Annotated in this window: 40 protein-coding genes, 4 pseudogenes and 1 riboswitch (2 of these 45 only partly in view); of the genes and pseudogenes, 28 read left to right on the top strand and 16 right to left on the bottom strand. The window is 71.8% G+C overall.

From position 1 onward, the window contains the following. Window positions 1-1,031, top strand: partial view of a DNA helicase PcrA gene (gene pcrA, locus QF035_RS21235; RefSeq protein WP_307522021.1) — the 3' end only. Its footprint begins 1,462 nt before the window's first position; the window shows 1,031 of its 2,493 coding nt (coding positions 1,463-2,493); its start codon lies off the left edge, out of view; the stop codon is at window positions 1,029-1,031. 169 nt (window positions 1,032-1,200) lie between these two features. On the opposite strand, the gene QF035_RS21230 is transcribed toward pcrA, so the two are convergent. Beyond that, the gene (locus QF035_RS21230) at window positions 1,201-2,919 is read right to left on the bottom strand and encodes a M23 family metallopeptidase (RefSeq protein ID WP_307522020.1); all 1,719 of its coding nucleotides are present in this window, start codon (window positions 2,917-2,919) and stop codon (window positions 1,201-1,203) included. A 350-nt stretch (window positions 2,920-3,269) separates the two neighbouring features. Continuing rightward, window positions 3,270-4,196 carry an esterase/lipase family protein gene (locus QF035_RS21225; RefSeq protein ID WP_307522019.1) on the bottom strand — a complete coding sequence of 309 codons (927 nt, stop codon included), beginning with the start codon at window positions 4,194-4,196 and terminating at the stop codon, window positions 3,270-3,272. 586 nt (window positions 4,197-4,782) lie between these two features. On the opposite strand from QF035_RS21225, the gene QF035_RS21220 reads away from it, so the two are divergent. Continuing rightward, window positions 4,783-5,184, top strand: a complete 402-nt coding sequence (locus QF035_RS21220) for a cobalamin B12-binding domain-containing protein (RefSeq protein WP_307531294.1) — start codon at window positions 4,783-4,785, stop codon at window positions 5,182-5,184. Window positions 5,185-5,346: 162 nt separating this feature from the next. Here QF035_RS21220 and QF035_RS21215 read toward each other — a convergent pair whose 3' ends face one another. Continuing rightward, a complete protein-coding gene (locus tag QF035_RS21215) occupies window positions 5,347-7,020 on the bottom strand; it encodes a DUF5691 domain-containing protein (protein ID WP_307522018.1) in 1,674 nt (557 codons plus the stop codon). Between the two features lie 91 nt (window positions 7,021-7,111). Further along, a complete protein-coding gene (locus tag QF035_RS21210) occupies window positions 7,112-8,464 on the bottom strand; it encodes an SWIM zinc finger family protein (protein WP_307522016.1) in 1,353 nt (450 codons plus the stop codon). Window positions 8,465-8,598: 134 nt separating this feature from the next. Here QF035_RS21210 and QF035_RS21205 point away from each other — a divergent pair, with 134 nt between their 5' ends. The 7 genes from QF035_RS21205 to sucD all read left to right on the top strand — a co-directional run bounded on the left by QF035_RS21205 (window position 8,599) and on the right by sucD (window position 19,346). Then, complete coding sequence (locus QF035_RS21205; protein WP_269655281.1) at window positions 8,599-9,753, top strand: ATP-binding protein; 1,155 nt, start codon at window positions 8,599-8,601, stop codon at window positions 9,751-9,753. Next, window positions 9,750-12,209, top strand: coding sequence for a DUF5682 family protein (locus tag QF035_RS21200; RefSeq protein ID WP_307522015.1), 2,460 nt, complete (start codon window positions 9,750-9,752; stop codon window positions 12,207-12,209). The genes QF035_RS21205 and QF035_RS21200 overlap by 4 nt, the downstream gene beginning before the upstream one ends. Further along, a complete protein-coding gene (locus tag QF035_RS21195; protein WP_307522014.1) occupies window positions 12,206-13,447 on the top strand; it encodes a vWA domain-containing protein in 1,242 nt (413 codons plus the stop codon). Before QF035_RS21200 ends, QF035_RS21195 begins: the two co-directional genes overlap by 4 nt. A 233-nt stretch (window positions 13,448-13,680) precedes the next feature. Further along, window positions 13,681-14,784: a hypothetical protein gene (locus tag QF035_RS21190; RefSeq protein WP_307522012.1), complete on the top strand. Its 1,104-nt coding sequence runs from the start codon at window positions 13,681-13,683 to the stop codon at window positions 14,782-14,784. Between the two features lie 253 nt (window positions 14,785-15,037). Continuing rightward, on the top strand, window positions 15,038-16,819 hold the full coding sequence (locus QF035_RS21185) for a hypothetical protein (protein ID WP_307522011.1): 1,782 nt from the start codon (window positions 15,038-15,040) through the stop codon (window positions 16,817-16,819). Between the two features lie 441 nt (window positions 16,820-17,260). After that, a complete protein-coding gene (gene sucC, locus QF035_RS21180; RefSeq protein ID WP_200396308.1) occupies window positions 17,261-18,439 on the top strand; it encodes an ADP-forming succinate--CoA ligase subunit beta in 1,179 nt (392 codons plus the stop codon). A gap of 22 nt (window positions 18,440-18,461) precedes the next feature. Next, on the top strand, window positions 18,462-19,346 hold the full coding sequence (gene sucD, locus QF035_RS21175) for a succinate--CoA ligase subunit alpha (RefSeq protein ID WP_143639188.1): 885 nt from the start codon (window positions 18,462-18,464) through the stop codon (window positions 19,344-19,346). A gap of 129 nt (window positions 19,347-19,475) precedes the next feature. Here sucD and QF035_RS21170 read toward each other — a convergent pair whose 3' ends face one another. Continuing rightward, window positions 19,476-20,381 (bottom strand): RNA polymerase subunit sigma-70, encoded by a 906-nt coding sequence (locus QF035_RS21170; RefSeq protein WP_307522009.1) that lies wholly within the window; start codon window positions 20,379-20,381, stop codon window positions 19,476-19,478. 147 nt (window positions 20,382-20,528) lie between these two features. Here QF035_RS21170 and QF035_RS56280 point away from each other — a divergent pair. Then, window positions 20,529-21,872: pseudogene (locus QF035_RS56280) on the top strand (cell division protein PerM); the annotation flags it as partial. 1,131 nt (window positions 21,873-23,003) lie between these two features. Here QF035_RS56280 and QF035_RS21160 read toward each other — a convergent pair. Beyond that, entirely contained in the window at window positions 23,004-23,990 is a 987-nt protein-coding gene (locus QF035_RS21160) for an aldo/keto reductase (RefSeq protein WP_307522008.1), read from the bottom strand. 182 nt (window positions 23,991-24,172) lie between these two features. Then, a complete protein-coding gene (locus QF035_RS21155; RefSeq protein WP_307522007.1) occupies window positions 24,173-25,063 on the bottom strand; it encodes a hypothetical protein in 891 nt (296 codons plus the stop codon). 396 nt (window positions 25,064-25,459) lie between these two features. On the opposite strand from QF035_RS21155, the gene purN reads away from it, so the two are divergent. The 3 genes and pseudogenes from purN to QF035_RS21140 form a co-directional block, all read left to right on the top strand. Continuing rightward, a complete protein-coding gene (gene purN / locus QF035_RS21150; RefSeq protein WP_269651208.1) occupies window positions 25,460-26,080 on the top strand; it encodes a phosphoribosylglycinamide formyltransferase in 621 nt (206 codons plus the stop codon). Beyond that, window positions 26,077-27,657 carry a bifunctional phosphoribosylaminoimidazolecarboxamide formyltransferase/IMP cyclohydrolase gene (purH, locus tag QF035_RS21145; RefSeq protein WP_307522005.1) on the top strand — a complete coding sequence of 527 codons (1,581 nt, stop codon included), beginning with the start codon at window positions 26,077-26,079 and terminating at the stop codon, window positions 27,655-27,657. The genes purN and purH overlap by 4 nt, the downstream gene beginning before the upstream one ends. Before the next feature lie 464 nt (window positions 27,658-28,121). Continuing rightward, a pseudogene (locus tag QF035_RS21140) lies at window positions 28,122-29,871 on the top strand (DUF6531 domain-containing protein); the annotation flags it as partial. Window positions 29,872-30,035: 164 nt separating this feature from the next. Here QF035_RS21140 and QF035_RS21135 read toward each other — a convergent pair. The 4 genes and pseudogenes from QF035_RS21135 to QF035_RS21120 form a co-directional block, all read right to left on the bottom strand. Beyond that, window positions 30,036-30,720: pseudogene (locus QF035_RS21135) on the bottom strand (FHA domain-containing protein). A 200-nt stretch (window positions 30,721-30,920) separates the two neighbouring features. After that, a pseudogene (locus QF035_RS21130) lies at window positions 30,921-32,494 on the bottom strand (serine/threonine protein kinase). Continuing rightward, complete coding sequence (locus tag QF035_RS21125; protein ID WP_307522003.1) at window positions 32,491-33,309, bottom strand: FHA domain-containing protein; 819 nt, start codon at window positions 33,307-33,309, stop codon at window positions 32,491-32,493. Before QF035_RS21125 ends, QF035_RS21130 begins: the two are co-directional and overlap by 4 nt. Window positions 33,310-33,499: 190 nt before the next feature. Beyond that, window positions 33,500-34,138, bottom strand: coding sequence for a hypothetical protein (locus QF035_RS21120; protein WP_307522002.1), 639 nt, complete (start codon window positions 34,136-34,138; stop codon window positions 33,500-33,502). A gap of 303 nt (window positions 34,139-34,441) precedes the next feature. Here QF035_RS21120 and QF035_RS21115 point away from each other — a divergent pair, with 303 nt between their 5' ends. The 3 genes from QF035_RS21115 to QF035_RS21105 all read left to right on the top strand — a co-directional run bounded on the left by QF035_RS21115 (window position 34,442) and on the right by QF035_RS21105 (window position 37,158). After that, a complete protein-coding gene (locus QF035_RS21115; protein ID WP_307522000.1) occupies window positions 34,442-35,296 on the top strand; it encodes a bifunctional methylenetetrahydrofolate dehydrogenase/methenyltetrahydrofolate cyclohydrolase in 855 nt (284 codons plus the stop codon). Further along, window positions 35,286-36,293, top strand: a complete 1,008-nt coding sequence (locus tag QF035_RS56275) for a DUF3017 domain-containing protein (protein ID WP_444968434.1) — start codon at window positions 35,286-35,288, stop codon at window positions 36,291-36,293. The genes QF035_RS21115 and QF035_RS56275 overlap by 11 nt, the downstream gene beginning before the upstream one ends. A gap of 337 nt (window positions 36,294-36,630) precedes the next feature. After that, window positions 36,631-37,158 carry a helix-turn-helix domain-containing protein gene (locus QF035_RS21105; RefSeq protein WP_307521999.1) on the top strand — a complete coding sequence of 176 codons (528 nt, stop codon included), beginning with the start codon at window positions 36,631-36,633 and terminating at the stop codon, window positions 37,156-37,158. Between the two features lie 42 nt (window positions 37,159-37,200). Here the strand turns inward: QF035_RS21105 and QF035_RS21100 are convergent, their stop codons facing one another. Then, complete coding sequence (locus QF035_RS21100; RefSeq protein WP_307521998.1) at window positions 37,201-37,758, bottom strand: peptidoglycan-binding domain-containing protein; 558 nt, start codon at window positions 37,756-37,758, stop codon at window positions 37,201-37,203. 378 nt (window positions 37,759-38,136) lie between these two features. On the opposite strand from QF035_RS21100, the gene QF035_RS21095 reads away from it, so the two are divergent. The 3 genes from QF035_RS21095 (at window position 38,137) to QF035_RS21085 (ending at window position 42,176) form a co-directional block, all read left to right on the top strand. Continuing rightward, the gene (locus QF035_RS21095) at window positions 38,137-39,441 is read left to right on the top strand and encodes a helix-turn-helix domain-containing protein (protein WP_307521996.1); all 1,305 of its coding nucleotides are present in this window, start codon (window positions 38,137-38,139) and stop codon (window positions 39,439-39,441) included. An 821-nt stretch (window positions 39,442-40,262) separates the two neighbouring features. Continuing rightward, window positions 40,263-41,252 (top strand): malate dehydrogenase, encoded by a 990-nt coding sequence (locus QF035_RS21090; RefSeq protein WP_307521995.1) that lies wholly within the window; start codon window positions 40,263-40,265, stop codon window positions 41,250-41,252. Between the two features lie 786 nt (window positions 41,253-42,038). After that, window positions 42,039-42,176: a hypothetical protein gene (locus tag QF035_RS21085; RefSeq protein ID WP_307521994.1), complete on the top strand. Its 138-nt coding sequence runs from the start codon at window positions 42,039-42,041 to the stop codon at window positions 42,174-42,176. Window positions 42,177-42,207: 31 nt separating this feature from the next. On the opposite strand, the gene QF035_RS21080 is transcribed toward QF035_RS21085, so the two are convergent. Then, window positions 42,208-43,101, bottom strand: coding sequence for a GNAT family N-acetyltransferase (locus QF035_RS21080; protein ID WP_307521993.1), 894 nt, complete (start codon window positions 43,099-43,101; stop codon window positions 42,208-42,210). 260 nt (window positions 43,102-43,361) lie between these two features. Here QF035_RS21080 and QF035_RS21075 point away from each other — a divergent pair, with 260 nt between their 5' ends. The 5 genes from QF035_RS21075 to QF035_RS21055 all read left to right on the top strand — a co-directional run bounded on the left by QF035_RS21075 (window position 43,362) and on the right by QF035_RS21055 (window position 50,741). Continuing rightward, window positions 43,362-44,873, top strand: coding sequence for an aldehyde dehydrogenase family protein (locus tag QF035_RS21075; RefSeq protein ID WP_307521992.1), 1,512 nt, complete (start codon window positions 43,362-43,364; stop codon window positions 44,871-44,873). A 97-nt stretch (window positions 44,874-44,970) separates the two neighbouring features. Continuing rightward, the gene (locus QF035_RS21070) at window positions 44,971-46,500 is read left to right on the top strand and encodes a GMC family oxidoreductase (protein WP_307531288.1); all 1,530 of its coding nucleotides are present in this window, start codon (window positions 44,971-44,973) and stop codon (window positions 46,498-46,500) included. Next, window positions 46,500-47,735 (top strand): quaternary amine ABC transporter ATP-binding protein, encoded by a 1,236-nt coding sequence (locus tag QF035_RS21065; RefSeq protein WP_307521990.1) that lies wholly within the window; start codon window positions 46,500-46,502, stop codon window positions 47,733-47,735. Before QF035_RS21070 ends, QF035_RS21065 begins: the two co-directional genes overlap by 1 nt. After that, on the top strand, window positions 47,735-49,705 hold the full coding sequence (locus QF035_RS21060) for an ABC transporter permease (protein WP_307521989.1): 1,971 nt from the start codon (window positions 47,735-47,737) through the stop codon (window positions 49,703-49,705). The genes QF035_RS21065 and QF035_RS21060 overlap by 1 nt, the downstream gene beginning before the upstream one ends. A 67-nt stretch (window positions 49,706-49,772) precedes the next feature. Further along, a complete protein-coding gene (locus QF035_RS21055) occupies window positions 49,773-50,741 on the top strand; it encodes an ABC transporter substrate-binding protein (protein WP_307521988.1) in 969 nt (322 codons plus the stop codon). A gap of 121 nt (window positions 50,742-50,862) precedes the next feature. On the opposite strand, the gene QF035_RS21050 is transcribed toward QF035_RS21055, so the two are convergent. Continuing rightward, window positions 50,863-51,405 (bottom strand): carboxymuconolactone decarboxylase family protein, encoded by a 543-nt coding sequence (locus tag QF035_RS21050; RefSeq protein WP_307521987.1) that lies wholly within the window; start codon window positions 51,403-51,405, stop codon window positions 50,863-50,865. Window positions 51,406-51,452: 47 nt separating this feature from the next. Between QF035_RS21050 and QF035_RS21045 the strand changes: the two genes are divergently transcribed. Continuing rightward, the gene (locus QF035_RS21045; RefSeq protein ID WP_307521986.1) at window positions 51,453-52,985 is read left to right on the top strand and encodes an aminotransferase-like domain-containing protein; all 1,533 of its coding nucleotides are present in this window, start codon (window positions 51,453-51,455) and stop codon (window positions 52,983-52,985) included. 64 nt (window positions 52,986-53,049) lie between these two features. On the opposite strand, the gene QF035_RS21040 is transcribed toward QF035_RS21045, so the two are convergent. Continuing rightward, entirely contained in the window at window positions 53,050-53,982 is a 933-nt protein-coding gene (locus QF035_RS21040) for a hypothetical protein (RefSeq protein WP_307521985.1), read from the bottom strand. 148 nt (window positions 53,983-54,130) lie between these two features. Here QF035_RS21040 and QF035_RS21035 point away from each other — a divergent pair, with 148 nt between their 5' ends. Then, window positions 54,131-54,484: a hypothetical protein gene (locus QF035_RS21035; protein WP_307521984.1), complete on the top strand. Its 354-nt coding sequence runs from the start codon at window positions 54,131-54,133 to the stop codon at window positions 54,482-54,484. Window positions 54,485-54,535: 51 nt separating this feature from the next. Beyond that, window positions 54,536-55,720, top strand: coding sequence for a glutathionylspermidine synthase family protein (locus tag QF035_RS21030; protein ID WP_307521983.1), 1,185 nt, complete (start codon window positions 54,536-54,538; stop codon window positions 55,718-55,720). A gap of 42 nt (window positions 55,721-55,762) precedes the next feature. Here QF035_RS21030 and rocD read toward each other — a convergent pair whose 3' ends face one another. After that, a complete protein-coding gene (gene rocD, locus QF035_RS21025; protein ID WP_307521982.1) occupies window positions 55,763-56,968 on the bottom strand; it encodes an ornithine--oxo-acid transaminase in 1,206 nt (401 codons plus the stop codon). Window positions 56,969-57,168: 200 nt separating this feature from the next. Further along, a riboswitch (ZMP/ZTP riboswitch) is annotated at window positions 57,169-57,255 on the top strand. Between the two features lie 32 nt (window positions 57,256-57,287). Here rocD and QF035_RS21020 point away from each other — a divergent pair. Further along, window positions 57,288-57,671: the start of a glycine hydroxymethyltransferase gene (locus QF035_RS21020; protein WP_307521981.1), read on the top strand. It continues 1,062 nt past the right edge of the window; the window shows 384 of its 1,446 coding nt (coding positions 1-384); its start codon is at window positions 57,288-57,290; its stop codon lies beyond the right edge, outside the window.

The following is a 57,671-nucleotide window of genomic DNA, read 5'->3' as shown; positions in this document are numbered from 1 at the left end:
TGCGCCGCATTCTCAACGTCCCCAAGCGCGGCATCGGCGACCGCGCCGAGGCGATGATCGACGCGCTCTCCCAGCGCGAGAAGATCAGCTTCGCGCAGGCGCTGCGCCGCGTCGACGAGGCGTACGGCATGGCGTCCCGCTCGACGAACGCCGTCAAGAGGTTCAACACGCTGATGGAGGACCTCCGCACGATCGTCGAGTCGGGCGCAGGACCGGCGACGGTCCTGGAGGCGGTTCTCGAACGGACCGGCTACCTCGCCGAGTTGCAGGCCTCGACCGACCCGCAGGACGAGACCCGCATCGAGAACCTCCAGGAACTGGCCGCCGTGGCCCTGGAGTTCGAGCAGGAGGCCGGCGAGGGCGAGGCACCGGGCGGGCTCTCCGCCTTCCTGGAGCGGGTCGCGCTCGTCGCCGACTCCGACCAGATCCCGGACGAGGAGGAGGACGGGTCCGGCGTGATAACGCTGATGACCCTCCACACCGCCAAGGGTCTCGAATTCCCCGTGGTGTTCCTGACCGGCATGGAGGACGGCGTCTTCCCGCACATGCGCTCGCTCGGGCAGACCAAGGAGCTGGAGGAGGAGCGCCGGCTCGCGTACGTCGGCATCACGCGCGCGAGGGAGCGGCTGTATCTCACCCGCTCGTCGATGCGCAGCGCCTGGGGCCAGCCCTCGTACAACCCGCCGTCGCGTTTCCTGGAGGAGATCCCGGAGACGCATCTGGAGTGGAAGCGCACGGGCTCCCTGGGGCCGGTGTCCTCCGGCCCGGTCTCCGGCGTTGCCGCCTCCCTGTCCTCCTCGCGCTCCCGCTCGGCCGCCTCGGGCGCGTCCGGCTTCGCCACACGACGCGGCGCCGCGGACAAGCCGGTGGTGTCACTCGCCGTCGGCGACCGCGTCACCCACGACCAGTTCGGCCTCGGCACGGTCGTCGGCGTGAAGGGCACGGGCGCGAACGCGGAGGCGACGGTCGACTTCGGCGAGGAGAAGCCGAAGCGGTTGCTGCTGCGGTACGCACCGGTGGAGAAGCTGTAGAGCTGAAGTGCTGCAGTCCCCAGGGGCGTTGGCTGCTGGGGGCTGCTTGAGGCCGGGCCGATCTTCTCAGCCCGTCCGGCGATTGAGGACGAGGCCGTTCAGGCCGATACGGGGGTCTGGGGGGCGGAGCCCCCGGCACTCCGGCCTCAAGGCCTCAACAGGGCCTCGCTCAGGAGGGATCCAGCCCGTGGCTGCGCAACCACGGCAGCGGGTCGATAGCCGAGCCACCACCCGGCCGCACCTCGAAGTGAAGGTGCGGACCGGTCGAGTTCCCGGAGTTCCCGGAGTACGCGATCGGGTCCCCGGCCTTCACCACGGCCCCCGAGGCGACCTTGTACGTGGAGAGGTGGCAGTACCACGTCTCCGTACCGTCCTTGGCCGTCACGATGACCATGTTCCCGTACGCGCTGTTCCACTGCGTCCGGACGGTCCCGTCGGTCGCGGCCATCACCGTCGTGCCGTACGAGACGGGGAAGTCGATGCCGGTGTGGACGGACATCCAGTTGATGCCGGCCTGTCCGTAGTAGGCGCTGAGCCCGTGCTGCGCGACCGGCAGCGCGAACTTCGGCCGCAGTCGCTCCTTGCGGGCCGCCTCCGCCGCCGCCTTCTGCTTGTCGGCGGCTTGCTGGGCCTTCAAGTCGATACGTTCCTGCGTACGGCTCGCACGGTCGGCGAAGTCGTCCGCGTCAGCCGAGAGGTTCTCGAGCTGGGTGTCCAGCTGGTTGTTCGCTGCCGCCGGCTTCACGGCGCTCGCGTCGGGCGCGGCGGCCGTCGTCGTCTGCACGTCGTCGTTGCTGCTGCTCCCGCCGGTCACGGACGCGGCGGCGATTCCGGCGACGCCCATCACACACGCCGAGGGCACGGCGACCGTCAGCAGAGCGGAACGCTTCGGCGGGGTGCGGCGGCGGGAACGGGGCGCGGAACGGCCGGCCGCACGTGACGCGGAGCGGCCGGCCGGGGCGGCGGTGGCGACGGAGGTGGATTCCTCGACGTCGTCGAAGGACGCGGGTTCGTCGTGGGTGTGGCTGTGGCCATCGGTACCGGAGTCCGCGTCGGCGTCGTCGGAGGGGGTGAACTCGCCTTCCGCGGTGACCTGTTCTTCGTACGGGACCTGCTCGAACGCGTTGGTGGCCTGCTGGTCGTACGACTCGTGCCGGTCGTAGGCCTCGTGGTGGTCGTACGACGTGTGCGGGACGGCCGACGTGTGCTGGTCGGTCGTCGGATACGACTCGTGCTCGGCCTGCGCCTGATGGTGGATCTGGGGCTGGACCTGAGTCTGGTTCTGCTGGTTCTGGTCGCCGCCGTCCGAGTTCCAGGCCGTCGCGTCGTACGTGCCGGTCTCGAAGGTCGGCGCGGTCCACTGCTGGGTGGGGTCGACCGGATCGGCCTGGCGCCAGGCGTTCGCGTCCCACTGGCCGGTGCCTTCGGGGCCCGCGGCCTGCGTCGGGATCTCGCCGAGCTGCTGGTAACCGGAGTCCGACCAGACGCCGCTCGTGTCATAGCTGCCGGTCTCGAACGCGGCGTGGTGCTGGGCCGCGTACGGGTCGTAGTTCAGCGTCTGATGACTGCCGGTGGCCCACTGGGTGGCGTCGTACGAACCTGTGCCCGCGCCGCTGCCGTCGTTACCGCCGCCGTTGCCGGGGAGGTCGCCGAACAGGGGGTCGGTGTCGAAGGTCGTCGTCGCGTAGGCGCCCGTCGTGTCGTAGCTGCCCGTCGCGCCGTATATACCGGCGGCGTTGGCATCAAAACCGGTGGCGGAGTAGCCGTCGTACGTGGTGAAGTCGCCGTACTGGACGCCCTGTTCGCCATAGGACGCGTAATGCGCCGAGGCGGCCTCGGGAGCCGGAGCCGGGGGAGTTGCGGTCCCCGACGGGTGACGGTCGTTCACCAACTTCTCTTTCGCCTCGACGACAGGGGCTGGCAGAGCAGTGCGGCGACTGTACCCGGCGGTATGAGGGCGCGACAATCTTCGGCGGCTTTCCTCCTCTCAGGAAACGGGCATTCAGCCGTCTTTCGGCGGAGGGCGGGCACAGCTTTGGCCTGGCGTTCGATGAATGTTCGAAGAAACGTCGGTCCTCGGAGCCGGTTGAACGGGTTCGGCGGCGCCTTCCGGTTGTGCCGGTTGGCTTTTGCGCCGCTTGCACTCCGCCGCTTCCGGTTGGCTCGCTTTCTCGCTCCGGCGCTTCCCGTCACGCCCCTGCTCTCGGTGACGCTCTCGGTCACGCCGCCGTCAGTCGGTCACGCCACCGTCAGACCGTCGGCCTGGGCGGTGGCGTGGGCGGCGGCCGGGCGGGCCTCCGTCTCCTCGGAGTCCAGGGCCTGCCGGATGCCGGCCGCGACGGCCGGGTGCACCGGGAGGGCGAGATGCCCGATTCCGCTCACCCGCACGTTTTGGACGAGCAGGTCCGGGTGCTCGATGCACGCGGTCTCCAGCGGGTCCATCAACTGGTCGAGGTCGCTCCAGAAGCTCACGAACCGCGTCCGGCAGTGCGGCGCCGGCTGGCACAGTTCGTCGAGCACGCCGGAACCGGGGCGCATCTGGCGGACGATCGGGTGCGCGTTCATCAGCGGGACGACCCGCGTGCCCGAGTGCGGCGTGCCCAGTGTGACGAGGGTCCGGACGCGGACGTCACCGCCCAGGCACTGCACGTAGTAGCGCGCTATCAGTCCGCCGAGGCTGTGCCCGACGATGTCCACCTCGTGACGGCCGGTGCGCTCGCAGATCTCCTCGATGTGCCGGCCGAGCAGCTCTGCGGCGGTCCGTATGTCGCAGGTCAGCGGGGAGTAGTTGAGCGACTCGATCTGCTGCCTGCCGTGCTGGGCCAGTGAGCGGCGCAGCATCACGAAGACGGAGCGGTTGTCGATGAAGCCGTGCAGCAGGACGACCGGCGGCCTGGTGGGGGTGGGGAGCCGGGTGGTGTCGGGAGTGTCGCCGGTGCCCGTACGTGTGCCTGCGTCCGTGAGGTCCGTCGGCGGCCCGGGTGGAGTCGGGGTCGGGCGGCGCTCCGGGGTGATGCCGGTGGGATAGAGGAGGAGGTGGCCCGCGAGGATCACGATCTCCAGGGCGGTCGCCTTCAGGAGGGTCAGTGAGAGTCCGGCCAGTCTGCCGGGAAGCAGGCGCTGGCAGAGTGGAAGAAGGGGCGACACTGCCCTGGTGACCTTCATGGCCGACCTCCCGTCGGCGCACGGGAGGACGACTCCGTCCCCCGTGTGCCCTCGTGAGAAGCCGGTAACGAGGAAGGCGGTGCACGTGCGGCGCGTGTGACGCCGGGTGGAGCGACGGGCGTGCCCGTCGTCGTGCGATCGCCGGTGCGCCGCACCACCGTGCCGCGCGGCTGACGGCGCGGCGGTGCGGCGACCTCGTAGCGGCTCCCCTTGCGCCCGGTCCGGCTGCGGTCCATCGACCGCTGGCTGCGGCCCATGTGCCGCGTGATGCGGGACCGGTGCGCGGCGAACTTGTCCCACCGTGTGATTTCCCCCTCGGTCCACACCGCGAAACTGCCGGTGACGGGATGGTGGCGATAACGTTCGTTCACCTTCCCCGGCCGTGTCGTGCGGGGTTGCTGTGCCACCGGGGCATATCTGACGTGAGCGCGGTGGCGGCGAGTCGCCGTCACGGCCCTCGGGTGCTATCAGTCGGTACAGGTCCGAGTGGATCTCCGTGAATCTCCGTGGATCTCGGCGGAGCTCCGCAGATCCCCGCGGACCGTGCAGGTCGGTTGATCGGTGTAGTCGGTTCATGGAGGCAGTGATGGGTGTGGCAGCCGGTCCGATCCGCGTGGTGGTGGCCAAGCCGGGGCTCGACGGCCACGACCGCGGGGCGAAGGTGATCGCGCGGGCGCTGCGGGACGCGGGTATGGAGGTCATCTACACCGGTCTTCACCAGACGCCCGACCAGATCGTCGACACGGCGATCCAGGAGGATGCCGACGCGATCGGGCTGTCGATCCTGTCCGGCGCGCACAACACGTTGTTCGCCGCGGTGATTCGGCTCCTGAAGGAGCGGGACGCGGAGGACATCAAGGTGTTCGGGGGCGGGATCATTCCGGAGGCGGACATCGGGCCGTTGAAGGAGCTGGGTGTGGCGGAGATCTTTACGCCTGGGGCGACTACCGGGTCGATTGTGGAGTGGGTTCGGACGAACGTGCGGTAGCGCTCCGCTGGGTGGACGGGGGGTGCGTGGGTGGCTTGGGTTGTGTGTGGGTGCGGGGTGGTGGGGGCTGGTCGCGCAGTTCCCCGCGCCCCTTGGGTAAGAGGGGGTGACGTTGCTGCGATGGTGACGCATTGGGTCCGGCAGCGCAGGGCGCTTACTCCTCTACTCCTCCTCGAGTTCTCTCTGCATCGCTGCTCGTAGGCGCAGGGTTGTGACCAGGCGTTGGAAGGATTCTGACCAGTAGCTGCCGGCGCCGGGGGCCGCGTTCTCCGGTTCGTCGGGGATCGCGGTGAGGGTTTCGAGGTGGAGGGCTTCCGAAGGGTCCAGGCAGCGTTCGGCCAGGCCCATGACTCCGCTGAAGCTCCATGGATAACTGCCCGCGTCGCGCGCGATGTTGAGGGCGTCGACGACCGCCCGCCCCAAGGGCCCCGACCACGGCACCGTGCACACTCCGAGCAGTTGGAACGCCTCGGACAGGCCGTGCACGGCTATGAATCCCGCCACCCAGTCGGCCCGCTCCGCGGCCCCCAGCGTGCCGAGCAGCTTGGCCCGTTCGGCGAGCGACACCGCACCCGGTCCGCCCGCCTCCGGTGCGGCGGGAGTTCCCAGTAGCGCTCTGGACCAGGAAGGGTCGCGCTGGCGCACAGCGGCCCGGCACCACGCGGCATGCAGCTCGCTCTGCCAGTCGTCCGCCACGGGCAGCGCCACGATCTCCGCCGGCGTACGTCCCCCGAGCCGCCGCGACCACGTGCCGAGCGGTGCCGCCTCGACCAACTGGCCCAGCCACCAGGACCGTTCACCCCGCCCTGCCGGAGCCTTGGGAACGACTCCGTCCCGCTCCATGCCCGGATCGCACTCGTGCGGAGCCTCGACCGCTATCGTCGGCGTGCCCTGTGTGTGGTCGACGGCCACGCAGGACACCGCGCGCTCCGCCATCCGCCCGGCGAGCGCCGAACCGGGCAGCGCGGACAGCAACTCCGCCGCCGTGGCCCGCACATTGCGGCTCCGGTCGGCCAACGCCCGCTCCAGGAACGGCTCGTCCGCCGCGCACAGTCCCGTCCGCAACGAGTCGAGGAACATCAGCCGGTCCTCGGCCCGCTCCGTCGCCCACGTCGTGGCCAGCAGGTCCCGCGCGGCCGCCGCGTCCCTGGCCCGTATCCCCGAGAGGAGTGCGACCCGCTCGGCGAACAGGCCCTCCTCCCACAACTCCCGTATGCGATCGGGTTCCTCGGGCCCGGGCAGAGCCGCCCCGCCGCCCGGCGTCGAGCGCAGCGCGAACCGCCAGTCCGTGTTCAGCCGGGCCAGCCACAGCGCGCGCGGCCCCGCGAACGCCAGCACCGCCGGCCGCAGATCCGTACGCCCCCGGGCCGCGTCAAGCAGCGCGGGCAGCGCCTCCGGGCGGGGCGCGAACCCACGCCGGTTCGCCGTGGTGAGCCACTGCGGGAGCAGCTCCATGAGATCGGGAGCCGAGCCTCTGCGGCCGCCACTGCCGCCGCCCGTCCCGGGCCGGTCGGCGAGCAGCATCGCGAGTCTGCGTGCGGCCGCGGGCGGCAACAGCGGACGAGGGTCCTCCACTGCGGGCTCCACCCGGGCCGCCGCCCGCCCCGGCCGCATCCCGGCCCGCCGCCGCACGGTCTCCACGGCCGCCGCGTCCAGCAGTGCCGTCGGTGCCTCCCGGCCGGCCGGAATCCCCGACGGCGTACGCCGCGCGGTCCCCAGGAGCGCCGCGGTCACGAGCTCCTCCCAGTGGCTCCCACCGGACGTGTCCGTGGAGGCCGAGTCGGTGGAAGCCGTGTCGGTGGAAGCCGTGTCGGTGGGGGCGGGGGTCCTGTTCATGAGCGTCCCTTCCATGGATCCACCAAAGCCGTGAGGTCGGTCGGGTCGGTCAGGTCCGTGGGCGGCGAGGGGGCCGGGAGTGGTGTCGTGGTCAGCACAGCGGCACCGCCTCGCCCGGGCCCTCCGGCCAGGCCGTGAGGGGCGTGAAGCCGCGGTGGCCGCACTCTCCGAAGACCGTGACCGGTGTGCCGCCGGAGAGGGCGATCAGACGCCACAGGCCCGAGCCGGGCCTGGTCGCCGGGGTGAGGGGGAGCGCCAGCTCGCCATCGGCGTCGGCCAGTTGCCAGGTGTCGCCGTCGGGGGTGGGTATGACGCGGCCGAGTGTCACAGGGTGGGAGTCCAGCCACGGATCGTCCCGGAGCGCCTCGCCGTACTTGGCCGCCGCCTGCGCCACGCTCACCCCCGGCGGGCGGATCGCCGTGGGCGCCGGAGGCGTGAACTGCTCGCCCAGTGCAGCCCTTGGCTGTCCCGCGCCCGGATACGCGGACACCTCGGCATCGAGCGCCAGCCCGACCGGCAGGGCCAGTTCGGGTGCGCGGCCGGCCGCCCCGTACGACAGGAGCAGGACCGGGCGCGCCGATTCCGCCCCGTGCAGCCAGATGCGGCGGGTGGTGAGGCGGCTGTCCGACGTGTCGTACTGGGCCAGGACCAGCCAGTGGTCGCGGACCGGTGGGCCGTCCGCCGGTCCGGTGAGCCCGATCCGTGAACGGACCGTCGCGGCCAGGCCGCCCGGCAGCCGCTCGCGGCGCAGCCAGCCCTGGTCGAGGAGATGGAGCAGCGCGCACTCCTCCAGCAACCGTACCGGCCAGCCAGGGCCAGACGACGGGATCGCCCCCAACTCCCGTACGCGGGCCGCCAGTCCGGACGCCTGCGCGTCGACCATCCGGGCCGCCGTCTCCTCCCACAGCCCGTACCCCGCCTGCTCCGCCGTGGCCAGGCCGCTCCGGAGCAGGTCGGCCAGCCGCTGCTCCAACTCCGCCGCCCCCGCGGTGATGTGCTCGGCCCGCCGCTCCGCCCTGCGCCGCGCGGCCTCCGGATCACCCGAGGCCGGGGAACCCGCCGCGCTCGCCGCCCGTTTGTCGTCCGCGCGCTTCCTCCTCGCCTCTGTCCACTCCTCCGCCCAGTCCGGCACCTGCCCCCGCGGCACCGTGCCGTCCTCGCCCGCCCAGAGCAGCAGCAGCCCCAGCGCGTGCTTGCACGGGAACTTGCGGCTCGGGCAACTGCACTTGTACGCGGGTCCGGTGGAGTCCGCGATGTCGATCACCGTCTGATACGGCCTGCTGCTGCTTCCCCTGCACAGTCCCCACACCGTCCCCTCGTCCGTACTGCCCGCCTCCGACCACGGCCCTGCCGCGCCGAGCTTGCTGCCCGCCTTGCGTGACGCTGCGTCAGGCGCCAGTGCCAGCACCTGATCCGCAGTCCAGCGCACCCCCTGCTGAGTCATGTCATCGAAGGTAGGTCCCACCACTGACAATCGACCGCGACGAGTACGTTTTCGCAGGTCAGAGCCGATTGTCAGTGGCGTAGGGCACGGTGGAACCAGATTCGAACCGGCCGAGCCGCAAGGGGGACCGCTCCATGTCCGTGTCCGTCGACCAGACGTCCGTCGAACCGAGCCAGCACCACTCCGCGCACACACGGGAAGCAGCGGAGGGCGAGGCGCTGCGGCCGCACGCCGAGGACGCGTTCGCCGCCGAGCTCGCGGCGCTGGCCGCGCAGGACGACCGCCCGCGCCCGGTCCGCTGGCGGATGTCGCCCTGGGCCGTCGCGACCTACCTGCTCGGCGGCACACTGCCGGACGGCACGGTGATCACGCCGAAGTACGTCGGCCCGCGGCGCATCGTCGAGGTCGCCGTCACCACGCTCGCCACCGACCGGGCCCTGCTCCTGCTCGGCGTGCCCGGCACGGCCAAGACATGGGTCTCCGAGCACCTCGCCGCGGCGGTCAGTGGCGACTCCACCCTCCTCGTGCAGGGCACGGCCGGCACACCGGAGGAGGCGATCCGCTACGGCTGGAACTACGCGCAACTGCTCGCGAACGGCCCGAGCCGGGACGCGCTGGTGCCCAGCCCGGTCATGCGGGCCATGGCGGAGGGGATGACGGCCCGGGTCGAGGAACTGACCCGCATCCCCGCCGACGTACAGGACTCGCTCATCACGATCCTGTCGGAAAAGACCCTGCCGATACCGGAGTTGGGCTCGGAGGTGCAGGCCGTCCGGGGCTTCAACCTGATCGCCACGGCCAACGACCGGGACCGCGGGGTGAACGACCTGTCGAGCGCCCTGCGCCGCCGCTTCAACACGGTGGTCCTGCCGCTGCCCGAGAGCGCCGACGCCGAGGTCGACATCGTCTCGCGCCGCGTCGACCAGATCGGCCGCTCCCTCGACCTGCCCGCGGTGCCCGACGGGGTCGACGAGATCCGCCGCGTCGTCACGGTCTTCCGCGAGCTGCGTGACGGCATCACCGCCGACGGGCGTACGAAGCTGAAGTCGCCCAGCGGCACGCTGTCCACCGCGGAGGCGATCTCCGTCGTCACGAACGGCCTCGCCCTGGCCGCCCACTTCGGGGACGGCGTCCTGCGCGCGAGCGACGTCGCCGCGGGCATCCTCGGCGCCGTCGTCCGCGACCCTGCGGCTGACCGCGTCATCTGGCAGGAGTACCTGGAGGCGGTCGTCCGCGAGCGCGACGGGTGGAAGGACTTCTACCGCGCCTGCCGGGAGGTGAGCGCGTGAGCGACCGCGACGGCGGGACCGGGCCCCTGCTGCTCGGGGTGCGCCACCACGGGCCCGGCTCGGCCCGGGCCGTACGGGCCGCGCTGGAGGCGGCGGGCCCGCGCACCGTACTCATCGAAGGGCCGCCGGAGGCCGACGCGTTGATCGCGCTGGCCGCCGACGAGGACATGCGGCCGCCCGTCGCCCTTCTCGCGCATGTCGTGGACGAGCCGGGCCGGTCGGCGTTCTGGCCGCTCGCGGAGTTCTCGCCGGAGTGGGTGGCCATCCGCTGGGCCCTGGAGCACGGGGTGCCGGCCCGCTTCATCGACCTCCCGGCCACCCACACGCTGGCATGGGGGCGGGAGGAGAGAGAGGACCAGGAGCAGGAGTCATCGGAGAAGGGGGAGCCGGGCGGACTTCCGTCCGAGCCCGCGGAGGCCGTACGGATCGACCCGCTCGCCGTCCTCGCCGAGACCGCCGGGTACGACGACGCCGAGCGGTGGTGGGAGGACGTGATCGAGCACCGGGGGGCGCGCGACGGGGACGCGTTCGCACCGTTCGAGGTGCTCGGCGAGGCGATGGGGGCGCTGCGGGAGGCGTTCGGGACCGGGGGACACGAGCGGGATCTCGTGCGGGAAGCGTACATGCGGCTCCAGGTGCGGGCGGCTCAGCGGGAGTTCGGGGACGACGTGGCCGTGGTGTGCGGTGCCTGGCACGTGCCCGCACTGCGGCAGCGCACGACCGTCGCCGCCGACCGGGCGCTGTTGAAGGGGCTGCCCAAGGCCAAGGCCGACATGACGTGGGTGCCCTGGACACACCGGCGGCTGTCGCGGATGAGCGGCTATGGCGCGGGGATCGACTCACCGGGCTGGTACGGGCACTTGTTCGGCGCCGCCGACCGCCCGATCGAGCGCTGGATGACGAAGGTGGCCCGGCTCCTGCGCGACGAGGACCGGCCCGTCTCGTCCGCGCACGTCATCGAGGCGGTGCGGCTCGCCGACACGCTCGCCGCGATGCGGGGCCGCCCCCTGCCGGGCCTGACCGAGACCACCGACGCCGTACGGGCCGTGATGTGCGAGGGCTCGGACGTGCCGCTCTCACTCGTGCACGACCGGCTCGTCGTCGGTGACGTCCTGGGCGAGGTGCCCGCGGCGGCACCCGCCGTGCCGCTGCAGCGCGACCTAGACCGCCTCCAGCGGCGGCTGCGGCTCAAACCGGAGGCGCAGGAGCGGGAGTTGGAGCTCGACCTGCGCAAGGAGAACGACGCCGGGCGCAGCAGGCTCCTGCACCGGCTGCGGCTCCTCGGCATCGAGTGGGGCGAGCCGGCCGCGTCGCGCGGCAGCACCGGTACGTTCCGGGAGACCTGGCGGCTGCGCTGGGAGCCGGAGCTGGCGGTGCGGGTCGCCGAGGCCGGCGTGTGGGGCACGACCGTGCTCGCCGCCGCGACCGCGAAGGCCGAGGCGGACGCCGTCGGGGCCCGGTCCCTCGCCGACGTCACGGGCCTCGCCGAGCGCTGCCTCCTCGCCGAACTCCCGGACGCGCTCCCGGTGGTGATGCGGATCCTCGCCGACCGCGCCGCCCTGGACGCCGACGTCGGCCACCTCGCCCAGGCGCTCCCCGCCCTGGTCCGCTCCCTCCGCTACGGCGACGTGCGCGGCACCGGTACGGAGGCCCTCGCCGAGGTCGCCGCGGGGCTCGCCGAGCGCGTCTTCGTGGGTCTGCCCCCGGCCTGCGCCGCACTCGACGCGGACGCCGCGGAGGAGATGCGCGGGCATGTGGACGCGGTGCACGGTGCGGTGGGGCTGCTGGGAGAGGGGGAGGGGGAGGGACAAGGGGAAGACTCCGCCTCCCGTGGCGGCATACGTGGCCGTTGGCACGGTGTTCTGCGCACGCTCTCCGGGCGGGACACGGTTCCCGGGGTCGTCCGGGGGCGGGCCGTGCGGTTGCTGCTGGACGACGGGGCGTTGGGGCAGGAAGAGGCGGCGCGGCTCATGGGGCTCGTGCTGTCGCCGGGGACGGAGCCGGCGGACGCGGCGGCGTGGATCGAGGGCTTCGTCGGAGGGGGCTCCGGGGGCGGAATGCTGCTCGTGCACGACGAGCGGCTGCTCGGGCTCGTCGACACCTGGCTGACCGGGGTGCCGGGGGACGCGTTCACCGACGTGCTGCCGTTGCTCAGGCGCACCTTCTCCGCGTACGAGCCCGGAGTGCGCCGCACCCTCGGCGAACTGGTCCGGCGCGGACCGGGAACCCGCGGAGGCGCCACGGCCACCGCCTCGGGCATACCCGGCTTCGCCCCCGACCTCGACGCCGCACGCGCCGACGCGGTGCTGCCGGTGCTGCGCCTGCTGCTGGGACCGGACGAAACCGAGGACGCCGAAGGCGCCGGCGACAGCCGCACCAATGGCAGTAACACCAATGGCAGCAGCACCAATGACAACGACGCCGATGACAACGACCTTGTGGGGGTGGGCCGATGAGCGCGGGAGTGGTGAACACGGGAGCGACCGACCAGGCCGAGGCGCCCGAGCCGGGCGGCGTGGCCGAGCCCGCCGGCGTCGGCGACGAACGGCTCCGCCGCTGGCGGCTCGTGCTCGGCGGGGAGGACGCGGACGGCACCGGGTGCTCGCTCACCGGGCAGGACGCGGCGATGGACGGGGCGCTCGGCGCGCTGTACGGGAACGGCAAGGGGGGCAAGGCGCGGGCGGGGCGGGAGCGTTCGGCGGGGCTCGGGGCGTCCGCGCCGTCCGTCGCCAGGTGGCTGGGGGACATCCGGACGTACTTCCCGTCCTCCGTCGTCCAGGTCATGCAGCGGGACGCCATCGACCGGCTCGGCCTGTCCACCCTGCTCCTGGAGCCGGAGATGCTGGAGGCGGTGGAGGCGGACGTCCACCTGGTCGGCACGCTGCTGTCGCTCAACAAGGCCATGCCCGAGACGACCAAGGAGACGGCACGGGCGGTCGTACGCAAGGTGGTCGAGGACCTGGAGAAGCGGCTCGCGACCCGTACCAGGGCCACTCTCACCGGGGCCCTCGACCGCAGCGCCCGTATCCACCGGCCCCGCCACCACGACATCGACTGGAACCGCACGATCTCGGCCAACCTCAAGCACTACCTGCCCGAGTACCGCACGATCGTGCCCGAGCGGCTCATCGGGTACGGGCGCGCGTCGCAGTCCGTGAAGAAGGAGGTCGTCCTCTGCATCGACCAGTCGGGTTCGATGGCGGCGTCGGTCGTGTACGCGTCGGTGTTCGGCGCGGTCCTCGCCTCCATGCGGTCCATCAACACCCGGCTCGTGGTCTTCGACACGGCTGTCGTCGACCTCACCGACCAGCTCGACGACCCGGTCGACGTGCTCTTCGGCACCCAGCTCGGCGGCGGCACGGACATCAACAGGGCGTTGGCGTACTGCCAGTCGCAGATCACGCGCCCCGCCGACACCGTGGTCGTCCTCATCAGCGACCTCTACGAAGGTGGCATCCGGAACGAGATGCTCAAGCGGGTCGCGGCGATGAAGGCGTCGGGGGTGCAGTTCGTGACGCTGCTCGCGCTGTCCGACGAGGGTGCTCCCGCGTACGACCGTGAGCACGCGGCGGCGCTCGCGGCGCTGGGCGCACCGGCGTTCGCCTGCACGCCCGACCTCTTCCCGGACGTGATGGCGGCGGCGATCGAGAAACGCCCGCTGCCGATACCGGACACCGGGAGCCCGGGGCAGTAGAGGCGGCAGCGGGGTGAAGGAGGGGGCAGACGCGGCGGAGCCGAAAGACGACGGATAAAGCGGACATGAGCATCCATCGGTAACAGGGGACTTGCGCGACCTCGGGAGTCCCGTGCAAGGATCGGCGGGTCTTCAGAGGGCGCGCAGCCTCGTAGCCGCGCCCCAGTTCGCTCCACCCCGCCCCACCTCATCTCGCTTCTCCTCGTCCCTCCGCACGGGAGGCTCTCCCCGCCTTGGCCCTGTCAGCCGTACTGCCCGATGCCGCTCTGCGTGTGACGCGCACGGCGGCGGGGCGGCGTGCGCTGCAAGTGGGGTTGCTGGTGGGCGGGTTGTTCGTGCTGGGGCTCCTGTGCGGGGAGCAGGCGCGTGCGGCGGACGGGGTCGCGCCGGCCTCGAAGCCCACAGGTGTCGTGCGGTCGGTGTCGAGTTCGGTCGAGCAGTTGGCGATGGGTTCGGGGGAGGCAGGGCAGCGGATCGGCGAGCGGCCCTCGGGCTCGAACTCACCGTCCGTGACGGTCTCGTCGACCACCCCGCCGCCGCCCGCTTCCACCGCGACCGAAACCGCGACCGCGACCTTGGGCTCCGGCTCCGAACAGGCTGGGCTCCCCAAAACGATCTCGCCCGTGACCGACGAAGTCCAGCGCGTCGTAAGGCCGGTCGCCGATCCTGTCGTGCGGCCGGTGACCGAGCGCGTCGTAGGGCCGGTGACCGAGCAGGTGGTACGCCCGGTCACCGGGCGCGTAATACCGCCGGTCGCCCAGGACGTCGTACGGCCCATCGGTGATCTGGTGGATCAGATCACCGGCGGGATCACCGGCGGGATCGTCGAGCGGCCGGCCCCGCCGCAGTGGTGGCCGTCGCTGCCTCAACTGCCCACGCTGCCGGGCCTTCCCGGGCTGCCGGAGTTGCCGGGACTGCCGTTGCCAGCGGTTCCGGGGCAGACCCTGCCGGCCGGTACGGCGCCGCAGCAGCCCGGCGGAGCGACGGACGACCACCGGGCGGCCGGGAAGCAGTCGCGCGACGACAGCGCGGTGACGGAGTACGGGCCGCGGTTCGCCGGTGGCCCAGCGGCGGCCGGTGACGACGTACGCCACCACGCGGACTCCCGGGGCACGCGGGCCGTGCAGGCACCCGTGCACCAGGTTCCCGATAGCGACCCCACGGGTGCGTTGGGGCGTCACTCCGCGGTCGACAACGGGTCGCCGCGGCACGGCGACGCGCAGGCCGTCGCGTTGAACGACAGGGCCCGGCCGACGCTGGTGCCCGGCGCCGCCGCGGACGTCACCGCGGCCGGGACCCGGGACAGGTACCGGGACATTCCGGCGTTCCCCGGCTAGGGCCGGCCTTCCCCCGCTGAGACCTGCCGCGCGAGGGCGGCACAGGTCTGCCCGCGCCCGTCCGGGCATCCTCCGAATCTCAGGGTGCTCCGGACGCGATCGGCCGGACACCCCGGACGCGGGCCGCTGCCACGGCCGTCGGTGCTCGACTCCCCAGTCCGAAGCACCGACGCGGCGCATCGGCCCTCCGGACGCCCGGTCCCTCTCCACACCACGTTCCGAACTCTCGGTCTTCCGAAGGACTGACGTACGCATGCACAAGAACATTCGCCGTTCCATCGTCATAGCCGCCGGCGTCACCGGCGCCTGGGCGCTCGGCTCAGCCGTCGCCGACGCGGACGAACTGCCCGCCACGTCCGCCTCCGTACCCGACGCGTCCCTCTCCGTGGACGACGTGGCCGGCACGGTCACCGACACCGTCGACGGGGTGGTCGGTGACGTCCGCACCGACGTCTCCCCGGCCACCGGCACGACCACAGGCACGATCACGGACACCCTCACCGACGTCACCGGCGGCACGACCGCCAAGGCGCAGGACACCGTCACCGACGTCACCGGCACGACCACCGACACCATCGCCAGGGCGAAGCAGGCCGCCGACACGAAGACGAAGGCGGCCGACCAGGCCCGCCGGTACGTCGACACCGAGCTCCCGGCCGCCCAGAAGCCCCAGGCCAAGGCCAAGCCCGCCGCCGAGCACACCGCCGACGCGACCGCCAGGGCCACCGACGCCCTGTCCGACGCCCGCGGCCCCCGCCCCCACGGCGAGGTCGACTACCTCTTCGGCCCCCTCTCGGCGTTCGCGCCGGAGCTGGAGCAGGCCCTCGCCGCCACGCAGACGAAGCTCGGGGCCACCCGGCGCACCGCCACCGCAGTCCCCTCCGGCGCCCGTGCCAAGGTGCAGCAGACCGTCGCCACCGCCGGCCGGACCGCCCCGGCCGCCCACGCCACCACGAACGGCGTGCCCGCCCACCTCCGCAACACGGTCACCGGCCTCCCCTCCACCGTCCGCGGCATCCAGGGGACCGTCACTCGGTCCGTCACCCCGGTCGTCGACGAGACGGCCGCCACCGCGCTGCCGCCCGTCGCCGCCACCGCCGTGCACGGCGTCACGCCGATCGCCGGGCGGGCCGTCGGCGGGGTCACCCCCGTCGCCGACCAGGCCGTGACCGGAGTCACCCGCGTCGCCACCGGCGCCGTGAACGGTGTGGTCCCGGTCGCCGGCCAGACCGTCGGCAACACCACCGGCCTCGCCCACGAAGTGGTGGCCGACGCGGTGTCCGACGTGCGCACGTACACCGACGGCGTCACCGGCGGCGTGACCCCGTACGCGACGGGCGTGGCCGGGAACGTCGGCCCGTACGCGACCGGTGTCGTCGGCGAGGTCGCCCCGTACGCCACCGGCGTGGTCGCGGACGTTCCTCCGTACGCCACCGCAGTGGTCACCCAGGTCACCGACGAGACCGTGGACTCCGTCCTTCCGCCCGTCGCCGCCACGGCGGTGGACGGTGTGGTGCCCGTCGCCGCGCGGGCGGTCGGCGACGCGACCGTGCTCGCCGACGGTGTCGTCGGCGAAGTGCGGCCCTTCGTGGGCGGCGTCGTCGGCGAGGTCCCGCCGCTCGCGCACGGCGTGGTCGGCGAGGTCGACCCGTTCGCGCAGGGCGTCGTCGGCCGGGTGCCGCCGTTCGCCGAGGGTGCCGTCGGCGCGGTGCGGCCGGTCGTGGACACGGTCGTCCAGTACGTCCGGCCCGTCGTGGACGGGGTCGGCGGCAGCGCCACGACGCTGGCGTACGGCGTCACGGGCGACGTACGCCCCTTCGCGGACGGTGTCGTCGGCGAGGTCGCACCGTTCGCGGCCGACGTGACGGGACAGGTCGGGCCCTTCGCGCGGAACGTGACCGGAACCGTCGGGTCGGCCGCCGGCCCGCTGGCCGGAAACGCCGTCGGCGGAGTCGAGGACGTCGCCGAGTCCGTCACCCCGAGCTACCTGCCGACCGACCGGTACGGGCAGCACGGCTCCCCCTACGGCGTCTGACCGACGCCTCCGCCGTACGACCGTGCCCGGCGGCCGGTCGTACGGCACCCACCGGACCCCGCAGGGCGACGGCCACGTACGGCCGAAATCCGTCGGTCCGTGCGACCGAAACCCTGCGGTCAGGGCCGGGCGGTCCTCATTGGGGTGGGGACCGGCCGCCCTACGCCCCTTAGATCAGTGTCAGGGGCTGTTCGAGGGGCCTCACCAGGCAAACCCCAGCCTGGTGAGGCCCTTTAAACTGGCAATCTGTGACCGTAATCACCGCCCAGGTGTGATCTGCGATTTACGACCCCACCACGAGCGGGGATAACCTGCGAGGCGGACATGCCGCGTGCCGGCCACCGTGCCCACGCCCTCCTTGTGACCGCGCAGTCACGTTGCCCTTCGCGGCACGCCCACGCAGACAACGAACCGCGAGATACCTGATAGGGACGGACGCGCGTGGACCTGTTCGAGTACCAGGCGAGGGACCTCTTCGCCAAGCACGGTGTACCGGTGCTGGCCGGTGAAGTGATCGACACGCCTGAGGCAGCCCGCGAGGCGACCGAGCGGCTTGGCGGCAAGTCCGTCGTCAAGGCCCAGGTGAAGGTCGGTGGCCGAGGAAAGGCCGGCGGCGTCAAGCTCGCCGCCACGCCCGACGAGGCGGTCGCCCGTGCGACCGACATCCTCGGCATGGACATCAAGGGCCACACGGTCCACAAGGTGATGATCGCCGAGCTGTCCCCGGAGATCGAGGCGGAGTACTACGTCTCGTACCTCCTCGACCGCACCAACCGCACCTTCCTGGCCATGGCCTCGGTGCAGGGCGGCATGGACATCGAGGAGGTCGCGGAGAAGACCCCCGAGGCCCTCGCGAAGGTCCCGGTCAACGCCGTCGAGGGCGTGAACATCGAGAAGGCCCGCGAGATCGTGGCCCAGGCGAAGTTCCCGGCCGAGGTGGCCGAGGGTGTCGCCGAGGCCATGGTGACCCTGTGGGAGACCTTCGTCGCCGAGGACGCGCTCCTCGTCGAGGTCAACCCGCTGGTGAAGACCAAGGACGGCCGCATCCTGGCGCTGGACGGCAAGGTCTCGCTCGACGAGAACGCCGACTTCCGCCAGCCCGGGCACGAGGCGCTCGAGGACAAGGACGCGGCCAACCCGCTCGAGGCCGCCGCCAAGGAGAAGAACCTCAACTACGTCAAGCTCGACGGCGAGGTCGGCATCATCGGCAACGGCGCGGGTCTCGTCATGAGCACCCTCGACGTCGTCGCGTACGCCGGTGAGAACCACGGTGGGGTCAAGCCCGCCAACTTCCTCGACATCGGCGGCGGCGCGTCCGCGGCCGTGATGGCGAACGGCCTGGAGATCATCCTCGGCGACCCGGACGTCAAGTCCGTGTTCGTCAACGTCTTCGGTGGCATCACCGCCTGTGACGAGGTCGCCAACGGCATCGTCCAGGCGCTGCAGCTGCTCGCCGACAAGGGCGAGGAAGTGACCAAGCCGCTGGTCGTCCGTCTCGACGGCAACAACGCGGAGCTGGGTCGCAAGATCCTGTCCGACGCCAACCACCCGCTGGTGCAGCGCGTGGACACCATGGACGGCGCGGCCGACAAGGCCGCCGAGCTGGCCGCGGCCAAGTAAGGGACGAGGGAAAACCACAGCCATGGCTATCTTCCTCAACAAGGACAGCAAGGTCATCGTCCAGGGCATGACCGGCTCCACGGGCATGAAGCACACCAAGCTCATGCTGGCCGACGGCACGAACATCGTCGGCGGTGTGAACCCGCGCAAGGCCGGCACGTCGGTCGACGTCGACGGCACCGAGATCCCGGTCTTCGGCACGGTCGCCGAGGCGATCGAGAAGACGGGCGCGAACGTGTCCGTCCTCTTCGTGCCGCCGGCCTTCTCCAAGGCCGCCGTGGTCGAGGCGATCGACGCCGAGATCCCGCTCGCGGTCGTCATCACCGAGGGCATCGCCGTCCACGACTCCGCCGCCTTCTGGGCGTACGCGAAGTCGAAGGGCAACAAGACCCGCATCATCGGCCCGAACTGCCCCGGCCTCATCACGCCGGGCCAGTCCAACGCCGGCATCATCCCGGGCGACATCACGAAGCCGGGCCGCATCGGCCTGGTCTCGAAGTCCGGCACGCTGACGTACCAGATGATGTACGAGCTCCGTGACATCGGCTTCTCGTCGGCCGTCGGCATCGGTGGCGACCCGGTCATCGGTACGACGCACATCGACGCGCTCGCCGCGTTCGAGGCCGACCCCGACACCGACCTGATCGTCATGATCGGTGAGATCGGCGGCGACGCCGAGGAGCGGGCCGCGGACTTCATCGCGAAGAACGTGACGAAGCCGGTCGTCGGTTACGTCGCGGGCTTCACCGCGCCCGAGGGCAAGACCATGGGCCACGCCGGCGCCATCGTCTCCGGCTCCTCCGGCACGGCCGCCGCGAAGAAGGAGGCCCTGGAGGCCGCCGGAGTCAAGGTCGGCAAGACCCCGACCGAGACGGCGAAGCTGGCCCGCGCCATCCTCGCCGGCTGAGCACGGCTCCTGGCCGGCTCCCGGCCGGCTGATTCGCAGTCTGTACGCGGACGGGCCCGCACCCCTTCTCCAGGGGTGCGGGCCCGTCCGCGTCGCCGTCTACCCGGCGCTCTCTCGTCCCCGTGCTCCTCAGCGGAGCTCCGGCCGGAGCCTCTCCGGACCGTTCTGGAACGTCGAGCGGAGCTTGACGCGGATCTCCTGCTCCTCCTCGGACAGCGGACCGGGGCCCGACCGCGGCGGAACCCCGCTGATCGTCGCGGCGGGCGCCTGCGGGGCCTCGTAGTGGTCGGGAGCCGTGCGGAGCGTGAACGCGGTGGACCCGATGAGCAGGACCGTGAAGGCGATCGCCGCCCGGGTCCAGCGGCGGGCGCGGCGCTCACTTCCCGACCGCACCACGACGGGTTTCGCGGCCGTCCGCAGCAGCTCCTTGCTCCCGAGCTCCGTCAGCCTGAGCCGCAGCTCCTGAGGGTCCGCCAGCTCGGGCACGCGCGCGGCGACGACCTCACGCGCGTGCAGCAGCCGGCCCACCGCCGCGGGCGTGCTCGCCTCCGTCTCGGCCGCGGTCTCGGGCAGCCCGATGCCGAGCCCGTCGTGGAGAAGCACGGTGCGTCGGTACGCCGGCGGCAGGCCGAGCAGTACGGAGAGCAGCCGGCGGTCGTCCAGGGCGGCGGGCGGTGGCTCCGGAGTCCGGTGCCGAAGGCGCAGCCGGTGCCAGGGGGACGTCGCGTACTCGTACGCCGCCGCCCGCACCCAGCCCGCCGGATCCCGGTCGACCGCCACCTCCGGCCAGCGCTGCCACGCCAGTTGGAAGGCCCGCTCCACGGACTCGCGCGCCAACTCGCGCCGCCCGGTCAGCAGATAGGTCTGCCGTACGAGGGCGGGGGCCGCGTACGCGTAGAGGGCGTCGAAGGCCTGACCGGGTGTCAGGGCGGGGACGGAGGGCGCGGGTTCGAGGTCGGCCTCCGCCTCGGCCCCGTCCTCGTCCTCGGCCTCTGCCTCCGGAAGTGGCGGCGGGCAGGCAGGGGTCTGCGTCACCGGGCGCCCCTTCGTACGTAAAAGTACATAAAAAGTATATTGAGCGACACATCCGAGGTTTGCCTGTTACGAGGAGAAAGCGCGTGTCGTTGGGAGCATTGCGGCGTGACCCAGACGACCGACCGCAGTCCGGACCGCAGCCCGTCCCTGCCGACCCTGTTGGCCAAGCCGGCCCTGCTGGCCCGATGGCGCGGGAGGTCGCCAGGACTGGCCGCGAGCCTGGTCGGCGGCGCGCTCGCCGCGGGGCTCGGACTGGCGGCGTTCACCGTACTCGTGACGGTCCTGTGGATCAGCTCGCCCTATCCGGACAGCGGTCCTGACGGGGCGTTGCGTGTCGCCGCCGGGCTGTGGCTGCTCGCGCACGGCTGCGAACTCGTCCGCACGGACACGCTGTCCGGCGTACCCGCGCCCGTCGGCGTCACCCCCCTGCTCCTGGTCGTGCTGCCCGCGTGGCTGCTGCACCGCGCGGGGCGCGACGCGGCGCACGGCGACGAGGAGTCGACACCGCCCGCCGTCCGCACGGCGTGGGGCGGTGTCGTCGCGGGCTATCTGACGGTCGGCGCGGCCGCGGCCGTGTACGCCCCGGGCGGTGCGCTGAGTCCGTCCTGGGCGTCGGTCGCCGTATGGCTCCCGCTGCTCGCGGTGACCGCGGCGGGGGTGGGCACGTGGACGGCGTACGGGCGCCCCCGGGGTCCGCTGGCGCCGCCCGTGCGCCGGGCTCTCCGCGCCCTGCCCCTCGCCTCCTTCGTCTCCTCCGCACCCGGGCTCCGGCTCCGGGCCGCCGTGCGCGCGGCGAGCGCGGGTGCGGCGGTGCTCGTGGGGGGCGGGGCCGTGCTGGTCGGCGCCTCGCTGGTGTGGCACGGAGGTCTGGCCCGCGTGTCGTTCCTGCATCTCACGGAGAGCTGGTCGGGACGGTTCGCGGTACTGCTGCTGGCACTGGTCCTCGTGCCGAACGCGGCGGTGTGGGGGGCGGCGTACGCCCTCGGGCCCGGCTTCGTACTCGGCGCCGGGCACGCGGCCGATCCCTTGGTGTCCTCGCCAGGTCCGCTGCTGCCGCCCTTTCCCCTGCTGGCGGCGGTCCCGGGCGCGGGCCCGGGCACTCCGGTGAACTGGGCCGCTGGGGCCGTGCCGTTGGTGGCGGGCGTGGTGGTGGCCTGGTTCACGGTACGGGCGGGGGTGCCGGGGCGGAAGGACGTGGGGGAGGGAGACGGAGAGACGAGGGGGGGGAAGCTCCGGGTTCCGGTGGCGGCCCACCGCGGTGAGGCCTGGTCGCCCGGCCGGACCGCCGGGAACGCGGCCCTCGCGGCCCTCCTCTGCGGACTGGCCCTCGCGGTCCTCGCCGCCCTGTCGGGCGGCCCCCTCGGCATGCACGCACTCGCCGACTTCGGCCCCGTCTGGTGGCAGACGGGGCCCGCGGCGGCCGGGTGGACCGCGGTGGTGGGCGTGCCGGTCGCCCTGGTCCTGCGCGCCTTGCGGCTGCGACAGCCGCGGGTACGGGTGCCGTGGGCGCCCCGGGTACGGGCTGTGCGGGGGAGTGGGGTTCGGGGGTGGGCTTCCTGGGTGCGGGGGCCTTGGGGGCGGAGGCGGGGAGTTCAGGAACCTCTTGTTCAGGAGCAGGGGGTGCAGGGGAACGGGGTTCATGAACATGTGGGCCAGACACATGTGAGCCCGAAGCTTTCGGCCAATGAGCCTGTGGGTGGGGCGACTCCGATGCCTGAGCCTCTGCTCTCGAAGCCTTCGCCGGATGAGCCGCTGGTCTCGGACTCCTCGGCCCGTGAGCCTTTGGGATCGAAGCCTCCGCGCCGTGAGCCTTCGGGCGCGATGCTTTCGGACCATGAGCCTGCGTCCCGGGCGACCCCGGCTCATGGGCCTCTGGCTCGGGAGCCGTTGGCCAAAGGACCGCAGGCACACCTTCCGGGCTTCGAGCCGTCAGGAGGCCTGTTCCCGCCTCACGCCCACGAGGCGTCACGAGCCGTGCTCCCGGACGTCGAGCGGTCAGGAAGGGTGCTCCCGGCCGACAAGCCCTTCGAGCAGGCCCAGCAGCCGGATTTCGGGTTCTCCGAGCAGGATCCTCGGCCTGAGTCCGGGCTCTTCGAGCGGGTCCCTCGGACCGAGTCCGGGCTCTCCGAGCAGGCCTCTAGGACCGAGCTCAAGTCTTCCGAGCAAGCCGCTCGCCCCACGGCGGGGTCTTCCGAGCAAGCCGCTCGCCCCACGGCGGGGTCTTCCGATCAGGCCCTTCCCCCCGAACCCCTCGCCCACCAGCGCCTCGCCCCCGAGCCGTCTGCATCCCCCCTCAACACCCGCCCGGCCCAAGAACTCCCCACCGAACCGCCGCCGCCGCGCACCCCGGGCACCCAGGGCACCCCGAGAACCAACTGGTTCTCGCGTGTCCGTCGTCGGCGGCAGCCGGAGGCGCCGCCCGTCGTCCCCGTCGCCCCCGTCGAGAGTCGCCGCGCCGGCCCGGACCCCGACTTCGAGCCGTACGACTTCCTGCCCCCCTCCGACTCCTTCGGCTCCCTCTGGCACGACGACGTCTCGCGTGAGGCGCGCTGGGCCGCTCTCAAGCAGGCGTCCGGCCCGACCGACTCCCCGGACCGAGGGGACCGAAGGGACTGACGCGGGTCAGCGGGCCGCGTCCAGGCGGGCCCGCTGTTCCGCCGTCAGTTCCAGGTCCACCGCCGCCAGGTTCTCGTTCAGCTGGGCCACCGAGGAGCAGCCGACGAGGGGGATCGCCGGGACTTCGCCGTCGATCAGCCACGACAGGACCACCTGGTTGACCGTCGCGCCGGTCTCCTCGGCGACCGAGCGGAGTGCCGCCAGCCGCGCCGGGGTGCCCGCGTGGTCGAACTCCGGGCCGAGCGGCTTGTCCTCGCGGACGTAACGGCCGGACAGGAGCGGGGTGTAGGCGACGAGCGTGAGGGACGGGTCGTCGCGCAGGTAGCTGAGCAGGTCGCCGCCTGTCACGCCCTGGTCGCCGTCCGGCGAGAGCTGCCCGGGCAGGTCGGCGCGCTTGCGCAGATAGCTGTGCTGGTACTGGAGGACCTCGTAACCCGGCAGGCCGGCCGCCGCCGCGAGGCTCCGGGCCCGCTCCAGGCGCCAGGTCCAGTGGTTGCTCGCGCCGAGCAGCCCGACCGTGCCCTCGGAGACGAGCTCGGCGAAGCCCTCGACGGTCTCCCGCAGGGGCACGGCCGTGTCCTCGATGTGGGCGTACAGCAGGTCCAGCTTCGGGACGCCGAGCCGCTCGCGGCTGCCCTCCACCGCCTCCCGGATGGCCTTGGCGGACAGCCCCTCCGGGTTGTCGGTGTAGCTCGTGCCGGGGGCGAGCGGCCGTGCGCCCAGCTTCGTGGCGATGACGATCTCGTCGCCGATGCCACGGCTGCGCCGCCAGCGGCCGAGCAGGGCCTCGCTCTCGCCGCCCTGCGTGCCGTCGACCCAGAACGCGTAGTTGTCGGACGTGTCGATGAACGTGCCGCCCGCCTCGACGAACCGGTCGAGGATCGCGAACGAGGTCGCCTCGTCCGTGACCGTCCCGAACAGCATCGCGCCGAGGCTGAGGACGCTCACCTCACGGCGGGTCCCGGGGGCCGTTCCGATCGTGCGGTAGCGCATGCGGGTGTCCTCCCCTTACGGCCCGCCGTGCGGCGGGCGTTGAGAGGAGCATGGATTTTGAAGCGCACTCCAAGTCAACCCACGGCCGTACCCCGTACGGAACTCACGGCCGCACCCCGTACGGAACTCACGGCCGCACCCCGTACGGAAGCCACGGCCGTACCCCCTACGGCGCGGGCCCGTCAGCCCTGCGTCCCCAGCAACCCCCGCAGCTCCTCCGGCAGCAGCTTGTCGCAGGACTTCTTCGCCGTGTTCGTGAGCGAGTCGTTCACGCACGTGTAGTAGTCGCTGTACACGAGCTGTGCCGTGAAGGTGGCCGCGACCATGGCGAGGGCCAGGGAGGCGGTGACCAGACCGCTGATCGCCGCCGTGGTCTGGGGCCTGGAGCCCGAGGTGGGCGGCGCCGGGGTGTTCGGATCCGGCGCGCGCGGCGGCTTGGCGCGCAGGGCGCTGATCGCCCAGTACATGGCCAGCGCGCCGAGCAGGAGCGCCACGTACGGCCAGCTGAAGAGGGCGAAGAAGAACGCCCACATGCCGGACAGCAGCGCGAACCGGGCGCGGCGCTGGGCGGGGTCCGTCGGGTCCCAGCGCATTCCGGTGCCCGGGCCGCCGGGCCCCTCCGGGCCGTTCTGGCCACCGCCGGAGCCGCCGTTGGTACCGGGCCGGTCACCGAAGCGGCCGCCCTGCGCGGGCCCCGGCTGGCGGTCGCTCCACTGGCTGCCCCAGGGGGAGGAGCCGTCACCCTGGCCGTCCTGGCCCTCGCCCTGTCCGCCGGCGGGCCGGCGCGGCTGCCAGGGCCGGTCGGGCGTGCCCTCGGGCGGCGGGGCGAAGGGGTTGTCGTCGGCAGGAGGCTGCGGCGGCTCGGGCCGCTGCCCGGAGTCGGGCGCACCGGAGCCGCCCGCGCCACCGGAGCCGCCCCGGCCGCCCGAGGAGCCCTGCCCACCTGCGGAACCCTGGCCGCCCGCGGAGCCCTGCCCGCCCTCGGGCACGTCGTCGTTCTCCCGCGGCGGAGTGGGAGAAGGGCGCCGCTCGCGCAGCAGGAGCGGAGGGAGTCGGAGACTGCGGTCCGGCATCAGGTGTGCGTCTTCCCCTTGATGGTCTCTGGCGGCAACGTGTCCACAGAGCTGGTTACGTGTCCGGGGCTCGCGCCCAAGCGTTCGTACCCGTCCCTGGTCAACGTCCCGTGCGCAAAAGGCGTTCCCCTGTGCGCACCGTGTTCCCCGGGCGGATCCTCCCCAGACGCTACCTTCCGGCCACGCCCCCGTCCCGTGGGGGCCGCCCGGTGTGCCGGTATCGTTGCTGACGGTCGGCCGCTTCGTAGACTTCCCCGTATCCGGGGGCTCGATGCATTCGTACGACCGTACAAACGCCGACCGCGGACGCACTCTCCCCGAGAGCCGCCTCCCAAGAACCCCAAGAACCCCAAGAACCCCCAGGAACCCCGAAAACCTCCGAGAAAGGGCCCCGCCGTGGCCAAGGCCAAGCGCCTCGTCGTCCTGGTCTCCGGATCAGGTACGAATCTGCAGGCTCTCCTCGACGCGATCGCGTCGGAGGGGACGGCCGCCTACGGAGCCGAGATCGTCGCGGTCGGCGCGGACCGCGACAACATCGCCGGCCTGGAGCGCGCCGAGCGCGCCGGGCTTCCCACCTTCGTGTGCCGCGTGAAGGACCACGCCACGCGCGACGAGTGGGACAGGGCGCTGGCCGAGGCCACCGGCGCGTACGAGCCGGATCTGGTCGTCTCGGCCGGGTTCATGAAGATCGTGGGCAAGGAGTTCCTGGCCCGGTACGGCGGCCGGTTCGTGAACACCCACCCCGCGCTGCTGCCGAGTTTCCCGGGGGCGCACGGCGTTCGCGACGCCCTCGCGTACGGCGCGAGGGTCACCGGGTGCACCGTCCACTTCGTCGACGACGGCGTCGACACCGGCCCGATCATCGCTCAGGGCGTGGTCGAGGTCCGGGACGAGGACGACGAGAGCGCTCTGCACGAGCGCATCAAGGAAGTCGAGCGAAGCCTGCTCGTCGATGTCGTGGGGCGGCTCGCCCGCAACGGCTATCGCATTGAGGGACGAAAGGTAGTTATCCCGTGACCGCCGAAGGTACGCAGGGTACGCAGGACACGAAGCGGGTCATCCGCCGCGCGCTCATCAGCGTCTACGACAAGACCGGTCTCGAAGAGCTGGCCCGCGGCCTGCACGCGGCCGGTGTCGAGCTGGTCTCCACCGGCTCCACCGCCGGGAGGATCGCCGCCGCCGGAGTCCCGGTCACCAAGGTCGAGGAGCTCACCGGCTTCCCCGAGTGCCTGGACGGCCGGGTCAAGACGCTGCACCCGCGCGTGCACGCGGGCATCCTCGCCGACCTGCGTCTGGAGTCCCACCGGCAGCAGCTCGGCGAGCTGGGCGTGGAGCCGTTCCAGCTGGTCGTCGTGAACCTCTACCCGTTCCGGGAGACCGTCGCCTCGGGCGCCACGCCCGACGAGTGCGTCGAGCAGATCGACATCGGCGGCCCCTCGATGGTCCGCGCCGCCGCCAAGAACCACCCGTCCGTGGCCGTCGTCACCAGCCCCGAGCGGTACGCCGACGTGCTGTCCGCGGCCCGCGACGGCGGCTTCGACCTGCACGCCCGCAAGCGGCTCGCCGCCGAGGCGTTCCAGCACACGGCCGCGTACGACGTCGCCGTCGCCTCCTGGTTCGCGAGCTCGTACGCGCCCGCCGACGACTCCGCCTTCCCCGACTTCATCGGCTCGACCTTCGAGAAGCGCAACACCCTGCGCTACGGCGAGAACCCGCACCAGGGCGCCGCGCTCTATGTCGACGGCACCGGCGGTCTGGCCGACGCCGAGCAGCTGCACGGCAAGGAGATGTCGTACAACAACTTCACGGACACGGACGCCGCGCGCCGTGCCGCGTACGACCACGACGAGCCCTGTGTCGCGATCATCAAGCACGCCAACCCGTGCGGCATCGCGATCGGCGCGAACGTCGCCGAGGCGCACCGCAAGGCGCACGCCTGTGACCCGCTGTCGGCGTTCGGCGGCGTGATCGCCGTCAACCGTCCCGTCTCGAAGGAGATGGCGGAGCAGGTCGCCGAGATCTTCACCGAGGTCATCGTCGCGCCGGAGTACGAGGACGGCGCGCTGGAGGCCCTCACCAAGAAGAAGAACATCCGCGTGCTCCGCGCCCACCAGGGCCCGGCCGCCTCCGTCGAGGTCAAGCAGATCGACGGCGGCCGCCTTCTCCAGGTCGCCGACCGCCTCCAGGCCGACGGCGACAACCCGTCCTCCTGGACCCTGGCGACCGGCGACGCCCTGTCGCCCGGCGAGCTGGAGGAACTGGCCTTCGCCTGGCGGGCCTGCCGCGCGGTGAAGTCCAACGCGATCCTCCTCGCCAAGGACGGTGCCTCCGTCGGCGTCGGCATGGGCCAGGTCAACCGCGTCGACTCCGCCAAGCTCGCCGTCGAGCGCGCGGGCACCGAGCGCGCCCGCGGCTCCTTCGCCGCCTCGGACGCCTTCTTCCCCTTCCCCGACGGTCTGGAGATCCTCACCGACGCCGGCGTCAAGGCCGTCGTCCAGCCCGGCGGTTCGGTCCGCGACGAACTGGTCGTCGAGGCCGCGAAGAAGGCGGGCGTCACGATGTACTTCACGGGGACGCGGCACTTCTTCCACTGAGCTTCCACTGAGCAGCCCGCGTCAGGCGGCCCGTCGGCAGTCCAACCAGGACACCGGCGGGCCGTTGTCGTGTCACGACACCACTGGAACGGAAGCCCGGCCCCCGGCCGCAGGTGGTGCAGGGGCCCTCTGTCTCCGCCGGCTTCATCCGGCAGGACATGACTTTCGGTCAGTTCCTGGCGCCTCGTTGGACGGTTGATGACGCGTCAGGACGAGCGGTAAGGGCTTTCGAGCCCCTTCGATACCTTATGGGGGCTTAAGGGGTAGGGCGAATTCCGGGCTGAATGGTAAGGGATTTCGGGGGTACGGGCCGAAATTCTGTGTGGTTCCCGTGGCACCTTGTGCGCCTCCGGTGACCGCTGGGGTCCACCGGGATCCGTCATCCTGTGGGGGAAGTTTTGAACACTCGTGCCTTAGGCACGCCCGTTCGGCGTGCCCGTAAGAGATCATCCCGCCTGACCGCGATGGCCGTCATCGCCTCAAGCGCACTGGCTCTGTCGATGCTTCCGGCCGCTGGCGCGTTCGCGGACGACCCGCAGCCTGCCTCCGCGTGGGGTAAGGACGCACCCCGTTTCACCATGCCGGATGTCAAGGTCGGTTCCACCAGGCCGGTGCCGACCGAGGCGGAGAAGTCGCCGTCGGCGGAGGTGGCGGCCTGGCGCAAGGCCCAGAAGGAACGCGCCGCCCACCCTGCCCCGAAGGGCGGCAAGCCCGGCTCAGGTTCTGCCCGTGCCGGTGCTGCGGACGGCGACGCGTTGGCGTTTGTGCCGGAGGGGCAGGGCGATGTCCCCTGGCACCGCATCACGGACTTCTCGATCACCGACGCGCTGACCGCCCGGATCAACTACTCCACCGGCAACCTGATGCTGACCGCGACTGACTTCGACATCGCCGGCGTGGGACAGCGGCTCACCCTCGCGCGTACCTACAACTCCCTCGACGCGCCCTGGGGCAAGGTGTCACAGCGTTGGTGGCAGCAGTACGAGCGCTACCTCCAACTCCTCGACGGCGAGGCCGTGTTGTACGACTCCTCCGGCGACACCCTGCGCTTCACGGAGAACGCGGACGGTTCCTTCACCACGCCCAAGGGCTATTCCGAGGACCTGAAGAAGAACGCGGACGGCACGTACACCCTCACCCAGCGCAAGTCCGGGGCGAAGGACACGTACGACGCCAACGGGACGCTGACGAAGGTCACCGACCGCAACAACGGCACCATCACCGTCACGCGGCACGACGAGGGCGGCGAGCACAAGGGCTTCAAGCTCACCGAGACCCGCTCCGGCCGGTGGATCGATCTGCTGAAGACCGATGCCTCGCAGTGGCAGGCCAAGGACAACACCGGCCGCACCGCCGTCTTCGACCTCGACCCGTCCGGCAACCTGGCCAGGACCACCGACACCGAGGGCAAGTCCACCGTCTTCGGCCACGACTCCTCCGGCCGGATCAACAAGATCACCACCGCCGAGGGGCGCGTCACCGCATTCACCTACGACGACGCCAACCGGGTCACCTCCATGCTGCGCGCCACCGAGTTCAACGGATCTGTGGACACCGGCCCCGACGTGGACCTACACCTACGACACCACCGCACCTTCCGCGGCGGGCACCACGAAGGTCACCGACCCCGAGTCCCACAGCACCGCGTACGAGCACAACGCCGACGGCGAGGTCTCCGAGGTGACGGACGCGTTGACCCACAAGCGGTCCACGAAGTTCGACGCGAACCACGACATCGACACCGGCACGGACGCCATGGGCTCGGGGACCACTCCGGGCAACGTGACCGACTACGGCTTCAACGCCCGCAACAACCTGGAGACCGTGGCCCTGCCGACCGGCGCCAGGACGGTCAACAGCTGGCAGACCGTCGCGGGCGGCGACGTTCCGAAGGACTCCACCAGCCCGGACGGTGAGAAGACCGAGTTCAAGTACGACGCGATCGGCAACACCATGTCGGTCGCGCAGACCGGCACCGGCGGCGGCAACGTCTCCTACACCTACAACCCGGCCACCCCCACCTGCGGCGGGTTCGAGGGCCAGCGCTGCACCCAGAAGACGAAGATGTCGTCGACGAAGACCGTCACCACCACCTTCCACCACGACACCAAGGGCAACCTCGGCACCGTCACCCCGCCCGCCCCGCTGGGCAGGACGACATACACCTACGACGCGCTGGGCCGCACCGAGACCGTCACCGACGGCCGCGGCATCAAGACCGTCCTCGGCGGGCCTGCCCGAAGCCTCGCCTCCCTCCCCCGCGAGCCTGGCCGCGTACACGCTGCCGAACGCGCCGAACGCGCCGGACGCGAGGAGCTCCCGTACCTCCCAGGGGCCCACCCGGTAGCCCTTCGGAACGGCGACGGTGGGGCCTCCGTTCACTGCCCCACCTCGCTCGGGGCCGCCGCGAGGACGACCAGATCGTCCTCCCGTACCAGGTTGAAGCGCAGGGCGAGGGAGACCAGCGACTCCTTCTTGCCGTAGCGGCGCGGGCCGGGTTCCGCCGCGTCCGGGCCGGGCCGCAGCCGGAGTTTGACCGCCAGGTAGTCGATGTTCGAGTACACGGAGGAGCGGTTCGCCGCGCAGCCGGGGCTCGCACAGGGCGGTGAGCACGGCGAAGTACCGCTTCGTGCGGTCGAGCGTGAACGCCGGGGCAGTGGTGGTGCCGGAGAGCCCGGAGCGGGCCGCGGCGCCGTAGCTGTGGCGCGGCGCCCACACGTCGAAGCTGAGCAGCTCGTCCGCCGCGGGCAGGACGACACGGGAGAACTCGAACGACACGGGCGCGTCCAGTCGGCCCGGCGCGACCTTGATGTGCTCGCCTGTGCCCTCCGGGTTCTCGACCACGTAGGTCTGGTCCTCGCTGAGGTTGCTCAGGATCCAGAAGGCCCGGTGCGCGGTGATCTCACCGGCGACCCTGGACACCCCTTCGTGGGCGATCCTCAGTCCGCCGTCCCGCGCGGTTCTGCCGAAGGCGAGCTTCTCACCCGCCGAGAGCCTGATCTGGTCGTCGCATCCGTCGGCCGGTCCGCCACTCCGCGGTGGCACCACGATGATGCTGTACATGGAGTCGTCCCCGTCCTCCTGCCTCAACGGAGGCCAGAGCAGGGCGAGTTACCGGTGACATGTCACGGCGGCGCGACGGGGGTGGGCACGGCGACAGCGGCCTCCGGCCCTCCCCCGAGGGGGTCGGAGACCGCCGCGTTCGCAGGGACCGATATCGCCCACCCTGGCGGCGGGCGCCCGCGAGAGGTACCTCGGAAGTCTCAGGGCCACTTCCTCTCCGCGGGCGTGTACTCCTTGAGGTAGTGAGCGACGCGGGCGGCGTAGTCGCGGTACTTCGGGGGAACACCGGCCGCGTCGTTCACCTTCTCGTACGACGTCCGGTAGGCGGCCGCGATCAGCACGCGGTGGTCGCCGTCGAGCTTGGGGTCGAGTCGTGGCGCGATCCAGCACAGATATCTGCTCATGGCGGGGATGGACTCGGCGGGGGAGAAGGGGGGTTCGGGGATCGTCCTGGCGGTGACGCCGTCGGACCGGATCCACCAGCGCAGCACCCGCGGGGTCCAACGGGCGATGCCGTACTCGTCGTTGGCGGGGTCGGACAGGCCCGGGTCGAAGTCGCTCTCCACCTTCAGCATGGCGGCGAGGAGCGCCGGGGTGACCTCCTCCTGCACACAGTCGTGCGCGGAGTCGACGATCAGCGGCCGATAGACGGCCGGTACGCCCTTGCCGGTACGGAGTTCACCGGCACCGTACGAGGCCTGGACGACCTTCTCGGTCGCGGGGCCGTTTCCCGCGCCCCCCTCCGCGCCGCTCCCACTGTCGCCCGCCCAGGTGGTGATGCCGTACGCGAGCCCCGAGACGGCGACCGTGGCGGCCGCGGCGGCGAGGACCAGCGTCGAGCGGGTCCGCGCCGGGCACCCAGCCTCGGCAGGCGGGGCGAGCGGCTGGTGCCGGCCGCCTCCTCCACCCGCCGCAGCAGCGTCTCTGTGGAGATCCGTTCCGTGTGCGTACGGGCCAGACAGTCCCGCACGATCTCCCTCCAGCCGTCCGGCAGTTGAGGAGACAGCCGTAGCTCGTCCGTGCCGCGCGCGTACCTGACCGCGGCGTCCCGGCGGGCCGAGGGGGTGCCGCCCGGCAGCGGGAACGTGTCGGTGAGGACGAGATGGGCGAGGACACCGAAGGCCCAGACGTCGGCCGAGGGGCGGATCTGGCGGCCGCGTTCGCCGATCTCGGACCAGAGGAGTTCGGGCGGGGTGTAGTCGGGGGTGGAGAAGGCGGGGGTGTAGGCGTGGGTGCCCTCCAGCTCGGCGGCCATGTTGAAGTCGGCGAGCCGGGCCGAACCGTCCTTCATCAGCAGCACGTTGGCGGGCTTGAGATCGCCGTGGACCCAGCCGGCGCTGTGCAGCTGGGCCAGTCCCTCGCAGGTCTGCGCGAGCAGCGCGGGGCCCTGCGGCGGGTGCGGGGAGCGGGCGAGGAGCGCGGCGAGCGAGCCCTCGGCCCGTTCCAGTACGAGGACGGTGGCGCCGTCGAGTTCGGGGTGGTCCGGGTCGTCGACGGTGAGGGTCTCGTACATCCGGATGAGCCGCGGGCGCGTGAGTCTTCGGTGCAACTCGACCTCGCGCTCGGCCAGTTCACGCAGATGCGTCAGCTGACGGAGCGTACCCGTGCCGGTGGGCAGGAACTTCAGCGCGGCCGACTTCGGCACGCCCTCGCGCGGCTGGGCGCACCGGGCCTCGTAGACGCTGCCGAACGCGCCCGTGGCGATCGGGTCCCGCACCTCCCAGGAACCCACCCGGTACCCCTTGGGCACCGAGATCGCGTACGCCTCGGTCACCGCGCCGCCCGGCTCGCCGGCCCCGTCAGGACGAGCAGGTCGTCCTCCCGGACGAGATCGAAACGCAGGGCAAGGGAGACCAGGGACTCCTTCTTGCCGTTGAGGCGGGGGCCCGTGTCCGCCGTGTCGGGGCCCGGCTTGAGGCGCAGTTTCACAGCGAGGTAGTCGATGTTCCACTGGACCGACGTGCGGGACGCGGCGGGCCAGTGGGGGCGCAGCCGCTCCACGACCTGGTCGACCGTCGGCAGCGGGGCGTGCGGTTCGCCGCGCAGCCGGGGCTCGCAGAGTGCGGCCAGGACCGCGAAGTACCGCTTGGTGCGGTCGACGGAGAACGCGGGCGTGGTCGTCGCCCCGTCCAGGCCCTCGGGTGAGCGCAGATAGTCGTGGCGGGGTGCCCACACCTCGATGGGCAGCAGGTCGCCCGCCGCCGGGAGGACGATCCGGGAGAACTCGAAGGGGACCGGCGCGTCCAGCCTGCCGGGTCCGACCTTGATGTGCTCGCCCGCGCCCTCCGGGTTCTCCACCACGTACGTCTGGTGGGCCGAGAGGTTGCTCAGCACCCAGAACGCGCCCTGCGCGGTGATCTCCCCGGCTTTCCGGGAGACGCCTTCGTGTGCGATCGCAAGCCCGTTGCCGTTCGCGGAACGGCCGAAGGGCAGCCGCTCGCCGGGCGCGAGCCGGATCTGGGGGCTGGTGCGTTCTGCGCCGTACGTCCCGACGTGCGTCCCGCCGTGTGCGTCGCCGTATGTGCTGCCGTACGTGCCGCTGTGTTCGTCCTCCGTGGTCGGCGGAGGTACCACGATGATGCTGTACAAGGCCGTTCTCCCCGTCCCGCTCCCCGTTCCCAGTCCCGTACGCGGTTACGGGATCAGGGTATGGCGACGCGGCAGGGCCGTGTCCCCCCTCAGTGGGGTGAAACACGGCCCTTGGCGTGAATGGCGTGAACGTGCCGTTGCGGAGCGGGAGCCCGGGGGCTCCGGGGTCGGTGCCGCGCGGGCCCCGAGGTCAGTACCGCGGGCGGTTGAACCATGCCGAGGCAGCGCCGTTCACCATTGAGGCGAGGATGATGCCGGCCATGGCGAGCGAGATGAGCCCTCCGAAAGTGGCCGAGCCGCCCCCGCCCTGCACGGTGTTGCCGAGGCCGCCGAGGATCATCAGCGACGCGTAGACGATCGTCGTGACGCGGATGCCGCTGCCGCCGGTCTTGAACTTGACGCCCAGGAAGATGGACAGGGCGCCCAGGCCCACCAGGAACGCGGCGAGCACGAAGCCCAGTCCGGCGAGGGTGTCGGTGCTGTCACCGCTGCCGATACCGTTCGACACGTCCTGCGCGGCGCCGACGGCGATGCCCGCGATGATGCCGAACAGGATCTGGAATCCCGCCAGGATGAACAGCAGGACACGCGCGGTCTTCATCAGACCGGGCATCTCTACGGGCATCTGGTTGCCGCCCGGGTAACCGGGATACCCGGGCTGCTGCGGGTAGCCGTAGCCGGGCTGCTGCGTCGGGGCGCCCTGCGGGTAGCCGTAACCGGGCTGGCCCTGGGGCGGGTAGCCGGGCTGGCCCTGGGGAGGCTGGGGCGGGTATCCGGGCTGCTGGCCCTGCGGCGGACCGTAAGGGTTGTTCGGGTCGCCAAAACTCATGGCGCTTTCCTCCGTCGTTGCGTAAGTGCGGGGACGACGCGGCACATTTCGGAGGAAAGTTCTACAGATGCGGTTCGTCCCCCCGGTACTGTCCGCGGCACTGTGCCGCTCATCGTCCTTAACACGTCGCTTATTTGTCCAGCCGGATACCGCGTGTGTTGTGCAAGTGCAACATCGCCGATCATGGGCGCGGGCCGGACGGCGACCGGACGGAGCGTGTTGGGGAGGTGCGCCGGGGAGGCCGGAAGTGGCCGTGGAGGGCCGGATTGGAACCAGGACCCGGTCATCCGCGAGGATGGGCCCATGACCGCCCAGATTCTCGATGGCAAGGCCACCGCAGCCGCGATCAAGTCCGATCTGACCGTCCGCGTGGCGGCCCTGAGGGAGAAGGGCATCACGCCCGGCCTCGGAACCGTCCTGGTGGGCGACGACCCCGGCAGCCAGAAGTACGTCGCGGGCAAGCACCGCGACTGCGCCCAGGTCGGTATCGCCTCCATTCAGCGGGAACTGCCCGCGACCGCCACGCAGGAGGAGATCGAGGCGGTCGTCCGCGAGCTCAACGAGGATCCGGCCTGCACCGGTTACATCGTCCAGCTGCCGCTCCCCAAGGGCATCGACGAGAACCGCATCCTGGAACTGATGGACCCGGACAAGGACGCGGACGGGCTCCATCCGATGAACCTCGGCCGGCTCGTCCTGAACGAGCCGGCCCCGCTGCCCTGCACCCCCAACGGCGTCCTGACCCTTCTGCGCCGGTACGGCGTGGAGATCAAGGGCGCCGAGGTCGTGGTCGTCGGCCGTGGCGTGACGATCGGCCGCCCGATGCCGCTGCTGCTCACGCGCCGCTCCGAGAACGCGACGGTGACGCAGTGCCACACCGGCACCCGCGACCTCGCCTCGCACCTGCGCCGGGCCGACATCATCGTCGCCGCCGCGGGCTCCGCGCACCTGATCCGCCCCGAGGACGTGAAGCCCGGTGCGGCCGTCCTCGACGTCGGCGTCTCCCGCAGCGCCGAGGGCAAGATCGTGGGCGACGTCCACCCCGGTGTCGCCGAGGTCGCCGCCTGGATCTCCCCGAACCCCGGCGGAGTGGGCCCGATGACCCGCGCCCAGCTCCTCGTCAACGTGGTCGAGGCGGCGGAACGCAGTGCCGGCTGACCGGGCCGCCACGGGGCGGGACAGCGAGACCGACGCCTCCGCGAGGGCGGACACGTCGGCGAAGGGGGATGCCCCGACGAAGCCCGACGCGGTGATGCGGGCCGAGGTCGCGACGCGGGCCGAGACTGTGGACCAGAACGACGGGGAGCGCCGGGAGGGCGGCCGGGCTCGGAGCGACGCCGCGGGCCAGGGCTCCGAGAGCGCCCCTGTCGTCCAGGACACCGAGTCACGGGGGACGTCCGCCGCCGGGGCATCCGTACCGGAACGGGAGCCGACCGGCACCGAGCCGACCGGCGCGGAGCCGACCGGCGCGGAGCCGACCGGCGCGGAGCCGACCGGCAGCGAGCCGAGTGGCGCGGAGCCGACCGGCAGCGAGCCGAGTGGCGCGGAGCCGACCGGCAGCGAGCCGGAGGTCGGTCAGGCGCCGGCCGCGGAGCCGGCCGGCAGCGAGCCGCACCCGGCGCACGCCGACGAGGGGGACTCCGGCGAGACGGACTCCGACGGCACCCCGGCCGGGGACGCCGAACCCGGTGCCGACGCGGTTCGCGAGGGCGAACCCACCGCCCGGGACGCGGTCAGCGCGCCCGGCCCCGACGGCCGGCCCCGGAGGACCACGCGCCGGTTCCCGCTGTTCACACGGGACACCGCACGGCCCGAGGGCGGTGGCAGGGCGGCTCCCCGAGACGCGCCCGCGCCCGCGCGTCAGTGGCCGATCCTCGCGGTCATCGGCACCGTCGGACTCGGTCTGCTGCTGACCGCGCTCGACCTCTTCAAGGTCGGCACCCTGCTGATCGGTGTCGCGCTGCTCGCGGGCGGCGTCATGCGCTGGACGCTGCCCGACGTGGGCATGCTCGCCGTCCGATCCCGGTTCACCGACCTCGTCACGTACGGCGTCCTGGGCGTGACGATCGTGCTGCTCGCGATGATGGCGCAGCCCAACCCGTTGCTGGAGATCCCGTTCCTGGACGACACGCTCCACTTCACGATCAGGACCTAGCGAACGCGGCGCCCGCGTGACGAAAGCCCGTCCCCTCTTCCCGAGGAGGCGGGCTTCTTCGTGGACGGGAGCGGCGCCCGTCCACTCCCCCGAGCGAGGACGGGCGCCGCCTGGACTCCAGAGTCATGGACGTGCCAACGGCGGTTCAATGCCTGTCAGTCCCCTGTGGCACGGAGGTGACGGTTCCGGTACGTCCCGTCCGTCGGGAGGCCCTCGTGCGGCCGTCGTATGGCGTTCGTCCCGCAAGACATCCGGCGGGAACCAATCCGCCGCCGGCGCCGTCACCCGGTCATAGCGGGGGATGTACGTGGGAGATGGCGAGGGGGCAGGAAGAAGGATGAGCGCCTGGCAGTCACTGCCTGCGGATCTTCCGCCGGAGGTGGCGCATTTCGTGGAGCAGCTGCGGCTGCTCAAGGACCGTACGGGGCTCAGCCTGGTCGCCCTGGGCGAGCGCACGGCATACAGCAAGTCCTCCTGGCACCGCTATCTGAACGCGACGCAGCCCCCGCCCCGGCAGGCGGTCGTCGCCCTGTGCCGGGTCGCGGGGACGGACGCCGAGCGCTTCTGCGTGCGCTGGGAGCTGGCAGTGCGGGCATGGCCGCGAACGGTGGCTCCGGCCCCGGCGGGGGTGCCCGTGGCCGGGGGCGAGGGTGCGAACGGGGCGACGGACGGGGGCAAGTACGGGGGCACGTACGAGGACGTCCCCACGGTCCCGTGGTGGGACCTGCTCGCCGAGGCGCCGGAACCGGAGTCCGCCCCCGCCCGGACCTCCTGGGCCGCCTCGCACCGTCTGCTGCTCTACGCCCTGGTGCTCGTCCTCGTCCTGCTGCTGACCGCGGTGGTCGGTGCCGTCACCCTGGCGTGATCACACGTCGGACTGACAGTCCGAGGGCTCGGGGCAGATGGTTCAGCCGCGCCAGTTGTACGCCGCGACCTTCCACTGCGTACCGATCTTGACGTAGTACTTCCCGCTCAGCCGCTTGAACGTGACGTCCCGCTGGTAGCCGCTGTACGTAACCTGGCCGCCCCGGTACGGGCCGTCGAGGAAGTCGTCTGCGTGGCCGAAAGTCTCCTTTCCGACGATGCCGTCGACGTCCTCCAGCTCCTCGCGCGCCTGCCACCACTTCGTGGCCGACTTCGTCTTCCAGCCGAAGGAGCCGTCGATGTCGTACTTCGTGAAGGGGCGGTTCACGCCGTTGCCGTCCCTCCACCTGGCGCCGTCCGCGTAGAGGACGGTCTGCCACAGACGGGTCGCGTTGCTGTTCGTGTGGCGGCTGACGGAGAGCGTCCCCTCGTCGCCCCAGTCGTTGTACGCGCCGCCGGTGCCGTCGATGACCTGCGGAGAGGCGGCGGAGCCGGACGTGGCCGCGGCGAGCGGACCGCTCGTGCCGAGCGCGAGTCCCGCGGTCGCCGTCACGGTGACGGCGGTGAGCAGTCGACGATTCGACCTGCCCTTGGTGTGCATGTGATCCCCCTGAGGTCGCGAGTGACGCACGGGGTCGCGCATGTGTTCCCCGCGTGTCGATGTGTTGACAAGTTCGAGGATTTACGCTGATCACCGCCGACACCAGGGATAACGTGGGCAATCGGGACGCTCCGGGACGTCCCGTGCGCTGACCAGGTGATCCTGTCGGCCGGGAGGGAAGTCGGTGGGACACTGGACCGCAGACCAACGGGCGTGCAACGGTGCATGCCCACAGGCCCGAATGCTCCCGTGCGCCCCCATCCCGGGAACTGAGATCCTTACTGTGCGCATCCCTGTGGGTAGCCAGAACGAGGACTCGGCAGAGGGCTTCACGCGCGGGAAAAGCCAGCACGTACGGGGGGAAAGAGGGGGGTAGCAATGCCTCGTTGGAGGGCCTTGCCGGATGAACTCGATCCGCAGGTCAGGGAGTTCGCCAGCCAGCTGCGCCGGTTGGTCGACCGCAGCGGACTGAGTGTCGCCGCCGTGGCCGACCGCACCGGGTACAGCAAGACGTCCTGGGAGCGGTATCTGAACGGCCGGCTGCTCGCGCCGAAGGGCGCGATCGTGGCTCTGGCCGAGGTGACCGGGACCAATCCCGTCCATCTGACGACGATGTGGGAGCTTGCCGAGAGGGCCTGGAGCCGCTCGGAGATGCGCCACGACATGACCATGGAAGCGATCCGGATCTCCCAGGCGCGTGCCGCGCTCGGAGAGTTCGGGTCGACTCCGGCCAAGGGGGGACGGAACGGGAAGCAGGCGCGCGCCGGGGGTAGCGCGACAGCGGCGCCCACGCCGGGTATCGCGGGACCTGCCGGGGTGGCACCCACAGTGCCGCCGGGGACTCCGGTGCAGGGGGAGGAGCGGCGGACGCAGCGCGGCGCCGGTGCCGGCAGCGGCTCGGGCGGGGCCTCGGGTTCGCGTGGTGGCGGCTGGGGAGTCGTCGCCACGCCTTCGGGGACGTCCGGAGCGTCCGGGGGGTACGGATACCCCGGGGGTCTGGGTACGTCGAGCGCCGGCGCGTCCGGCTCTGCCGGTGTGTCTGGTGCGTCCGGGTCGTCGGGCCTCGGCCCGTCGGGTTCCTTCGGACCGTCCGGTATGGCCGGTCCCGCCGGTGCCGCGGGCGCGGGCGGTTCTGCCGGGGGTCCGCCCCAGGACGCGCGGCCGCGTTCCGGCGGTTCGCCCGACGGGAAGCGCGGGAAGCGCCGGCTCACGATGTTCCTCGCGGGGGTCGTGGGCGCGCTCGTGGTGATAGCCGCGGCCGTGTTCCTCACGAACGGCGGGAGCGACGACAAGGCAGGGAGCGACACCACACCGACGCCGACGCCGACCGTCAGCAAGGAGCTGCCGGCCGGTGTCGAGTGCTTCGGCGCGGACTGCGCGGGCAAGGACCCGGAGAACATGGGCTGCGGCGGCACGCTCGCGACGACGGTCGAGAAGGCAGTCGTCGGCACCGCCCAGGTCGAGGTCCGCTACAGCGAGACGTGCGGGGCAGCGTGGGCCCGCATCACCGCGGCCGGGCCCGGCGACGAGGTCCGGATCACGGCGGGCAAGGCAGCCGCCCAGACCGCCGAGGTCGACACGGACACCGACGCCTACACCCCGATGGTCGCCGTCAAGAACGCCACCGCGGCCAAGGCCTGCGCCACCCTCCAGACCTCGGGCGAGGAGGGCTGCACGAAGTAGCACACAGAGGCTCACGCTGAACGAGCTTCACCCGGGTGCCCGCCTCACGAGAGGCGGGCACCTGTTTGTTCGGGACCGGGTCCCGACCTCTCAGGTCCACGGGCACCCAGTTTCCAGCTCCACGGGCACCCGCCTTTTCCGGGAGGCGGGCACCCGCGGTGTCTTCAGGGGCGCGGGGAACTGCGCGACCAGCCCAACTCGACCCGCACATACCCACAGCCCCAAGCCCACCCGCTTGTTCGGGCCGCAGGCCCGGCCTTTTGGGGCCGCAGGCTCCTGCCTTTCAGGGGCGCGGGGAACTGCGCGATCAGCCCAACTCGACCCGCACACACCCACCACCCCAAGCCCACTCAGGCCCCCGAACCCCACCCACGCGATCCGGGGCGCCCCGCAACTATTCGTCAAACAACAGGAATGCCCTCCCCCCGCCGGGGCAGGCGAACCGTACCCCCACGGGAGTCCGGCACCGACCGGGAGGACTCACCCCCCTCCCGGCCACCCGGCACCCCCACCAAGGCGGCCGTCGTCCTTCTCTCCCGGAACGACGGCCGCCTTCCCATGCCCCCTCCCACACCCGGCCCCACACCCCGCCCGCGTCCCGCGCCTCCGCGGAGCGCCCCGCCGAGCGCCCTGTGGGGTGGGCCACATCGGCCCCGGCCGTACGGGATCCCGGATGCGCGATAGCCTGACCGCTGGATCTCTCTTGACGCCAAGAGATCGATCATCGACACAGGTGATCGATCATCCCGGCGGCAGGGCAGGGATCCCGTACCCCGGGGCAGGGACGCCCCACCGTCGTCAGCTGTCATACGGAGAACGCCATGACCCGCACTCCCGTGAACGTCACCGTCACCGGCGCGGCCGGCCAGATCGGTTACGCCCTGCTCTTCCGCATCGCCTCCGGCCAGCTGCTCGGCGCGGACGTGCCGGTCAAGCTGCGTCTCCTGGAGATCACGCCGGCGCTGAAGGCCGCCGAGGGCACCGCCATGGAGCTCGACGACTGCGCCTTCCCGCTCCTTCAGGGCATCGACATCACGGACGACCCGAACGTCGCCTTCGACGGCACGAACGTCGGTCTCCTCGTCGGCGCCCGCCCCCGCACCAAGGGCATGGAGCGCGGCGACCTGCTCTCGGCCAACGGCGGCATCTTCAAGCCCCAGGGCAAGGCCATCAACGACAACGCCGCGGACGACGTCAAGATCCTCGTCGTCGGCAACCCGGCCAACACCAACGCCCTCATCGCCCAGGCCGCCGCCCCGGACGTACCGGCCGAGCGCTTCACCGCGATGACCCGCCTGGACCACAACCGCGCGCTCACGCAGCTCGCGAAGAAGACGGGCTCGACGGTCGCGGACATCAAGCGCCTCACCATCTGGGGCAACCACTCCGCCACCCAGTACCCCGACATCTTCCAGGCCACGATCGCCGGCAAGAACGCCGCCGAGACCGTGAACGACGAGAAGTGGCTGGCCGAGGAGTTCATCCCGACTGTCGCCAAGCGCGGTGCCGCGATCATCGAGGCCCGTGGCGCCTCGTCGGCCGCCTCGGCCGCGAACGCCGCCGTCGACCACGTGTACACGTGGGTCAACGGCACGGCGGACGGCGACTGGACCTCGATGGGCATCCCGTCGGACGGTTCGTACGGCGTCCCGGAGGGTCTCATCTCCTCCTTCCCCGTCACCACGAAGGACGGCTCGTACGAGATCGTCCAGGGCCTCGACATCAACGAGTTCTCCCGCGCCCGCATCGATGCGTCGGTGAAGGAGCTGGAGGAGGAGCGCGAGGCGGTCCGCGGCCTCGGCCTCATCTGAGCCGAAGCCTCAGGGCCCAAGCCTGAAGCCGCCCCCCGGGAGTCCCCGGGGGGCGGCTTTTCGCGCACCGCGCACCGCCCGGGACCTGCTCTCCCCACGCGCAGCAGGTCCCGGACAGCGCGGGCGTACGAGCCCGGCTCGGGCTCGGGCGGTGTCGATCCAGTGGTTCGTGACGGTCGGGCCGCCGGAGCAGCGCAGGCTTGTGGGCGTGGTGACCGCCTTCCAGGCGGACCACTTGTAGTCACCGTCGGAACACCGGATGCCGAGCCGCCGACTCCCGCCGCCCGCAATGCTGTTGCAGGCGCCCCGGGCGAAGGTCGGGCTGGTCTGCTCGCTCCAGCAGGCGCTGGGCGCGGCGCTCGCCGGTGCGCTCATGGCACCTAGGGCCTGTCTGACAATTCCCTCCCCCAGCCTCCGGCCGGGAGGTGCCCCCAGCCTCCGGCCGGGAGGTGCCCCCAGCCTCCGGCCGGGAGGTGCCCCCAGCCTCACGACGCCATGCACGCACTCTCGCCGCACCGGGCGCAGAGCCAAGTACGTCCAGTACGAGGCTCTACGCCCGGCACGCCGAGAGCACGCACCTGACGCCGCGAGGCCGCCCTCCGGGCGACGACGGGAATTGTCAGACAGGCCCTAGGGCGAGCGCGGCTCCGAGACCCCTCAACCCCGAGGCGGGCCCACCGCCCCGCCACCGCCGACTGCGTCCTGACCTACGCCCTGGAGGACCAGGGGGACGGGGTCTACCGGATCCGCTCGCTCCACCCGGTCTTCGGCTACGGCTGCCTGGGCGTGACCGGCGGTTCCAAGAAGAGCTGGGCCCCGGTGCTCCAACTGTCCTGCGGTCAGGACGAGTCGGGCCAGACGTTCCGCTTCGACCCGGTCCCCTCCCCGAGCGCGGTGCCCTCGATCAGCAGCAAGGACGGCTGACGGGCGAGGGGCTACAGCCGCGGGCCGTACATCAGCGGGGCAGGACCAGGACCTTCTCGAACCAGTAACTGGCGTGCGCGTTCGCGTCGTACGCCGGGATCTCGACGTACCCGCTCGTGCGGTACATCGCTGCGGCCTCCTTGAGGACCTCGTGCGTGTCGAGGCGTACGACGTGATGCCCGCGCCGGGCGGCCGCACGTTCCAGTGCGGTCAACAGCCGCCGCCCGAGGCCGAGTCCGCGCGCGTCGGGGTGTACCCAGAGATGCCGGATCTCGGCCGTGTCGGCGTCGAGCGCGCACAGCGCTCCGCAGCCGACGGCACGCTCCTCCTCGTACGCGACGAGGAGGACGGCGATCTGTTCCGGCGGTACGAGATCCGTGGCGGCGTACCCCTCGGGGAACCGCTCGTCGAGTTCGGCGGCGAAACCGGCCAGACAGGCCCGCGCGTCGGCCGACCGGGCGTCGACGGCCCTGACACCGACCCCCGCCAGCCGCAGCAGCCGCTCGGCCACGGTGACGGCCCCCGTCAGCCGCTCCCGCTGCTCCTCGCTCAGCCCGTCGAGCAGGCCCTCGGCGAGTCCGTCGGCCCGCCGGTTCTGCTCCGCCAGCTCCGCCCGCCCGGCCTCCGTGAGCTCCGCGAGGCGCAGCCGGCTGTCCGTCGGGTGCACGCTGACCCGGACGAGCCCCTGGCCCTCCAGCGCGCGCACCATCCGGCTCAGGTACCCGGCGTCCAGGCCGAGTCGGGTCCTCAGCTCCCTCAGCGACGCGCCGGTCCCGATCTCGAACAGCAGGCGCGCCTCGCCGAGCGGCCGGTCCTGCCCGAGGTAGTGATCGTCGAGCACACCGATCCGGCGGGTGAAGTAGCGGTTGAAGCGGCGCAGGGTGGTCACGTGCTCCGCGGACACTGACGCTGTCACTGGCTCCATATTTCTTTGACTTTAGTCAAAGGATGGCCGGGTGTCCATGGTCGGGCCACGGCCGGAGACCCCGCCGCCGAAGACGGTCACCCGCAGCCTCGCCTTTCGCGCCTTCTGGTCGCATTTCCGATGATTTTTCAGTGACCCCGCGCACTATCCGTCACCGGTTGTGCATGCAAACCAGGCCCCGGGGCAGGTGCACTCGGCCCGCGAGAGTGACACGCGTGTGACACAGGGGCACGGAACAGGAACGGAAGGCAACACCGATCATGTCGGGACACCAGGCGCAGCAGACGATTCACGTGGGCGGAGAGTGGCGTGCGGCCGCCTCAGGGGCCACGCGCGACATTCTCGACCCGGCGGACGCCAAGGCGTTCGCCGTGGTCGCCGAAGGCGGCGTACCGGACACGGACGCCGCCGTCGAGGCCGCCCGGGGCGCCTTCGACCACGGAGAGTGGCCACACACGCCCGTCACCGAGCGGGCCGCGCTCCTGCGCCGCGTCGCCGACCTCCTCGTACGCGACCGCGAACCGCTCGGGCTCCTTGAGAGCCGGGACGCGGGCAAGACCCTGGAGGAGGGGCGCGTCGACATCGACTGTGTCGCCGACGCCTTCCGGTACTTCGCCGATCTCGTCGTCGGAGAGGGCGGCGGACGGGTCGTCGACGCCGGGTCGGACGACATCCACAGCGTGGTCGTGCACGAACCCGTCGGCGTCTGCGCGATGATCACGCCCTGGAACTACCCCCTGTTGCAGGCGAGTTGGAAGGTTGCCCCCGCCCTCGCCGCCGGGAACACCTTCGTCATCAAGCCGAGCGAGATCACTCCGCTGACCACGGTCGCCCTCATCGAGCTGCTGGTCGAGGCCGGACTGCCCGAGGGCGTCGCCAACATCGTCACCGGTCCCGGCCACAGCGTCGGCGCCCGGCTCGCCGAGCACCCGGACGTCGACCTCGTGTCCTTCACCGGCGGACTCGTCAGCGGTACGAAGGTCGCGCAGGCCGCCGCCGTCACCGTGAAGAAGGTCGCTCTCGAACTCGGCGGCAAGAACCCCAACGTCGTCTTCGCCGACGCCTGCGCCACGGAGGAAGGGTTCGACACCGCCGTCGACCAGGCCCTGAACGCCGCCTTCATCCACAGCGGGCAGGTGTGCTCCGCGGGCTCCCGGCTCATCATCGAGGAGTCCGTGCGCGAGCGCTTCGTCGCCGAACTGGCGCGGCGGGCCGAGCGGATCCGGCTCGGCCGCGGCACCGAGGACGGCGTCGAGTGCGGACCGCTCGTCTCCGCCGAACAGCGCGAGAAGACCGAGTCGTACGTCGCCGCGGCGCTCGCCGAGGGCGCGGTGCTGCGGGCCGGCGGCGCCCGCCCCGAGCCGTCCGCCGAGCGGCCCGCCACCGGCTACTTCTACGAGCCGACCGTCCTCGACCAGTGCCACCGCGACATGCGGGTCGTCCGGGAAGAGGTGTTCGGCCCGGTCCTGACCGTCGAGACCTTCCGTACGGAGGACGAGGCCGTCGCGCTCGCCAACGACACGGAGTACGGGCTCGCGGGCGGTGTCTGGACCGCCGACGCGGGGCGCGCCCGGCGCGTCGCCGGCCGGCTGCGGCACGGCACCGTCTGGATCAACGACTTCCACCCCTATCTCCCGCAGGCGGAGTGGGGCGGCTTCGGCAAGAGCGGTGTGGGGCGCGAACTCGGGCCCGCGGGGCTCGCCGAGTACCGCGAGACGAAGCACGTCTACCAGAACCTCGCGCCGAAGCCCGTCCGGTGGTTCACGGGCTGACCCCCGCCCCGACCACCGTCGACTCCCCGGACTCCCCACCGCACAAGGCACCTTGGAGCGCCACGCCATGCCTGAACACCCCACGCCTGAACACGCGATGCCCGAAGAGCAGAACACGTACGACTACGTCGTCATAGGCGGCGGCACCGCGGGTTCCGTCATCGCCTCCCGGCTCACCGAGAACCCGGACGTCACCGTCGCCGTCATCGAGGGCGGCCCGAGCGACGTCGGCCGCGACGACGTCCTGACCCTGCGGCGCTGGATGGGCCTGCTCGGCGGGGAGCTGGACTACGACTACCCGACGACCGAGCAGCCGCGCGGCAACTCGCACATCCGGCACAGCCGCGCCCGGGTCCTCGGCGGATGCTCCTCGCACAACACGCTCATCGCGTTCAAGCCGCTGCCGTCCGACTGGGACGAGTGGGAGGCGGCGGGCGCCAAGGGCTGGGGCGCGGTGCCGATGGAGGCGTACTTCCCGCGGCTGCGCAACAACATCGTGCCGGTCGACGAGAAGGACCGGAACGCCATCGCCCGCGACTTCGTCGACGCCGCGCGGTCGGCGCTCGAAGTGCCGCGCGTGGAGGGCTTCAACAAGCAGCCGTTCACCGAGGGCGTCGGCTTCTTCGACCTCGCGTACCACCCGGAGAACAACAAGCGGTCGAGCGCGTCGGTCGCCTACCTGCATCCGTTCATGGACGAGCGCCCCAACCTCCACATCCTCCTGGAGACCTGGGCGTACAGGCTGGAGCTCGACGGGACGCGCGCCCGCGGTGTGCACGTACGCACCAAGGACGGCGAGGAAGTCCTCGTCCGGGCGCGGAACGAAGTGCTGCTGTGCGCCGGTGCCGTCGACTCGCCGCGGCTGCTCATGCACTCCGGCATCGGGCCGCGCCAGGACCTCGAAGCGCTCGGCATCCCCGTCGTCCACGACCTGCCGGGCGTCGGCGAGAACCTGCTCGACCACCCCGAGTCGGTCATCGTCTGGGAGACGGACGGGCCGATCCCCGAGAACTCCGCGATGGACTCCGACGCGGGCCTGTTCGTGCGGCGCGACCCCGAACACGCCGGTCCGGACCTGATGTTCCACTTCTACCAGGTGCCCTTCACGGACAACCCGGAGCGCATCGGCTACGAACGCCCCGCGCACGGCGTCTCGATGACCCCGAACATCCCCAAGCCGCGCAGCCGCGGCCGCCTCTATCTGAAGAGCGCCGACCCGGCCGAGAAGCCCGCCCTCGACTTCCGCTACTTCACGGACGAGGACGACTACGACGGCCGCACTCTCGTCGACGGCATCAGGATCGCGCGCGAGATCGCCAAGTCCGAGCCGCTCGCGCACTGGCTCAAGCGCGAGGTCTGCCCGGGACCGGACGTCACGGACGACGAGGAGCTCAGCGCGTACGCCCGGTCGGTGGCGCACACCGTGTACCACCCGGCGGGCACCTGCCGCATGGGCGCGCCCGAGGACCAACTGGCCGTCGTCGACCCCGAGTTGCGGATCCGCGGTCTCGAAGGAATCCGGATCGCCGATGCGTCGGTCTTCCCGACGATGCCCGCCGTGAACCCGATGATCGGGGTGCTCATGGTCGGCGAGAAGTGTGTGGACCTGCTGGGAGGCGGTGCGTGATGAGCAGTACGTCAACCGATGTTCAGGATGCCGCTTTCGAGCGCACGGATGCCGAGCGCGCGGGCACTGCCCCCGTCTTCGCCGTCGAGGGGCTCTGGAAGGTCTTCGGCCCCAAGGCCGACCGCGTCCCCGCCGACCCCGAGCTCGCGGCCCTCACCCCGGCCGAACTCCGGTCCCGTACCGGCTGCACGGCCGCCGTCCGGGACGTGAGCTTCGACGTGCGCAAGGGCGAGGTCTTCGTCGTCATGGGCCTGTCCGGCTCGGGCAAGTCCACCCTCGTACGCTGTCTGACCCGGCTCATCGAGCCGACGGCCGGCTCGATCGTCATCGACGGCGAGGACGTCCGCGCCATGGACAAGGCCCGGCTGCGCGAACTGCGCCGCCACCGCGCCGCCATGGTCTTCCAGCACTTCGGCCTCCTGCCGCACCGGACCGTGCTCGACAACGTCGCGTACGGGCTCGAAGTCCAGGGCGTCGGCAAGCGCGAGCGCCGCGAGAAGGCGCAGGAGGTCGTCACCAAGGTCGGCCTCGAAGGCATGGAGCACCGGCGGCCCGGCCAGCTCTCCGGCGGCCAGCAGCAGCGCGTCGGACTGGCCCGGGCGCTCGCCGTGGACCCCGAGGTCCTGCTGTTCGACGAGCCGTTCAGCGCGCTCGACCCGCTGATCCGGCGCGACATGCAGGAGGAGGTCGTCCGGCTCCACCACGAGGAGGGCCGCACGATGGTCTTCATCACCCACGACCTGAACGAGGCCCTGCGCCTGGGCGACCGCATCGCCCTCATGCGCGACGGCCGCGTCGTCCAGCTCGGCACGCCCGAGGAGATCGTGGGCTCGCCCGCCGACGACTACGTACGCGAGTTCGTACGCGACGTGCCGCGCGAGCAGGTCATGACGGTACGGCGGGCCATGCGGGCCGCGTCCGCGCAGGAGGCGGGCGAGGGTCCGGCCCTCGCGCCCCAGGCCACGGTCTCCGAGGCCATCGAGGCGGTCGCGCGCACCGGACAGACCGCCCGCGTGGTGGACCGGGGACGCTGCCTCGGGGTCGTCGACTCGGACGCGCTGCTGGGGGTGGTGGCGGGGACCGGCGGGCAGTTCGCCGATGAGGCCGCCGATGCGACTGATGGTTCGGGTGCCGGTTCGGCCGCGCCCGCTCCCGACCAGGGCGACGGAACGGCCGAGTCCGCCCGGGAGCAGGGCGACGGAACGGCCGAGTCCGCTCGCGAGGGGGTGGCCTGATGGCCACGATCACCGCGGCCGCTCCCCGGAGCGGTCTCCCCGGCTTCCTCAGGCACCCCGCCACCGGCAAGCTCCTGCTGCTCGCCGTCGCGGCGGCGGTCCTCGTCCCGTTGGCCAACGCCCGCTGGGCCAGCGGCAGTTGGCCGAACGCCCTCACCATCGACCTCACCGAACCCCTCGGCAAGGCCAGCGACTGGGTCATCGACAACCGCGACAGCCACCCGCTGTTCCTCTACTTCTTCGGGTACGTCTCCAACGCGGTCGTCCTCTCCGTACGCGCCGTCTACCTCGTTTTGCTCGCCGCCGGCTGGGCGGGCGTCACGGCCGCGGCGGCACTGGTCGCCTGGCGGGTCGCGGGGGTACGGCTGGCGCTCGGCACGGGCGCCGCGTTCCTGGCCTGCGGGCTGCTCGGCATGTGGATCCCCACCATGCAGACGCTCGCACTCATGGTGGTCGCGGTCCTCGCGTCCGTCGTGCTCGGCGTGCTCCTCGGCCTCGCGGCCGGGCTCTCCGACCGTACGTACCGCGCGCTGCGCCCCGTACTCGACACCATGCAGGTGTTCCCTGCCTACGCGTACCTCCTGCCGGTCGTCCTCGTCTTCGGCATGGGTGTCCCGGCCGCGGTGCTGGCCACCGTCGTGTACGCGGCCCCGCCCATGGCCCGGCTCACCGCGCTCGGTCTGCGCGGCGCCGACGCCGGGGTGATGGAGGCCGTCGAGTCCCTGGGCACCACGGCCCGGCAGCGGCTCCTCACGGCCCGTATCCCGCTCGCCCGCAAGGAACTCCTCCTCGGCCTCAACCAGACGATCATGATGGCCCTGTCCATGGCCGTCATCGCGTCCGTCATCGGCGCGGCCGGCCTCGGTGACCGCGTCTACCAGGCGCTCGCCTCGGTCGACGTGGGCGCGGCGCTCGCGGCCGGCATCCCGATCGTGCTGCTCGCGGTCGTCCTCGACCGGGTGACGGGAGCGGCGGGATCCGTGACTTCGGCGGCATCCACGGGCGTCGGGCCCGGCGAGCCCAGGTCCCGCTGGACCGGCTGGGCCTACGCGGCTGTCGCGGCGGTGGCCGTCGCGGTCGCCGGACGCCTCACCGACCGCCTGGACTGGCCCGAGGCCTGGCTCGTGAACATCGCCGAGCCCGTCAACAGGGCCGTCGACTGGATGACGGACCACCTCTACTCCGGCGTCCCCTACGTGGGCGGCACCGCCGACTGGGCGGGCCACTTCACCACCTGGGTCCTGGACCCGATGAGGGACGGCCTGCAGTGGCTGCCCTGGTGGTCGGTCCTGCTGATCGTCGCCGCGCTCGCCTGGCTGATCGGCACCTGGCGCACCGCGGTCACCGCCGTCCTCGCGATGGCCGCGATCGGTGTGCTCGGAGTGTGGGGTCCGTCCCTCGACACGCTGTCGCAGGTCCTCGCGGCCGTGGCCGTCACCCTGGTCCTGGGCTTCGCGACCGGCATCGCGGCTGCCAGGAGCGAGCGCTGCGAACGTGTGCTGCGCCCCTTCCTGGACGTCTTCCAGACGATGCCGCAGTTCGTGTACCTCATCCCCGTCGTCGCGCTTTTCGGCGTGGGCCGCGCCCCGGCGGTCGCCGCCGCGGTCGTCTACGCCCTGCCCGCCGTCGTCCGCATCACCACACAGGGCCTGCGCCAGGTCGACCCGGCGGCCATGGAGTCCTCGCGCTCGATGGGCGCGACGGGCTGGCAGCAACTGCGCCAGGTCCAGCTGCCGTTGGCCCGTCCCGCACTGCTGCTCGCGCTCAACCAGGGCGTCGTCCTCGTCCTCGCCGTCGTCATCATCGGCGGTCTGGTCGGCGGTGGCGCACTCGGCTACGACGTCGTGTTCGGGCTCGCCCAGGGCGACTTGGCCACGGGCCTGGTGGCCGGCGCGGCGATCGTCTGCCTCGGCCTGATGCTCGACCGGGTGACCCAGCCGACGGACCGCCGCACGAAGAAGGGAGCCTGAGATGCGTACGCGTATGAGTCGTACGGGTCGTATGAGTCGTATGAGTCGTGCGGCCGGTGGTACGCGCATGACCGGTACGCGCATGACGGGCGCTCTGGCCGCCGGCTGCTCCCTGCTGGTGCTGACGACGGCCGGCTGCGGAGCCGCCGACATGACCAAGCAGGCCTCGCCCTTCGCCAACGCGCAGGGGGCCAGGACGGTGACCCTGTCCGTGCAGTCGTGGGTCGGCGCACAGGCCAACGTGGCCGTCGCGCAGTACCTGTTGGAGCACGAGCTGGGCTATCGCGTCGACACCGTCCAGGTCGACGAGGTCCCCGCGTGGGACGCGCTCAGCCAGGGCCGGGTCGACGCGATCCTGGAGGACTGGGGCCACCCCGAGCAGGAACAGCGGTACGTCAAGGACAAGAAGACGATCGTGAACGGCGGCGGCCTCGGCGTCACCGGGCACATCGGCTGGTTCGTACCGACGTACTTCGCGAAGCAGCACCCCGACGTGACCAACTGGAAGAACCTGAACAAGTACGCCGACCAGCTCCGCACCCCCGAGAGCGGCGGCAAGGGGCAGTTGCTCGACGGCTCACCCTCCTACGTCACGAACGACAAGGCGCTGGTGAAGAACCTGGACCTCGACCTCCAGGTGGTGTTCGCCGGTTCGGAGGCGGCCCAGATCACCCAGATGCGCCAGTTCGCCAAGGAGAAGAAGCCGTTCCTGACCTACTGGTACTCACCCCAGTGGCTCTTCAAGAAGGTCCCCATGACGGAGGTGAAGCTGCCCGCCTACAAGGAGGGCTGCGACGCCGACCCGGAGAAGGTCGCCTGCGCCTATCCGCACACCCCGCTGCAGAAGTACCTGAACACGGACTTCGCGGAGAGCGGCGGCAAGGCGGCGGCCTTCCTGAAGAAGTTCAAGTGGACGACCGAGGACCAGAACGAGGTCTCCCTGATGATCGCCGACCAGAAGCTGACGCCCGAGGAGGCGGCGCGGAAGTGGGCCGAGGGCCATGAGTCCACGTGGAAGGCGTGGCTGCCGAGCTAGCCCACCGCCGTACGGGCCGTCCGAGCGGCCTCCCTGTACGGGTGCCGGGTGTCTCCCTGACGAGGGCACCCGGCACTCCTGTGTGCTGTGCCGCTACTCGTACGGCTACGCGTCCGTACTGCTACTTGTACTGCCCGGCCGTGTAGTGGCCGGCCACGAGACGGCAGGTCACGCCGAAGCGGTTCCAGGCGTTGATCACCGTGATGGCGGCGATGAGCTGGGTCAGCTCGGCCTCGTCGAAGTGGCGGGCGGCGGTCTCGTACACCTCGTCCGGCACGAAGCCGTCCGTCAGGACCGTCACGGCCTCGGTGAGCGCGAGCGCGGCGAGTTCTTTCTCCGTGTAGAAGTGCCGTGACTCCTCCCACGCGCTGAGCTGGACGATCCGCTCGACGCTCTCGCCCGCCGCGAACGCGTCCTTCGTGTGCATGTCGAGGCAGAACGCGCAGTGGTTGAGCTGCGACGCGCGGATCTTCACCAGCTCCAGCAGCACCGGGTCGACGCCCTTCCGGGCGGCCGCGTCCAGCCTGACCATGGCCTTGTAGACCTCGGGGGCGAACTCGGTCCACTGGAGCCGGGGGGTGTGCTCGGGGGCGAGCGGGGTGTCCTGCGGGATGTCGGTGGCGGTGTCTGCGGTGGCCTCGGTGGCGGTGGTGTTCGTCGTCATGATCATGAGCCTACGTTTCGAGTAGCCCAGGAGTATGGTCCATTTCCATGGTGAAATCCTGGGCCACTTTCGGGGTGGATCTGCATGTCGACGTGACGGGCACCGGCTCCGGCCTGCGCAAAGGCCTGACGGACGCGCTGCGGGCCGCGGTGCGAGGCGGACGGCTCGCGCCCGGGACCCGGCTGCCGTCGTCACGCTCCCTCGCGGCCGATCTGGGCATCGCGCGCAACACCGTCGCCGACGCGTACGCCGACCTCGTGGCCGAGGGCTGGCTCACCGCCCGCCAGGGCTCCGGCACGCGGGTCGCCGAGCGTGCGGTGGTGGCACCGGCCTCCGCCCCGCCCCGGCCGCGTACGCCCGGCGGCCCGGCGTACGACCTCGTCCCCGGCACCCCCGACCTCGCCTCCTTCCCGCGCGCCGAGTGGCTCAAGGCATCCCGCCGGGCCCTCGCGGCGGCCCCGTACGACGCTCTCGGATACGGGGACCCGCGCGGCCGCGTCGAACTGCGCACCGCGCTCGCGGGCTACCTCGCCCGGGCCCGCGGCGTACGCGCCGACCCCGAACGCATCCTCATCTGCTCCGGGTTCGCACACGGCCTGATGCTGCTCGGCGCGGTGCTGCGACAGCGGGGCGCGGGGGCGCTGGCGATGGAGTCGTACGGACTCGACGTGCACTGGAAGCTGGTGGAGCGGGCGGGCCTGCGTTCGGTGAACCTGCCGTTCGACGAACTGGGCACACGGACCGAGGAGTTGACCGGGGGAGGGCCTGGCGGGAGCGGGGATGGAAGTGGGAGCTGGGATGGAAATGGGGGCGGGCCTGGGAGCGGCAGGGGGAGTGGCGGCGGGCTGGGGAGCCGGGGCAGGGCTGGGAGCGGGGGCAAGGGCGGGGCCGGTGGTGTGGCGGCGGTGCTGCTGACTCCCGCCCATCAGTTCCCCATGGGCGTGCCTCTGCACCCCGACCGACGTGCCGCGGTCGTCGACTGGGCGCGGCGGACGGGCGGGCTGATCCTGGAGGACGACTACGACGGGGAGTTCCGCTACGACCGGCAGCCGGTGGGCGCGCTCCAGGGCCTCGACCCGGACCACGTGGTGTACATGGGCACCGCCAGCAAGGCCCTGGCCCCCGGCCTGCGCCTGGGCTGGCTGGTCCTGCCGCCGGCCCTGGCGGCCGAGGTCACGGCGGCGAAGGGCGGCGCGGACTGGTCGTGCGGTGTCCTGGACCAGTTGACCCTGGCGGAGTTCATCACATCGGGCGCGTACGACCGCCATGTGCGCGCCTCGCGCCTTCGTTACCGCCGTCGCCGCGACCACCTCGTCTCGGCCCTGGCCGCCCACGCGCCCTCGGTGACGGCGACCGGTATCGCGGCCGGCTTCCACGCGGTACTCCAACTCCCGCCCGGCACCGAGCAGTCGGTCGTCCGCGCGGCGGTCTGGCAGGGCCTGGCGGTCCACGGCCTGACCCGCTACCGCCACCCGTCCGCCACGGCCCCACCCCTGGACGCACTGGTCGTGGGGTACGGAACGCCGACGGACAGCGGATGGCCGGGAACACTGGAGGCCCTGGTCAGGGCGCTGCCCTAGCGCTGCCGGGCGGTGCGCCGCGCGAGGCGCGGCCCCGCGCGGAACGGAACCGGCCTGTGGAGCCCTATGGCGCAACCGACTCCGACTCGGCCACCTCCACGGGCGCCTCCCCGAAGCGCGCGAGCGCCAGCGCCCCGGCCACCGCCACGGCGAAACCGAGCACGGCCAGCCAGGCCAGCCCCTCCCGCGTACGGTCACCCAGCCACACCACCCCCACCACGGCGGGCCCGATGGTCTCGCCGATGACCAGCCCCGCCGTGGCCGTCGTCACCGAGCCCCGCTGGAGCGCCGACGTGAGAAGCAGGAACGCCGCGCCTCCGCCCAGCAGCAGGGCGTACGTCGCCGGGTTGGTGAAGAGCGCCGAGGGAGTGAGGCCGTCGATGAGCCGGACCGCCACCTCGACCACCCCGAACCCGAACCCGGCACCCAGTCCCAGTGCGAGCGCCCGCCCCCGGTCGGGCAGCCGTCCGGCCAGTGCGCCGAGGAGCAGTACGACCACGGCGGTGCCGAGCATCGCGTACTTGAGCGCGGTGGACCCGGCCTTGTCCCCCTCCTCCCCGGACGCGAGCCCGAGCATCGCGAGCCCCGCGCACACCACCGCGACCGCGCCCCATTCGAGCCCGCTCAGCCGCACATGGAGCAGCCATGCGGCGACCACCGCCGTCACGGCGAGGCTCGCGGCGAGCGCCGCCCCCACCGTGTAGATCGGGAGCGACCGCAGGGCCGCGATCTGCAGGACGAACCCGACCCCGTCGAGCGCGAGCCCGGCGAGGTACCGCCACTCGCGCAGCGCGCGCCACAACAAGGCGGCGTCCACACCGGAAGCCCCGTCGGACGATCCACCGGTGGATCCCCCGGTGGATCCGCCGGTGGATCCGCCCGAGGAACCGCCCGGGGAGCCGGGGCTCTCCGGGCCGCGTGCGGCCGCCCGCGCCGCGATCGCCTGCAACACCGTCGCCGTGCCGAAGCACACCGCCGCGCCAAGGGCACACACCATTCCAAAGAGCACAAAGCGACTCTAGGGGAGGGAGAGTTCGGGAGAGCCGTTTGTACAACCCGCTCACCTGATCTTTAACCTGTCCGGGGCCGGACGAGCGAGCCGGCCATGGACGAGCCCGCCGGACGGGCCCAACGGGGGAGAGAACATGGCGGACCAGCGCAGGAAACTGCGTTCGAGCACGGTCGTACTCGGCGGGATGGGCGTCCTCGCCGCGGCCCTCACCTCGTGCGGTTCCGACCCGGACCGTCGCTGCGTGGACCGCGACAGCTACGAGTACGACGGCTACAAGATCGTCGCCGACAAGAACTGCAAGTCGGGCTCCACCTCCACCTCGTCGGGCAAGAACCGCGGCGGCGGCCGGACCGGCGCGGTCGACGCCGCCTGGTACTACGACGCCGACGTCAGCGCCGGTTACGCCGACTACGGCACCTTCAGCCGCAGCGAGGCCGTGGACCGGGACGGCTTCGGCTGCTCCGGCTCGGGCAGCGGCGGCGGCTGACCCCGGGGAAGTCGGGAGAACCCAGCAACTCCGAGGAACCGGACCGCCGTCATGGAACGCCGCACCACGACCCCCCGCCCCGGCTGGCAGCAGACCGTCGAGGAACAGGGCCTCATCTACCCCCTCACGCGCTACCCGGACGACTCCCTGCGCCCGTACTGGGACGAGTCCGCGTACTACGTCTTCTCCCTCCCCGAGGTCGAGGCCCTGGAGGAGGCCGTCGAGGAACTCCACACGATGTGCCTGGCGGCCGCCGAACACATCGTCACCGAGAACCGCTTCGCCGACCTCGGCATCACCGACCAGCGAGTGACCGAGGCAGTCGCCGAGGCCTGGCACCGCCGCGCCGAACTCCCGTCCCTGTACGGCCGTTTCGACCTCCGCCACGACGGCACCGGCCCGGCGAAGCTCCTGGAGTACAACGCCGACACCCCGACCTCACTCGTCGAGGCCGCCAGCCCCCAGTGGTTCTGGATGGAGGAACGCTTCCCCGGCGCCGACCAGTGGAACTCCCTCCACGAACGCCTCGTCGACGCCTGGAAGAAACAGTCCGCCCTCCTCCCGCCGGGCAGCCCCCTCTACTTCGCGCACTCCGCCGCCGACGAGCTCGGCGAGGACCTGATGACCGTCGCCTATCTGAAGGAGACCGCCGAACAGGCCGGCCTCGACACCTCCTGGATCGCCATGGAGGAGATCGGCTGGGACCGCCTCTCCGGCCGCTTCGTCGACAAGCAACTCCGCTTCATCCGCAGTTGCTTCAAGCTCTATCCGTGGGAATGGCTCACCACCGACCGCTTCGCCCCGCACGTCCTCGCCACCCTCGACAACGGCGGCGGCACGGGGACCACGATGTGGGTCGAGCCGGCCTGGAAGATGCTGCTCAGCAACAAGGCCCTCCTCGCGATCCTCTGGGAGCTGTACCCGGACCACCCCAACCTCCTTCCGGCCTTCCTCGACGGCCCACGCGAACTGGCCATCACCCGCGGATACGTGGCCAAGCCCCTGCTCGGTCGCGAGGGCGCCGGAGTCACGGTCCACGAACCGGGCTCCGCTCCCGTCGTCCACGAAGAACCCTGCTGCTACCAGGAGTTGGCGCCCCTCCCGTCCTTCGACGGCAACCGCGTCGTCCTCGGAGCCTGGGTCGTCGAGAACGAGTCGGCGGGCCTCGGCATCCGCGAGTCCTCCGGCCTCATCACGGACGAGTACGCCCGCTTCCTGCCACACGTGATCCTGTGATCCCCGCGTCGGGCCGGGCGCCCTCGGGCCCGGCGAGGACGATCACACCCCCAGTACGCCCCGCAGCTGAGCGAGCCCCCAGTCAAGGTCCTCCTTACTGATCACCAGCGGCGGCGCGATCCGGACCGTGGACCCATGGGTGTCCTTGACCAGGACACCCCGGTCCATCAGCTTCTCGGAGATCTCCCGGCCCGTCCCGTACACCGGGTCGATGTCGATCCCCGCCCAGAGCCCGCGCCCCCGCACCTGAGTGATCAGGCCCGAACCGGTCAACTGCCCCAGCTCCCGGCGCAGATGCTCGCCCAGCTCGGTGGCCCGCCGCTGGTACTCGCCCGATCGCAGCATCGCGATCACCTCCAGCGCCACCGCACAGGCCAGCGGATTCCCGCCGAACGTCGACCCGTGTTCACCCGGCCGGAACACCCCGAGCACCTCGCTCGACGACACCACCGCCGACACCGGCACGACCCCGCCCCCGAGCGCCTTGCCCAGCACATACATGTCCGGCACGACCCCCTCGTGCTCACACGCGAAGGTCCGCCCCGTCCGCCCGAGGCCCGACTGGATCTCGTCGGCCACGAACAGCACGTTCCGCTCCCGCGTCAGCTCCCGTACGCCCGCGAGATAACCGGCCGGCGGCACCAGCACCCCCGCCTCGCCCTGAATGGGCTCCAGCAGCACGGCCACCGTGTTCTCCGTGACCGCCGCGCGCATCGCCGTCAGATCCCCGTACGGCACGATCTCGAAGCCCGGTGTGTACGGACCGAAGTCCGCCCGCGCCTCGGAATCCGTGGAGAAGCTGATGATCGTCGTCGTACGCCCGTGGAAGTTGTTGCCCGCCACGACGACCTTCGCCATCCCCTCGGGCACGCCCTTGACCCGGTACCCCCACTTTCGGGCGGTCTTCACGGCCGACTCGACCGCCTCCGCGCCCGTGTTCATCGGCAGCACCATCTCCATGCCGCACAACTCGGCCAGCCGCGCGCAGAACTCGGCGAACCGGTCGTGATGGAACGCCCGCGACGTCAACGTCACCCGCTCCAACTGCGCCTTCGCCGCCTCGATCAGCCGCCGGTTGCCATGACCGAAATTCAGCGCCGAATACCCCGCCAGCAGATCCAGATAACGGCGCCCCTCGACATCCGTCATCCAGGCCCCGTCCGCCGTCGCCACGACGACCGGAAGCGGGTGATAGGTGGGCGCGCTGTGCGCTTCGGCCGAGGCGATCAGTTCTTCGGTGGTGCTCACGGGGTCTCCGTTTCCGGCCGCACGAGGGCTCGTGACCTGCTACTTTTCCCGCTGCTGTTCCCGGGTCCCGGCCCGGCTCCCTTCCGGACGTCCGAGTGCGTGTGGCCCCTTTCCTATCGTCGCTCGCATGGTGGACGGGGCGGTATCGATCATGCGGCTACCGCCGCGTGGCCGGCGTACCGGCGCGCCCGGTACGCTGATCCACGGGCCGTGACTGGCGCGCTGGGATGGGACCGACCATCGGGGAGCGGCCCATGAACCGTGTGCCGTGCGCCTGGGCCGAACCGTGAACGCCGAACGCCCACGTCCGGAGGCCGTCATGCCAGAGCCCCTTTCCAACGAATCCACCGCCTTCCGCAGCGCCCTCGAAGTGATCCGCGCCGTCGAGCCCCGCGTCGCCGACGCCATCGGGCAGGAAATCGCCGACCAGCGCGAGATGCTCAAGCTGATCGCCTCCGAGAACTACGCCTCCCCGGCCACCCTCCTTGCGATGGGCAACTGGTTCAGCGACAAGTACGCCGAAGGCACCGTCGGCCGCCGCTTCTACGCCGGCTGCCGCAACGTGGACACCGTCGAAGCCCTCGCCGCCGAGCACGCCCGCGAACTCTTCGGCGCCGAGCACGCCTACGCCCAGCCGCACTCCGGCATCGACGCCAACCTCGTCGCCTTCTGGGCCGTCCTCGCCGCCCGCGTCGAGGCCCCC

Origin of the sequence: Streptomyces umbrinus, from assembly GCF_030817415.1 — a bacterium.
Classification (GTDB): Bacteria; Actinomycetota; Actinomycetes; order Streptomycetales; family Streptomycetaceae; genus Streptomyces; species Streptomyces umbrinus_A.
The sequence above is the reverse complement of the archived record's forward strand: the minus strand, read 5'-3'. Positions and strand labels throughout refer to the sequence as shown.

What these genes read in the sequence shown, in the direction of transcription:
- QF035_RS21225 (WP_307522019.1), bottom strand. Translation starts at nt 4,196, where the DNA reads ATGAAGGTCACCAGGGCAGTGTCGCCCCTTCTTCCACTCTGCCAGCGC.
- QF035_RS21220 (WP_307531294.1), top strand. Translation starts at nt 4,783, where the DNA reads ATGGGTGTGGCAGCCGGTCCGATCCGCGTGGTGGTGGCCAAGCCGGGG.
- QF035_RS21215 (WP_307522018.1), bottom strand. Translation starts at nt 7,020, where the DNA reads ATGAACAGGACCCCCGCCCCCACCGACACGGCTTCCACCGACACGGCT.
- QF035_RS21210 (WP_307522016.1), bottom strand. Translation starts at nt 8,464, where the DNA reads ATGACTCAGCAGGGGGTGCGCTGGACTGCGGATCAGGTGCTGGCACTG.
- QF035_RS21205 (WP_269655281.1), top strand. Translation starts at nt 8,599, where the DNA reads ATGTCCGTGTCCGTCGACCAGACGTCCGTCGAACCGAGCCAGCACCAC.
- QF035_RS21195 (WP_307522014.1), top strand. Translation starts at nt 12,206, where the DNA reads ATGAGCGCGGGAGTGGTGAACACGGGAGCGACCGACCAGGCCGAGGCG.
- QF035_RS21185 (WP_307522011.1), top strand. Translation starts at nt 15,038, where the DNA reads ATGCACAAGAACATTCGCCGTTCCATCGTCATAGCCGCCGGCGTCACC.
- sucD (WP_143639188.1), top strand. Translation starts at nt 18,462, where the DNA reads ATGGCTATCTTCCTCAACAAGGACAGCAAGGTCATCGTCCAGGGCATG.
- QF035_RS21160 (WP_307522008.1), bottom strand. Translation starts at nt 23,990, where the DNA reads ATGCGCTACCGCACGATCGGAACGGCCCCCGGGACCCGCCGTGAGGTG.
- QF035_RS21155 (WP_307522007.1), bottom strand. Translation starts at nt 25,063, where the DNA reads ATGCCGGACCGCAGTCTCCGACTCCCTCCGCTCCTGCTGCGCGAGCGG.
- QF035_RS21120 (WP_307522002.1), bottom strand. Translation starts at nt 34,138, where the DNA reads ATGAGTTTTGGCGACCCGAACAACCCTTACGGTCCGCCGCAGGGCCAG.
- QF035_RS21115 (WP_307522000.1), top strand. Translation starts at nt 34,442, where the DNA reads ATGACCGCCCAGATTCTCGATGGCAAGGCCACCGCAGCCGCGATCAAG.
- QF035_RS21105 (WP_307521999.1), top strand. Translation starts at nt 36,631, where the DNA reads ATGAGCGCCTGGCAGTCACTGCCTGCGGATCTTCCGCCGGAGGTGGCG.
- QF035_RS21100 (WP_307521998.1), bottom strand. Translation starts at nt 37,758, where the DNA reads ATGCACACCAAGGGCAGGTCGAATCGTCGACTGCTCACCGCCGTCACC.
- QF035_RS21095 (WP_307521996.1), top strand. Translation starts at nt 38,137, where the DNA reads ATGCCTCGTTGGAGGGCCTTGCCGGATGAACTCGATCCGCAGGTCAGG.
- QF035_RS21090 (WP_307521995.1), top strand. Translation starts at nt 40,263, where the DNA reads ATGACCCGCACTCCCGTGAACGTCACCGTCACCGGCGCGGCCGGCCAG.
- QF035_RS21080 (WP_307521993.1), bottom strand. Translation starts at nt 43,101, where the DNA reads ATGGAGCCAGTGACAGCGTCAGTGTCCGCGGAGCACGTGACCACCCTG.
- QF035_RS21075 (WP_307521992.1), top strand. Translation starts at nt 43,362, where the DNA reads ATGTCGGGACACCAGGCGCAGCAGACGATTCACGTGGGCGGAGAGTGG.
- QF035_RS21070 (WP_307531288.1), top strand. Translation starts at nt 44,971, where the DNA reads ATGCCCGAAGAGCAGAACACGTACGACTACGTCGTCATAGGCGGCGGC.
- QF035_RS21065 (WP_307521990.1), top strand. Translation starts at nt 46,500, where the DNA reads ATGAGCAGTACGTCAACCGATGTTCAGGATGCCGCTTTCGAGCGCACG.
- QF035_RS21060 (WP_307521989.1), top strand. Translation starts at nt 47,735, where the DNA reads ATGGCCACGATCACCGCGGCCGCTCCCCGGAGCGGTCTCCCCGGCTTC.
- QF035_RS21055 (WP_307521988.1), top strand. Translation starts at nt 49,773, where the DNA reads ATGACCGGTACGCGCATGACGGGCGCTCTGGCCGCCGGCTGCTCCCTG.
- QF035_RS21050 (WP_307521987.1), bottom strand. Translation starts at nt 51,405, where the DNA reads ATGACGACGAACACCACCGCCACCGAGGCCACCGCAGACACCGCCACC.
- QF035_RS21045 (WP_307521986.1), top strand. Translation starts at nt 51,453, where the DNA reads ATGGTGAAATCCTGGGCCACTTTCGGGGTGGATCTGCATGTCGACGTG.
- QF035_RS21040 (WP_307521985.1), bottom strand. Translation starts at nt 53,982, where the DNA reads ATGGTGTGTGCCCTTGGCGCGGCGGTGTGCTTCGGCACGGCGACGGTG.
- QF035_RS21035 (WP_307521984.1), top strand. Translation starts at nt 54,131, where the DNA reads ATGGCGGACCAGCGCAGGAAACTGCGTTCGAGCACGGTCGTACTCGGC.
- QF035_RS21030 (WP_307521983.1), top strand. Translation starts at nt 54,536, where the DNA reads ATGGAACGCCGCACCACGACCCCCCGCCCCGGCTGGCAGCAGACCGTC.